General features: G+C 64.9%; 60 protein-coding genes and 5 tRNA genes (1 of these 65 only partly in view). 29 read left to right on the top strand and 36 right to left on the bottom strand.

Annotated elements, in window-relative coordinates; translation table 11 throughout:
* Window positions 1-22 precede the first annotated feature (22 nt).
* From ddl to AC27GT_RS05700, 6 genes are all read right to left on the bottom strand, one after another.
* Entirely contained in the window at window positions 23-991 is a 969-nt protein-coding gene (gene ddl, locus AC27GT_RS05675) for a D-alanine--D-alanine ligase (RefSeq protein WP_015717806.1), read from the bottom strand.
* 9 nt (window positions 992-1,000) lie between these two features.
* Window positions 1,001-1,579 (bottom strand): aminoacyl-tRNA hydrolase, encoded by a 579-nt coding sequence (gene pth, locus AC27GT_RS05680; protein ID WP_487223674.1) that lies wholly within the window; start codon window positions 1,577-1,579, stop codon window positions 1,001-1,003.
* Between the two features lie 98 nt (window positions 1,580-1,677).
* A complete protein-coding gene (locus AC27GT_RS05685) occupies window positions 1,678-2,298 on the bottom strand; it encodes a 50S ribosomal protein L25 (RefSeq protein WP_015717808.1) in 621 nt (206 codons plus the stop codon).
* Window positions 2,299-2,385: 87 nt separating this feature from the next.
* On the bottom strand, window positions 2,386-3,309 hold the full coding sequence (locus AC27GT_RS05690; protein ID WP_487223675.1) for a ribose-phosphate diphosphokinase: 924 nt from the start codon (window positions 3,307-3,309) through the stop codon (window positions 2,386-2,388).
* 15 nt (window positions 3,310-3,324) lie between these two features.
* On the bottom strand, window positions 3,325-3,990 hold the full coding sequence (mtnN, locus tag AC27GT_RS05695; RefSeq protein ID WP_015717810.1) for a 5'-methylthioadenosine/S-adenosylhomocysteine nucleosidase: 666 nt from the start codon (window positions 3,988-3,990) through the stop codon (window positions 3,325-3,327).
* Complete coding sequence (locus tag AC27GT_RS05700; RefSeq protein WP_015717811.1) at window positions 3,987-4,454, bottom strand: S-ribosylhomocysteine lyase; 468 nt, start codon at window positions 4,452-4,454, stop codon at window positions 3,987-3,989. Before AC27GT_RS05700 ends, mtnN begins: the two co-directional genes overlap by 4 nt.
* 31 nt (window positions 4,455-4,485) lie before the next feature.
* On the opposite strand from AC27GT_RS05700, the gene guaA reads away from it, so the two are divergent.
* The 8 genes from guaA to AC27GT_RS05740 are packed head-to-tail and all read left to right on the top strand — an operon-like array spanning window position 4,486 to window position 10,874.
* Window positions 4,486-5,997 (top strand): glutamine-hydrolyzing GMP synthase, encoded by a 1,512-nt coding sequence (guaA, locus tag AC27GT_RS05705; protein ID WP_015717812.1) that lies wholly within the window; start codon window positions 4,486-4,488, stop codon window positions 5,995-5,997.
* A complete protein-coding gene (locus tag AC27GT_RS05710; RefSeq protein ID WP_219759013.1) occupies window positions 5,997-6,569 on the top strand; it encodes a Uma2 family endonuclease in 573 nt (190 codons plus the stop codon). Before guaA ends, AC27GT_RS05710 begins: the two co-directional genes overlap by 1 nt.
* Before the next feature lie 54 nt (window positions 6,570-6,623).
* A complete protein-coding gene (locus AC27GT_RS05715; protein WP_015717814.1) occupies window positions 6,624-6,911 on the top strand; it encodes a glutamine synthetase/cystathionine beta-lyase binding protein in 288 nt (95 codons plus the stop codon).
* Window positions 6,911-7,291 (top strand): VOC family protein, encoded by a 381-nt coding sequence (locus AC27GT_RS05720; protein WP_038030976.1) that lies wholly within the window; start codon window positions 6,911-6,913, stop codon window positions 7,289-7,291. Before AC27GT_RS05715 ends, AC27GT_RS05720 begins: the two co-directional genes overlap by 1 nt.
* 4 nt (window positions 7,292-7,295) lie before the next feature.
* Window positions 7,296-7,817, top strand: coding sequence for a Uma2 family endonuclease (locus AC27GT_RS05725; RefSeq protein WP_015717816.1), 522 nt, complete (start codon window positions 7,296-7,298; stop codon window positions 7,815-7,817).
* Complete coding sequence (rnhA, locus tag AC27GT_RS05730) at window positions 7,814-8,299, top strand: ribonuclease HI (protein WP_015717817.1); 486 nt, start codon at window positions 7,814-7,816, stop codon at window positions 8,297-8,299. Before AC27GT_RS05725 ends, rnhA begins: the two co-directional genes overlap by 4 nt.
* A 24-nt stretch (window positions 8,300-8,323) precedes the next feature.
* The gene (locus AC27GT_RS05735; RefSeq protein WP_038070206.1) at window positions 8,324-10,006 is read left to right on the top strand and encodes an acyl-CoA carboxylase subunit beta; all 1,683 of its coding nucleotides are present in this window, start codon (window positions 8,324-8,326) and stop codon (window positions 10,004-10,006) included.
* A gap of 4 nt (window positions 10,007-10,010) precedes the next feature.
* Window positions 10,011-10,874 (top strand): hydroxymethylglutaryl-CoA lyase, encoded by an 864-nt coding sequence (locus AC27GT_RS05740; RefSeq protein WP_273105724.1) that lies wholly within the window; start codon window positions 10,011-10,013, stop codon window positions 10,872-10,874.
* On the opposite strand, the gene AC27GT_RS05745 is transcribed toward AC27GT_RS05740, so the two are convergent.
* Window positions 10,871-11,266 (bottom strand): DUF3197 domain-containing protein, encoded by a 396-nt coding sequence (locus AC27GT_RS05745; RefSeq protein ID WP_038070211.1) that lies wholly within the window; start codon window positions 11,264-11,266, stop codon window positions 10,871-10,873. The two genes, AC27GT_RS05740 and AC27GT_RS05745, sit on opposite strands and share 4 nt — an antisense overlap.
* A gap of 38 nt (window positions 11,267-11,304) precedes the next feature.
* Window positions 11,305-11,802, bottom strand: coding sequence for a DinB family protein (locus AC27GT_RS05750; protein ID WP_156101100.1), 498 nt, complete (start codon window positions 11,800-11,802; stop codon window positions 11,305-11,307).
* Between the two features lie 23 nt (window positions 11,803-11,825).
* Between AC27GT_RS05750 and AC27GT_RS05755 the strand changes: the two genes are divergently transcribed.
* Window positions 11,826-12,038: a hypothetical protein gene (locus AC27GT_RS05755; protein WP_487223676.1), complete on the top strand. Its 213-nt coding sequence runs from the start codon at window positions 11,826-11,828 to the stop codon at window positions 12,036-12,038.
* Window positions 12,035-12,643, top strand: a complete 609-nt coding sequence (locus AC27GT_RS05760) for a YkgJ family cysteine cluster protein (RefSeq protein WP_219759020.1) — start codon at window positions 12,035-12,037, stop codon at window positions 12,641-12,643. The genes AC27GT_RS05755 and AC27GT_RS05760 overlap by 4 nt, the downstream gene beginning before the upstream one ends.
* Before the next feature lie 21 nt (window positions 12,644-12,664).
* On the opposite strand, the gene AC27GT_RS05765 is transcribed toward AC27GT_RS05760, so the two are convergent.
* The 3 genes from AC27GT_RS05765 to AC27GT_RS05775 all read right to left on the bottom strand — a co-directional run bounded on the left by AC27GT_RS05765 (window position 12,665) and on the right by AC27GT_RS05775 (window position 14,664).
* A tRNA-Ser gene (locus tag AC27GT_RS05765) sits at window positions 12,665-12,756 on the bottom strand.
* Complete coding sequence (gene tilS, locus AC27GT_RS05770) at window positions 12,735-14,279, bottom strand: tRNA lysidine(34) synthetase TilS (RefSeq protein ID WP_487223677.1); 1,545 nt, start codon at window positions 14,277-14,279, stop codon at window positions 12,735-12,737. The genes AC27GT_RS05765 and tilS overlap by 22 nt, the downstream gene beginning before the upstream one ends.
* Window positions 14,272-14,664 carry a putative iron-sulfur cluster-binding metallochaperone gene (locus AC27GT_RS05775; RefSeq protein WP_038030994.1) on the bottom strand — a complete coding sequence of 131 codons (393 nt, stop codon included), beginning with the start codon at window positions 14,662-14,664 and terminating at the stop codon, window positions 14,272-14,274. Before AC27GT_RS05775 ends, tilS begins: the two co-directional genes overlap by 8 nt.
* Before the next feature lie 31 nt (window positions 14,665-14,695).
* On the opposite strand from AC27GT_RS05775, the gene AC27GT_RS05780 reads away from it, so the two are divergent.
* The 4 genes from AC27GT_RS05780 (at window position 14,696) to AC27GT_RS05795 (ending at window position 17,994) form a co-directional block, all read left to right on the top strand.
* Window positions 14,696-14,905: a CDGSH iron-sulfur domain-containing protein gene (locus tag AC27GT_RS05780; RefSeq protein WP_279164703.1), complete on the top strand. Its 210-nt coding sequence runs from the start codon at window positions 14,696-14,698 to the stop codon at window positions 14,903-14,905.
* A 63-nt stretch (window positions 14,906-14,968) separates the two neighbouring features.
* On the top strand, window positions 14,969-16,555 hold the full coding sequence (locus AC27GT_RS05785; protein WP_487223678.1) for an alpha-amylase family glycosyl hydrolase: 1,587 nt from the start codon (window positions 14,969-14,971) through the stop codon (window positions 16,553-16,555).
* 6 nt (window positions 16,556-16,561) lie between these two features.
* Window positions 16,562-17,206 (top strand): class I SAM-dependent methyltransferase, encoded by a 645-nt coding sequence (locus AC27GT_RS05790; RefSeq protein WP_054391961.1) that lies wholly within the window; start codon window positions 16,562-16,564, stop codon window positions 17,204-17,206.
* On the top strand, window positions 17,197-17,994 hold the full coding sequence (locus tag AC27GT_RS05795; RefSeq protein WP_054391960.1) for a class I SAM-dependent methyltransferase: 798 nt from the start codon (window positions 17,197-17,199) through the stop codon (window positions 17,992-17,994). The genes AC27GT_RS05790 and AC27GT_RS05795 overlap by 10 nt, the downstream gene beginning before the upstream one ends.
* A 55-nt stretch (window positions 17,995-18,049) precedes the next feature.
* On the opposite strand, the gene AC27GT_RS05800 is transcribed toward AC27GT_RS05795, so the two are convergent.
* Both AC27GT_RS05800 and lnt read right to left on the bottom strand, forming a co-directional pair.
* Window positions 18,050-18,136: transfer RNA gene (locus AC27GT_RS05800), tRNA-Leu, on the bottom strand.
* Window positions 18,115-19,446: an apolipoprotein N-acyltransferase gene (gene lnt / locus AC27GT_RS05805; protein WP_487223679.1), complete on the bottom strand. Its 1,332-nt coding sequence runs from the start codon at window positions 19,444-19,446 to the stop codon at window positions 18,115-18,117. The genes AC27GT_RS05800 and lnt overlap by 22 nt, the downstream gene beginning before the upstream one ends.
* Before the next feature lie 69 nt (window positions 19,447-19,515).
* Between lnt and AC27GT_RS05810 the strand changes: the two genes are divergently transcribed.
* Entirely contained in the window at window positions 19,516-20,220 is a 705-nt protein-coding gene (locus AC27GT_RS05810; RefSeq protein WP_487223680.1) for a metallophosphoesterase family protein, read from the top strand.
* On the opposite strand, the gene queG is transcribed toward AC27GT_RS05810, so the two are convergent.
* Window positions 20,128-21,276 (bottom strand): tRNA epoxyqueuosine(34) reductase QueG, encoded by a 1,149-nt coding sequence (gene queG, locus AC27GT_RS05815; RefSeq protein WP_487223681.1) that lies wholly within the window; start codon window positions 21,274-21,276, stop codon window positions 20,128-20,130. The two genes, AC27GT_RS05810 and queG, sit on opposite strands and share 93 nt — an antisense overlap.
* Before the next feature lie 49 nt (window positions 21,277-21,325).
* Between queG and AC27GT_RS05820 the strand changes: the two genes are divergently transcribed.
* The 4 genes from AC27GT_RS05820 (at window position 21,326) to AC27GT_RS05835 (ending at window position 24,093) form a co-directional block, all read left to right on the top strand.
* Window positions 21,326-22,324 (top strand): homoserine dehydrogenase, encoded by a 999-nt coding sequence (locus tag AC27GT_RS05820; protein ID WP_028494258.1) that lies wholly within the window; start codon window positions 21,326-21,328, stop codon window positions 22,322-22,324.
* A 90-nt stretch (window positions 22,325-22,414) separates the two neighbouring features.
* The gene (gene thrC, locus AC27GT_RS05825; protein WP_487223682.1) at window positions 22,415-23,470 is read left to right on the top strand and encodes a threonine synthase; all 1,056 of its coding nucleotides are present in this window, start codon (window positions 22,415-22,417) and stop codon (window positions 23,468-23,470) included.
* A gap of 12 nt (window positions 23,471-23,482) precedes the next feature.
* Window positions 23,483-23,797, top strand: a complete 315-nt coding sequence (locus AC27GT_RS05830; protein WP_487223683.1) for a hypothetical protein — start codon at window positions 23,483-23,485, stop codon at window positions 23,795-23,797.
* On the top strand, window positions 23,797-24,093 hold the full coding sequence (locus AC27GT_RS05835; protein WP_487223684.1) for a hypothetical protein: 297 nt from the start codon (window positions 23,797-23,799) through the stop codon (window positions 24,091-24,093). Before AC27GT_RS05830 ends, AC27GT_RS05835 begins: the two co-directional genes overlap by 1 nt.
* Here AC27GT_RS05835 and AC27GT_RS05840 read toward each other — a convergent pair.
* Both AC27GT_RS05840 and AC27GT_RS05845 read right to left on the bottom strand, forming a co-directional pair.
* Complete coding sequence (locus tag AC27GT_RS05840; RefSeq protein WP_487223685.1) at window positions 24,066-24,404, bottom strand: hypothetical protein; 339 nt, start codon at window positions 24,402-24,404, stop codon at window positions 24,066-24,068. The two genes, AC27GT_RS05835 and AC27GT_RS05840, sit on opposite strands and share 28 nt — an antisense overlap.
* On the bottom strand, window positions 24,397-25,830 hold the full coding sequence (locus AC27GT_RS05845; protein ID WP_487223686.1) for an ATP cone domain-containing protein: 1,434 nt from the start codon (window positions 25,828-25,830) through the stop codon (window positions 24,397-24,399). The genes AC27GT_RS05840 and AC27GT_RS05845 overlap by 8 nt, the downstream gene beginning before the upstream one ends.
* Before the next feature lie 83 nt (window positions 25,831-25,913).
* On the opposite strand from AC27GT_RS05845, the gene AC27GT_RS05850 reads away from it, so the two are divergent.
* Together AC27GT_RS05850 and AC27GT_RS05855 are read left to right on the top strand one after the other, a co-directional pair.
* Window positions 25,914-25,988 (top strand) — tRNA-Cys (locus tag AC27GT_RS05850).
* A 6-nt stretch (window positions 25,989-25,994) separates the two neighbouring features.
* Window positions 25,995-26,071 (top strand) — tRNA-Val (locus tag AC27GT_RS05855).
* A gap of 32 nt (window positions 26,072-26,103) precedes the next feature.
* Here AC27GT_RS05855 and ttuA read toward each other — a convergent pair.
* The 9 genes from ttuA to AC27GT_RS05900 form a co-directional block, all read right to left on the bottom strand.
* Window positions 26,104-27,069: a tRNA-5-methyluridine(54) 2-sulfurtransferase gene (gene ttuA / locus AC27GT_RS05860; RefSeq protein WP_487223687.1), complete on the bottom strand. Its 966-nt coding sequence runs from the start codon at window positions 27,067-27,069 to the stop codon at window positions 26,104-26,106.
* Window positions 27,059-27,280, bottom strand: coding sequence for a MoaD/ThiS family protein (locus AC27GT_RS05865; protein ID WP_487223688.1), 222 nt, complete (start codon window positions 27,278-27,280; stop codon window positions 27,059-27,061). The genes ttuA and AC27GT_RS05865 overlap by 11 nt, the downstream gene beginning before the upstream one ends.
* Window positions 27,281-27,284: 4 nt before the next feature.
* A complete protein-coding gene (locus tag AC27GT_RS05870) occupies window positions 27,285-28,412 on the bottom strand; it encodes an acetoin utilization protein AcuC (protein WP_487223689.1) in 1,128 nt (375 codons plus the stop codon).
* On the bottom strand, window positions 28,406-29,032 hold the full coding sequence (locus AC27GT_RS05875) for a CBS and ACT domain-containing protein (RefSeq protein ID WP_028494248.1): 627 nt from the start codon (window positions 29,030-29,032) through the stop codon (window positions 28,406-28,408). The genes AC27GT_RS05870 and AC27GT_RS05875 overlap by 7 nt, the downstream gene beginning before the upstream one ends.
* A 48-nt stretch (window positions 29,033-29,080) precedes the next feature.
* Entirely contained in the window at window positions 29,081-30,064 is a 984-nt protein-coding gene (locus AC27GT_RS05880; RefSeq protein WP_015717842.1) for an ABC transporter ATP-binding protein, read from the bottom strand.
* The gene (locus AC27GT_RS05885) at window positions 30,061-31,080 is read right to left on the bottom strand and encodes an ABC transporter ATP-binding protein (RefSeq protein ID WP_487223690.1); all 1,020 of its coding nucleotides are present in this window, start codon (window positions 31,078-31,080) and stop codon (window positions 30,061-30,063) included. The genes AC27GT_RS05880 and AC27GT_RS05885 overlap by 4 nt, the downstream gene beginning before the upstream one ends.
* Window positions 31,081-31,152: 72 nt before the next feature.
* Complete coding sequence (locus tag AC27GT_RS05890; RefSeq protein ID WP_487223691.1) at window positions 31,153-32,511, bottom strand: ABC transporter permease; 1,359 nt, start codon at window positions 32,509-32,511, stop codon at window positions 31,153-31,155.
* A 9-nt stretch (window positions 32,512-32,520) separates the two neighbouring features.
* A complete protein-coding gene (locus tag AC27GT_RS05895; protein WP_487223692.1) occupies window positions 32,521-33,504 on the bottom strand; it encodes an ABC transporter permease in 984 nt (327 codons plus the stop codon).
* Between the two features lie 55 nt (window positions 33,505-33,559).
* Window positions 33,560-35,311, bottom strand: a complete 1,752-nt coding sequence (locus AC27GT_RS05900) for an ABC transporter substrate-binding protein (RefSeq protein ID WP_487223693.1) — start codon at window positions 35,309-35,311, stop codon at window positions 33,560-33,562.
* Window positions 35,312-35,442: 131 nt separating this feature from the next.
* On the opposite strand from AC27GT_RS05900, the gene AC27GT_RS05905 reads away from it, so the two are divergent.
* The 4 genes from AC27GT_RS05905 (at window position 35,443) to AC27GT_RS05920 (ending at window position 39,274) form a co-directional block, all read left to right on the top strand.
* A complete protein-coding gene (locus AC27GT_RS05905; protein WP_487223694.1) occupies window positions 35,443-36,474 on the top strand; it encodes a zinc-binding dehydrogenase in 1,032 nt (343 codons plus the stop codon).
* A gap of 152 nt (window positions 36,475-36,626) precedes the next feature.
* On the top strand, window positions 36,627-37,634 hold the full coding sequence (locus AC27GT_RS05910; protein ID WP_487223695.1) for an NAD(P)/FAD-dependent oxidoreductase: 1,008 nt from the start codon (window positions 36,627-36,629) through the stop codon (window positions 37,632-37,634).
* A gap of 68 nt (window positions 37,635-37,702) precedes the next feature.
* Entirely contained in the window at window positions 37,703-38,251 is a 549-nt protein-coding gene (locus AC27GT_RS05915) for a LabA-like NYN domain-containing protein (RefSeq protein WP_038028539.1), read from the top strand.
* A gap of 3 nt (window positions 38,252-38,254) precedes the next feature.
* Window positions 38,255-39,274, top strand: a complete 1,020-nt coding sequence (locus AC27GT_RS05920) for a hypothetical protein (protein ID WP_487223696.1) — start codon at window positions 38,255-38,257, stop codon at window positions 39,272-39,274.
* Here the strand turns inward: AC27GT_RS05920 and AC27GT_RS05925 are convergent.
* Both AC27GT_RS05925 and AC27GT_RS05930 read right to left on the bottom strand, forming a co-directional pair.
* Window positions 39,271-39,795 (bottom strand): DUF402 domain-containing protein, encoded by a 525-nt coding sequence (locus tag AC27GT_RS05925; RefSeq protein ID WP_487223697.1) that lies wholly within the window; start codon window positions 39,793-39,795, stop codon window positions 39,271-39,273. The two genes, AC27GT_RS05920 and AC27GT_RS05925, sit on opposite strands and share 4 nt — an antisense overlap.
* Window positions 39,796-39,867: 72 nt before the next feature.
* The gene (locus tag AC27GT_RS05930) at window positions 39,868-40,059 is read right to left on the bottom strand and encodes a YgaP family membrane protein (protein WP_487223698.1); all 192 of its coding nucleotides are present in this window, start codon (window positions 40,057-40,059) and stop codon (window positions 39,868-39,870) included.
* Between the two features lie 84 nt (window positions 40,060-40,143).
* Here AC27GT_RS05930 and AC27GT_RS05935 point away from each other — a divergent pair.
* Both AC27GT_RS05935 and AC27GT_RS05940 read left to right on the top strand, forming a co-directional pair.
* Window positions 40,144-40,220 (top strand) — tRNA-Ile (locus AC27GT_RS05935).
* 82 nt (window positions 40,221-40,302) lie between these two features.
* On the top strand, window positions 40,303-40,632 hold the full coding sequence (locus tag AC27GT_RS05940; protein WP_054391944.1) for a tRNA-binding protein: 330 nt from the start codon (window positions 40,303-40,305) through the stop codon (window positions 40,630-40,632).
* Here the strand turns inward: AC27GT_RS05940 and AC27GT_RS05945 are convergent.
* Entirely contained in the window at window positions 40,629-41,660 is a 1,032-nt protein-coding gene (locus AC27GT_RS05945) for an SIS domain-containing protein (protein ID WP_487223699.1), read from the bottom strand. The genes AC27GT_RS05940 and AC27GT_RS05945 overlap by 4 nt on opposite strands.
* Window positions 41,661-41,735: 75 nt before the next feature.
* Here AC27GT_RS05945 and uvrA point away from each other — a divergent pair, with 75 nt between their 5' ends.
* On the top strand, window positions 41,736-44,594 hold the full coding sequence (gene uvrA / locus AC27GT_RS05950; RefSeq protein ID WP_487223700.1) for an excinuclease ABC subunit UvrA: 2,859 nt from the start codon (window positions 41,736-41,738) through the stop codon (window positions 44,592-44,594).
* On the opposite strand, the gene AC27GT_RS05955 is transcribed toward uvrA, so the two are convergent.
* Genes AC27GT_RS05955 through AC27GT_RS05970 form a run of 4 tightly spaced genes read right to left on the bottom strand, consistent with a single transcriptional unit; the run spans window position 44,591 to window position 48,360 of the window.
* Entirely contained in the window at window positions 44,591-45,229 is a 639-nt protein-coding gene (locus AC27GT_RS05955) for a TetR/AcrR family transcriptional regulator (RefSeq protein ID WP_015717857.1), read from the bottom strand. The genes uvrA and AC27GT_RS05955 overlap by 4 nt on opposite strands.
* A 25-nt stretch (window positions 45,230-45,254) precedes the next feature.
* Window positions 45,255-45,749: a hypothetical protein gene (locus tag AC27GT_RS05960; RefSeq protein WP_267261500.1), complete on the bottom strand. Its 495-nt coding sequence runs from the start codon at window positions 45,747-45,749 to the stop codon at window positions 45,255-45,257.
* Between the two features lie 9 nt (window positions 45,750-45,758).
* Window positions 45,759-47,480 carry an FAD-dependent oxidoreductase gene (locus tag AC27GT_RS05965; RefSeq protein ID WP_487223701.1) on the bottom strand — a complete coding sequence of 574 codons (1,722 nt, stop codon included), beginning with the start codon at window positions 47,478-47,480 and terminating at the stop codon, window positions 45,759-45,761.
* A gap of 25 nt (window positions 47,481-47,505) precedes the next feature.
* On the bottom strand, window positions 47,506-48,360 hold the full coding sequence (locus tag AC27GT_RS05970) for an NAD(P)H-dependent flavin oxidoreductase (RefSeq protein ID WP_038071831.1): 855 nt from the start codon (window positions 48,358-48,360) through the stop codon (window positions 47,506-47,508).
* A gap of 36 nt (window positions 48,361-48,396) precedes the next feature.
* Here AC27GT_RS05970 and AC27GT_RS05975 point away from each other — a divergent pair, with 36 nt between their 5' ends.
* Window positions 48,397-49,569: an MFS transporter gene (locus tag AC27GT_RS05975; RefSeq protein ID WP_487223702.1), complete on the top strand. Its 1,173-nt coding sequence runs from the start codon at window positions 48,397-48,399 to the stop codon at window positions 49,567-49,569.
* Here the strand turns inward: AC27GT_RS05975 and AC27GT_RS05980 are convergent.
* The 4 genes from AC27GT_RS05980 to AC27GT_RS05995 form a co-directional block, all read right to left on the bottom strand.
* The gene (locus tag AC27GT_RS05980; RefSeq protein ID WP_487223703.1) at window positions 49,555-50,961 is read right to left on the bottom strand and encodes a glycosyltransferase family 2 protein; all 1,407 of its coding nucleotides are present in this window, start codon (window positions 50,959-50,961) and stop codon (window positions 49,555-49,557) included. The genes AC27GT_RS05975 and AC27GT_RS05980 overlap by 15 nt on opposite strands.
* Window positions 50,958-52,097: a HEAT repeat domain-containing protein gene (locus AC27GT_RS05985; RefSeq protein WP_487223704.1), complete on the bottom strand. Its 1,140-nt coding sequence runs from the start codon at window positions 52,095-52,097 to the stop codon at window positions 50,958-50,960. The genes AC27GT_RS05980 and AC27GT_RS05985 overlap by 4 nt, the downstream gene beginning before the upstream one ends.
* The gene (locus AC27GT_RS05990; RefSeq protein ID WP_487223705.1) at window positions 52,081-52,443 is read right to left on the bottom strand and encodes a response regulator transcription factor; all 363 of its coding nucleotides are present in this window, start codon (window positions 52,441-52,443) and stop codon (window positions 52,081-52,083) included. Before AC27GT_RS05990 ends, AC27GT_RS05985 begins: the two co-directional genes overlap by 17 nt.
* 76 nt (window positions 52,444-52,519) lie before the next feature.
* Window positions 52,520-53,022: the 3' portion of an ATP-binding protein gene (locus AC27GT_RS05995; protein WP_487223706.1), read on the bottom strand. Its footprint extends 1,660 nt past the window's final position; only the last 503 of its 2,163 coding nucleotides appear in the window; the start codon falls outside the window, past its right edge; the stop codon is at window positions 52,520-52,522.

Raw genomic sequence — 53,022 nt, forward strand, 5'->3', positions numbered from 1 at the left:
GCCCCTCGAGGAGTTCAGCCCCTTACTCCAGGGCCAGTTCCACCAGCCGCCTTAAAAGCTCGGGGTAAGGTAGACCCCCGGCGGCAAAAAGCCTGGGGTACATGCTGGTGGGGGTGAAGCCGGGAATGGTGTTGATCTCGTTGAGATAGACCTCCCCTTCCGCCAGGAAGAAGTCCGCCCGGGCCATGCCCCGGATACCCAAAAGCCTGTAGGCTTTCAAGGCCAGCTCCTGCACGGTTTCCTGGGTACCGGGGTCCAGGGGTGCAGGGATCAAAAGCTCCGCCCGGCCCGGGGTGTACTTGGTTTCGTAGTCGTAGAAGGCCGCCTGGTAGCGCACCTCTCCCACGGGGCTGGCCTCGCCAAAGATGTTCCCCAGAATACCCACCTCCAGCTCCCGCACCCCCGAAAGCGCCTGCTCCACCACCGCCTTCTGGTCGTGGCGGAAGGCCTCGGCCAAGGCCTCCTCCAGCTCGGCGTAATGCTCCACCCGGCGGATGCCGATGCTGGAACCCGTGTTGGCAGGCTTCACAAAGAAGGGCGGGTCAAAGGGGATAAAGGGGCGCTCCCCCTGATAAAGGGCCACCCAGGGAACCACGGGAATCCCCGCCTGGGCCAGAATCCTCTTGGAAAGGTCCTTATCCATGCAAAGGGCGCTGGCCGCCACCCCCGCCCCCACGTAGGGCTTACCCAGGATTTCCAAGAACCCCTGGATGGTGCCATCCTCCCCCCACCTTCCGTGAAGCAGGGGGAAGACCACGTCATACCGGCTCCAATCCAAAGGAGGTGGAAAGGCGTGCCGGCCGATAGGGGCCACCTTGGCCCTAAGAGCGGCAAATGCCTCCTCCCCAAGGAGCCACCTGCCGTCCTTGGCGATCACGGCGAGCTCGGTGGCAAAGGGCATGTGCTCCAAAACCCCATGGGCGGAAAGCAGGGAAACCTCGTGCTCGGGGCTTCTTCCCCCGGCGATGAGGAGGACCTTAGGCGCGGCCATGCCTAAAGCTTAGCCCTTTTCCCCCAAGCCCTGGGAAAGATCCAGGCCGTTAAAACGGCCCGCACAGGGAGGAAGCCCCTCCTTCACCCAGCAGAGCACGGCTTCCTTGGCCGCCTCGAGGACCCGCTCCACCACCGGCCACTCCTCGGGAAGGAAGGGGGAAAGGACATACGCTGCCCCAAGCTCCCGGGAAGGGGGCTTGCCAATCCCTAAGCGCAGGCGGTGAAAGGCCTCGGTCCCCAGGGCCTGGGCGATGGAGGCCACCCCGCGGTTTCCCGCGGGGCTACCCCCTGCCTTGAAGCGCAAGCGGCCCAGGGGCAGGTCCATCTCGTCGTGGACCACCAGAAGGCGCTCCGGGGGGATCTTGTAATAGCGGACCAGGGGAGCCACCACCTGGCCGCTCAGGTTGTAGTAGGTGAGGGGCTTGAGGAAAAACCCCTTTTCCCCCTCCACCTCCACCTCGGCCAGGAGGGCCTCCCCCCTTTCCCGAAACTCCAGGCCCAGCCGGTCCAGGACCATGAAGCCCAGGTTGTGGCGGGTCCTGGCGTACCGCTCCCCTGGGTTTCCCTGGCCCACCACCAGGAACATTCCTGCCCTCCGCAAAAAGGGGGCGAAAACGCCCCCCTTCCTTCCGCCAGCGGCCAATCCCCTTCCCAGGGTCCCCGCCCGTCAAGTACAGGGCGGTACTACTCCTCCTCTTCCTTCTTGCCCTTCTTGATCACCTCGGGCTCGGCAGGAGCCTCGGGGGCCTCCACCGCAAGCTTCTCCACATCCTCAGGAGGCACCACCGCAGCAATGGTTTCCTCCGGGGAAATGGCCAGCTTAACCCCTTCCGGAAGCTTGAGGTCGGCGGCATGTAGGCTATCCCCGATGCCCAGGCCCGAAACATCCACCTCGATGAACTCGGGGATGTTCCTTGGGGAAACCCGCACCAGGATGTCCCGGTGCACCTCCTGCAACACGCCTCCTTCCCGCACCCCCTGGGGCGTGCCCACGAAGCGCAGGGGAATGTACATCTCCACGGGCTCGTCGGAGAGCACGTAGAAGTCCACGTGCTCGGGACGGCGCCGGCGCTTATCCAGGTTCACCTGGCGCACCAGGGTGGGCAGTTCCTGGCCGTCGGGGAGTTCCAGGACGATCACGTGGTGGATGGAAGCCTGACGGAAGACCTTGTCAAACTCCCCGAGCTCCACGTAGACCTTACGGTTCAAGTGCTTATTGTAGATGACGCCGGGGAGCTTCCCCGCCCGGCGCAAGGCGGCGGGCTTCTCCCCTTCCCGGTACTGGGCCTTCAAACGGTATTCCATGTCTCCTCCTCAACCTCCCAAAAGGCAAAGGCCCTCTAGGGGCACACTATGGGAAAGCTTATCACACCCCCAGGCTCTCCTGCCACCTCAGATCAACGCGCTCACCGACTGGTTGGTGTGCACGTGCCGGATGGCCTGGGCCAAAAGCTCGGCGGTGGAAAGCACCGTGTACCCTCCATCCCTTAAGGGGATGGTATCGGTGAAGATCACCTCACGGATGGCGGGATGGGAAAGGTTTTCCCGGGCCTCCCCCACCAAGACCGGATGGGTGGCCATGACCACCATCTCCGGCAAAGCCCCAGCCAGCAGGAGGGCCTCCACCCCCCGCCTTATGGTCCCCCCGGTGGAAACGATGTCATCGATGATCAAGGGCCTCTTTCCCACCACCTCCCCGATCACGTAGGTGACGGAGGTTTCCTTGGGGCCATGGCGGCGCTTGGTCAGCATGGCAAAGGGCAGGCCCAACCTTTCGGAAAGCCGCCTGGCCTCCTCCGCCCGGCCCGCATCCGGGGAAACCACCACGCCGTTCTCCGTATAGCCCTTCTCCTGGAGGTAGCGGGCAAAGAGGCGCACCGCCGAAAGGTGGTCCACGGGGATATCGAAAAACCCCTGGATCTGGGGAGCGTGGAGGTCGATGGCGATCACCCGGTGCACCCCCACGGTTTCCAGGAGATTGGCCACCAGCTTGGCGCTCACGGGCTCGCGACCCTGGGTCTGCTTATCCTGACGGGCGTAGCCGAAGTAGGGGATGACGGCGTTAATGCGGCCCGCAGAGCTCCGGCGGGCGGCATCCGCCAGAAGGAGGAGCTCCATCAGGTGGTCGTTCACCGGGGGACTGGTGGGCTGGATGAGGTACACATCATCCCCGCGCACGCTTTCCAAAAGGCGCACCCTCACCTCCCCGTCGGGGAAGCGGTCCACCACCGCCTTTCCCAAGGGAACCCCTAGGGCTTCCGCCACCCGCTGGGCCAGATCGGGGTGGGCGTTCCCCGTGAAGAGTTTGATCTCCACCTTGCCCCTCCCTTTTCAGTATGCCAAAAGAGCCTGGGCCAGGGAGCCAAGCCGCCTCGAGGCCGCCTGCAAAAAGGCCTGGAAGTCCCTGGCCGCCTCCTCCCCCGCCCCATCGGTCACGGCACGGATCAAGGCCATGGGATGCCGGAAGCGCCAGGCCACCATGAGGGCCGCGGCCCCTTCCATCTCCACCGCCTGGGCCCCGTGGAGCCGGGCCAGCCTCCTTGCCTCCTCCCTATCCGCCAGAAACCGGTCCCCCGTGGCCACCACCCCCCGCCGGGCAGGGAAGCCCAGGGTGGAAGCCGCCACCTCAGCCCGGGCCAGAAGGCCAGGGTCCGAGGGGAAAAAGCGCACCCCAAAGGCCGTCTCTCCGGGCTCCCGACCAAAGGGAGTCAGGTCCACATCCCACTGCACCGCCCTCTCGGCCAAAAGGAGGTCCAGGGCACGAAGGGAGGGGTCCAGGCCCCCCGCCACCCCCAGGAAAAAGCTTTCCCTGGGAGCAAAGCGGGTTAGGACATGGGCCACGGCCAAGGCCGCCGCCACCTTGCCCACCCCGGTTTCCGCCACCAGTACCCCGGGGGCCTGGTGGAGGGGAAAGGGGGCCTCGAGGGCCTCCCTCGCGTCCAAGGACTCCCTTAAGGCCTCAGCTTCCTCGGGCTCCGCCGCAAAGAAGGCGATCACCTTTCCTCCAGGGGAAGGGTGGCCTGAACCTTCAGTCCTTCCCTCAGCACCTTCTCCGCCCAGGCCTTGGCCCCTTGGAGGTCGTGGTCGCGGTAGTTCCCGCACTCCCTGAAGCTGGCCCCGGGAATGGGCCCCTCGTGCAGGAGAACATCCCTTAAGGCCCGTTCAAAGGCCACCAAAACCCTTTCCTCCTCCAAAGGGCCTTCCACCACCAGGTAAAACCCCGTGCGGCACCCCATAGGGGAAAGGTCTATGACCCCTTCCAGGTGGTCGCGGAGGTAACCCGCAAGAAGATGCTCCAGGGTGTGCAAGGCCCCCGTGGGCAGGGCTTCCCGGTTGGGCTGGGCCAGGCGCAGGTCGTACTTCTCCACCAGGCCACTCCCCACCGTTTTCCTCCCCGCCAGGCGGACATAAGGAGCCTTCACCTTCGTGTGGTCCAGGGAAAAGCTTTCCACCTCGGCCATGGGTTTATCCTACCCTGCTAGACTGGCTTCCATGGTCCTGGTCCTGGACTTCGGTTCCCAATACACCCGCCTCATTGCCAGAAGGCTCCGCGAGCTTCGGGTCTTTTCCCTGATCCTGCCGGGGCGGGCGAGCCTGGAGGAAATCCTTAAGCACAAGCCCCAAGCCCTAATCCTCTCCGGCGGACCCAATAGCGTCTTTGACCCCGATGCCCCCCGCCCCGACCCCCGGGTACTCACCCTCGGCCTTCCCACCTTGGGCATCTGCTACGGGATGCAGCTTCTCGCCCAGGAGCTTGGGGGCAAGGTGGAGCGCGCAGGACGGGCAGAGTACGGTAAGGCTCTCCTCACCCGCTACCAGGGCCCCCTCTTCAAAGGCTTGGAGGGCGAGGTCCAGGTCTGGATGAGCCACCAGGACGCCGTGACCGAGCTTCCCCCGGGGTGGCGGGTGGTGGCGGAAACCGAGGAAAACCCCGTGGCGGCCATGGAAGCCCCAGACGGAAAGACCTTCGCCGTCCAGTTCCACCCCGAGGTGGCCCATACCCCCAAGGGGATGCAGATCCTGGAAAACTTTCTGGAGATCGCCGGGGTAAAACGGGACTGGACCCCGGAGCACGTGCTGGAAAGCCTGGTTAAGGAAGTGCGGGAAAGGGTGGGCGAGGACCGGGTGCTCCTGGCGGTTTCCGGCGGGGTGGACTCCAGCACCCTGGCCCTCCTCTTGGCCAAGGCCCGGGTGAACCACCTGGCGGTCTTCGTGGACCACGGCCTCCTGCGCCTGGGGGAACGGGAGGAGGTGGAAGGAGCCCTTAAAGCCCTTGGGGTGAACCTCCGGGTGGTGGACGCCAGGGAGCGCTTCCTTACGGCCCTTAAGGGGGTGGAAGACCCCGAGGAAAAGCGCCGGATTATCGGTCGGGAGTTCGTGGAGGTCTTTTCCCAGGTGGCCCGGGAAGCAGGCCCTTTCCGGTTCCTCGCCCAGGGGACCCTCTACCCCGACGTGATCGAGTCCGCTGGGGAACCGGGAGCGGCCAAGATCAAAAGCCACCACAACGTGGGCGGTCTTCCTGAAGATTTGAAGTTCGAGCTCCTCGAGCCCTTCCGGCTCCTCTTCAAGGACGAGGTGCGGGAACTCGCCCTGCTTCTCGGCCTTCCCGACCCTATCCGCCTGCGCCACCCCTTCCCGGGGCCGGGCCTGGCGGTGCGCATCCTGGGGGAGGTCACGGAGGAAAAACTGGACATCCTCCGGCGGGCCGACGATATCTTCATAAGCCTTCTAAGGGAGTGGGGGCTGTATTCCCAGGTGGCCCAGGCCCTGGCCGTCCTCACCCCCGTGCGGAGCGTAGGGGTGGCGGGGGACGAGCGGAAGTACGGCTACGTTCTGGCCTTAAGGGCTGTGACCACCGAGGATTTCATGACCGCCGACTGGGCCAGGCTGCCCCTGGACTTCCTGGACGAAGCAGCCCGGCGCATCACCCGCAGGGTGCCGGAGATCGGCCGGGTGGTCTACGACCTCACCTCCAAGCCCCCCGCCACCATAGAATGGGAGTGATGGGCGAACCCGCCAAGGCCCTAAAACTCCTTTCCTTGGAAGAGTATCTGGCCTGGGAAGCCCGGTCTGAAACCAAGCATGAGCTGGTGGAGGGCCTGCCCTACGCCATGGCCGGGGCCAGCCGGGCTCACGCCCTTTTAACCACCAACCTGGCCCTCCTCCTGGGCCCCTTAGCCCGTAGGCAGGGATGCCGCCTCTACGTGGCGGATATGAAGCTCAAGGTGGGGGAAAGGACCGTCTACTACCCGGATCTCATGGTGGTTTGTGCTCCCCCGCCCGAAAACCCCTACTACGAGGAAGCTCCCTGCCTGGTGGTGGAGGTCCTTTCCCCAAGTACCGAAGGTATAGACCGGCGGGAGAAGCTTTGGCGGTATCTTTCCCTGCTTTCCCTGCAAGGGTATGTATTGGTGGATATCCGGGAAAGGCGAATAGAGCTTTATCAAAAAAAGGCCACGGGCATCCTCTATCAGGTCTTCACAGAAGGGGAGGTACCCTTGCCCTGCCCCCAAGGAACCCTCTCCTTGGAGGAGGTCTATAGCGGGATTTCCCTGGAAACACTTCAGGAAGACTAGCTCGATTGCCGAACTGGAACTCCTGGGCTATCCTGAGGGGGAAAGGAGGCCAAGATGCCTACCTTTATCGTTCTCAGCACCCTCACGGATGACGGCGCTGAGACCCTGGTGAAAAACCCCGAGCGCATCAAGGAAGTGAACCAGGAGCTGGAGCGGGACTTCGGGGTCAAGGTGGTGGCCCAGTACGCGGTTTTGGGGCCTTATGACTTCGTGAACATCGTGGAGGCGGAGGACGCCCTGGCGGTGGCCCGGGCCATGCTCCACCTCTCGGCCAGGGGAAGCGTGAGGACCACCACCCTCGAGGCCATCCCCGTGGCCGACCTCATCGCTAAGCTCAAGTAGTGGAGGTTCTGGAAACCGCCGTCTACGCCGAGGATCTGGAGAAGGCCCGCGCCTTTTACGAGGGGGTCCTGGGCCTTCCTTGCTTCCAGTACCAGCCCCCGCGCCATGCCTTCTTCCGGGCAGGAAAGGGGGTCTTTTTGGTCTTCAACCCCCATCACACGGCAAAGGAGGAAAACCTTCCCCCCCACGGGGCCCAAGGAAGCGTCCACGTGGCCTTTAAGGTGGCTGAGGAGGAGCTTCCCTCTTGGGCCAAGAGGCTGGAGGAAGCGGGCTTTCCCGTCTGGTGGGCGGACTGGCCCAGGGGGAAAAGCCTTTACACCCGCGACCCCGCGGGAAACCTGGTGGAGCTGGCCCCCGCCGCCATCTGGGGCCTAGAATGAGGGCATGGCCACCCGGTACCGCTTCGGGGTAGAGGAGTTTGAGCGCCTCTTCCAGGGGGTGAAGCACCTCGAGCTCCTCGAGGGAGAGATCTACGAGATGAGCCCGATTGGTCCTAGGCACGTCTTTGCTGTAGCCCAGTTGGACAAGAGGCTCCAGGCTCTATTGGGAGAGGAGGCGGTCATCGCCGTGCAATCCCCCCTGCGCCTTTCCCCCGACTCCGAGCCCGAACCCGACCTTCAGGTGCTGAAGCCCCCCCTGGAACAGTACAGCGAGCGCCTCCCTGAGCCCCAGGACGTCCTCCTCCTCATAGAGGTGGCCGACACCAGCCTGGACCACGACCGCAGGAAGCTCGCCCTGTATGCCAAAGCTGGTATCCCTGAGGTCTGGATCGTGAACCTGGTGGAAAACCTCCTGGAGGTCTACCGCCACCCCCAAGAGGACCACTACCGCCTTAGGGAGATCCTCTTCCCCGGCGAGGCCAAGGCTCCCCTGGCCTTCCCCCATCGGCCCATCCCCTGGTCGTGAAACAGGTGGAGCTTTTCACCGATGGGGCCTGCCTGGGCAACCCCGGCCCTGGCGGGTGGGCGGCGCTTTTACGCTACGGTAGCCACGAACGAATGCTTTCCGGAGGTGAGCCCTGCACCACCAACAACCGCATGGAGCTCACCGCCCTGCTGCAAGGGCTTAGGGCGCTCAAGGAACCCTGTGAAGTACACCTCTTCTCCGACAGCCAGTACCTGGTGAAGGCCTTAAACGAGTGGCTCCCCGCCTGGGAAAAAAGGGGGATGCGCAGAGCGGACGGCAAGCCCATAGAAAACCGCGACCTCTGGGAAGCTCTTATGCCGGAGCTCAAACGGCACCGGGTGGTGCCGCACTGGATCCGGGGGCATAACGGCCACCCGGAGAACGAACGGGTGGACCGGGAGGCCAGGCGCCAGGCCCAGCGGCAAAAGGCCCTGTCCCAGACCCCCTGCCCTCCTGAGGGGGCTACGCTTTTTCCCCGATAAGCAGAAAAACGTTATACTAAGGCCATGCTAGGCCAGCCCACGAGCCGCCTCGAGAGCAAGCTTCGCCCGGAGGAGCGGGAAGGTCCCGTCTACAAGGCCAATAAGGACGCCTGGGTGGCCCTGGTGCGGGACTTCAGGGAAAGCCTGGAGAAGGTGCGCCAAGGGGGCGGGCCCAAGGCCGTAGAGCGGCAGCACAAAAAGGGACGCCTCACCGCCCGGGAGCGCATTGCGAGGCTTTTAGACCCGGGCACGGAGTTCTACGAGCTCATGGCCTTTGCCGGGTGGGGGATGTACGAGGAGTGGGGCGGGGCCCCGGCCGGAGGGGTCATCACCGGCCTCGGGCAGATCCAGGGCCAGACCTGGATGATCATCGCCAACGACGCCACGGTGAAGGCGGGGGCCTTCTTCCCCATCACCGCCAAGAAGGTGATCCGGGCCCAGACCATGGCGCTGGAAAACCGCATCCCCACCCTGTACCTGGTGGACTCCGCCGGGGTTTTCCTACCCTTACAGGACGAGGTCTTCCCAGACCAGGACGACTTTGGGCGTATCTTCTACCTCAACGCCCGCATGTCCGCCCTGGGCATCCCCCAGATCTCCGCCATCATGGGCAACTGCGTGGCCGGGGGAGCCTACCTCCCCGTCATGACCGACGTCCTCATCATGACCGAGGGAAGCGGCCTCTACCTGGCGGGCCCAGCCCTGGTGAAGGCGGCCATCGGCCAGGAGGTCAACAGCGAGGAGCTGGGCGGGGCCCGCATGCACTTTGAGGTCTCGGGGACCGTGGACTTCTACGAGCCGAACGACGAAGCCGCCCTAGAAAGGATCCGCCAGCTCATCGCCCTGTACCCACCCCCCAGGCTCGCCCCCTGGGCAGAAGGACGCAAGGAACCCAGGGAACCCCTTTACCCCGCCGAAGACCTCTACGGCCTCATCGCCCCCGACGGCAGCCGTCCCTATGACCTTCGGGAGGTGATCGCCCGGCTGGTGGATGGCTCGGAGTTTCTGGAGTACAAGGGGGGATACGGGGAGACTCTGGTCACGGGCTTTGCCCGCATCGGGGGCTTCCCCGTGGGCATCGTGGGGAACCAGCGCCTCATCCTGAAGAAGAAGGGACGGATCGAGGTGGGTGGGGTGATCTACGCGGAGGCGGCGGACAAGGCCGCCCGGTTCATCCTCGAGGTGAACCAGATGAACATCCCCCTCCTTTTCCTCCAGGACGTGACGGGCTTCATGGTGGGGAAGGAGTCGGAGCAGGCGGGGATCATCCGCCGGGGAGCCAAGCTGGTCAATGCCGTGAGCAACTCCGTGGTGCCCAAGATCACCCTGATCCTGGGAGGCTCCTTCGGAGCTGGAAACTACGCCCTGGCGGGCAAGGCCTACGCCCCCAGGTTCATCTTCGCCTGGCCCAGCGCCAAGTACGCGGTGATGGGAGGGGCCCAGGCGGCCAAGACCCTTTTGGAGCTGGAGGTGGAAAAGCTCAGACGGGAGGGGAAGGAACCCTCTGACGAGGAGCTAAAGGAGCTTTACGAGCGCATCAAGGGCCGCTACGAGGAAACCCTGGACCCCCGGTACGCCGCCGCCCGGCTTTGGGTGGATGGGATCCTCCTCCCCCACGAAACCCGGAAGTGGCTTATCCGGGCCCTCGAGGCCTGTGCCTTAAACCCCGAACGGGAGCCTTTCCGCACCGGGGTCTTCCAGGTGTAGCCCTATGGCCAAGGTCCCCATCCGCTACGTGGAATGCCCCCGGGATGCCTGGCAGGGCTTCAGCCGCTTCATCCCCACCGAGGAGAAGGTGGCCTTCCTAAAGAAACTCCTGGAATCGGGGTTTCGCCATCTGGACCTCACCAGCTTCGTCTCCCCCAAGTGGGTACCCCAGATGGCGGATGCCGAGGAGGTGCTGGCCAGCCTTCCCCCACCCCAGGGCCGCACCTATCTGGCCATCGTGGCCAACGAAAAGGGCCTGGAAAGGGCCCTTAAGGCCCCAAACCTCACGGCCATCGGCTACCCCTTCTCCCTCTCGGAAACCTTCCAGCGGAAGAACACCAATCGCACCCGGCAGGAATCCTGGCCCCTGGTAAAGGCCATGGTGGAGGCCACAAAAGGAAAGCTTGGCCTGGTGGTTTACCTTTCCATGGCCTTCGGCAACCCCTACGGGGATCCCTGGAGCGTGGAGGGGGTCCTGGAGGATATCGCGCGGCTACGGGAACTTGGGGTCAGGGAGATCGCCCTGGCGGACACCTACGGGGTGGCGGAGGCAAGCCGCATCCAGGAGGTGCTAGGGGAGGCTGTGGCCCGCTTTGGCCCCGAGGGCTTGGGGGCCCACCTGCACGCCCGCCCGGAAGGGGTCTTGGGCAAGGTGGAGGCGGTGCTGGCGGCGGGCATCCTCTGGTTGGAGGGCGCCTTGGCCGGGGTAGGGGGCTGCCCCTTCGCCGGGGATGAGCTGGTGGGAAACCTGCCCACGGAAAAGGTCCTCCCCTACCTGGAAGCCAAAGGCTTCCACACGGGAATAGACCTAAAAGCCCTCCCCGAGCTGGCAGGGGAAGCCGCCCGGCTTAAGCTTCTATACGGTTAGGCGGCCCTTTTCAGGTAGATGCCAGGGTCGGTGGGGTTGGCGATGGCATTGATCCGCCTAAGGAGCTCCTCTGGCGGCAGGTTCAAAAGGCCCGTCAGCTCCCCTGGGGAAACCACCGCCTCGTAGAACTTCCTGGCCCCAAGCCCCAGCAACAGGCTAACCAGCTCCGAAAGCGCCTCTTCCCCTCCCTGAAAGGCGGGGCCGAAGGCGTCAGGGGTGAGGAGGTCCTTCTTGCCCCCGTGGATGAGAAGGGCGTACCGGGCCTGGTGCCGGCGGTCCTGCCAGTCGGTGATGAAATAGACCTTGGCCTCAGGAAAACGCACGCCCTTAAGGGCTTCCTTGAGGGCCTCGAGGGTAATCCTGGGAGAAGCGCGCAGGCCAACGCGTTCCATGGGAACAGCTTACAGCCATCCCCCGGGGACAGGAGTCCTCAGCCCAGGAGCTTGCGGGCGTAGATGATCTGCCCCGCATGGTGCTGGGCATGCTCCACCAGGTGGTGGAGGATATGGGCCCTGGGAGCCTTAAGACCCTGGGTGCCCACCGGAACCTCCTGGCCAAGTTCCTCCTCCCGTAGGCTCTGGAAGGCGGAAAGGAGCCTGGCCCAAGCCTCCCGGAAACGGGCCTCCACCACCTCCTTGGCCTCGGGCTCCCCCTGGAGCTCCCACTCCCGCCCCTTTTTGGCCCAGTCGGGAAGCTCCTGGGGGAAGGCGTAGGAAAGAAGCCGCAAGGAGCTTCCGGTGATGTGGCGCACCAGGCCCCCGATGGGGTTCAGCCCCTCCTTGGGCCGCCACCAAAAACCCTCATCGGAAAGGTCGAAGGCCCAGCGGTCCAGGTGGAGCTCTACTTCCTTAAGGCCCTTGATCCAGGCGGAAACGGCCGGGGAAACCCCGGGTTCCAGGGTTTGCAGGAAAGGCGCAAGACTGGCCATAAGAAGAGCTTACACTAACCCCTATGGAGGCTTTTGGTCTTCTCATCCTTTCGGGCCTGGCCCTATTACTCGCCTACCGGTTGCGGCAAGCCTCTCCCCGGGCCCGTTGCCCCCGATGCCACCTGCCCAAGGCCCTGGCGGCGGAGGTGGCCCGGTACCGGCGTCACTGCCCCCAGGTGGCCGTGAGAGCCTGCCCCTTCGACCCCAGAAGGGGTGTCTACCGCCTGCGCCGATGAACCCGGTGGAAGCCCATTGGCTGGCCCTCGAGGCGGACTTGGCCGACTACCTGGCCAAGAAGGGGATTACCCCCTCCTGCCGTGCGGGATGCTTTGCCTGCTGCCATGGCCTGGTGACCCTCTCCCGCCTGGAAGGGGAAGCCCTTCTTCCCCACCTCAGCGAGGCCCAGCGCTCCAAGCTGCTTAAGGAAGGCCCCAGGCGGCTTGCCCTTCTCAGGGAAGGCAAGGACGACCCCCATTTCCCAAGCCAGTTCTTCCTCACCCGCACCCCCTGCCCCTTTCTGGAAGAGGTCCTCTGCGGTGTCTATCCCTGGCGTCCGCTTGCCTGCCGGGGGCTTCTCACCCAAGGCGACCCGAGGCTTTGCGAGCCCGAGGCGGGCTTGCAAAAGGGCCATTTCCTTTCCACTCCCTGGCGCATGGCCCGCCTGCACATGGAGGCGGTTTGGGAGGAGGAAAAAAGGCGGTACGGCTTCCTGGTCCTGGGGGAGCTGGCCACCCTTTTGTACCTGCTTCTTTCCGGGTTTCCTCGGGAAAGGAAGGAAGCGGAAACCCTCCTGGAGGAGCTGGGGATCCTCGGGGGGCGGTGGGGGTTCCAGGTGGTATAAAAGCGGCCCGCAGGCCGCCTTTGGCGGAGGGGGCGGGATTCGAACCCGCGAGACCCCTTGCGGGGCCTACCGGTTTTCGAGACCGGCCCGTTCAACCGCTCCGGCACCCCTCCCTGAGCCGGGCAAAGAAACCCTTTAGGAGCTTAGCACACTCCCCTTCCAGGACGCCACCCCTGAGGCCTTCCCCCTGGCCGAACCGGGTCAAGGCCCCTTCCTTCAGGTTCTCCACCCCGTAGACCACCTCCACCCCCGCCTCCCGAAGGGCATGGTGGCACATGCGACACGGCTCCAGGGTCACGTAAAGCCTTCCTCCCCGGGCCCCCCGGCCCACCTCCCTAAGGAGGAGCATCTCCGCATGGGCCGTGGGGTCCCGGGTAGCCTCCACCCGATTGTGAGCCCTGTACACCCTTTCCCCCACCACCAAGACCGCCCCCACCGGCACCTCCCCCTCCTGGAAGGCCTGCCTGGCCTCCTCGAGGGCCAAGGCCATGTACCGCTCCTCCTCGGAAGGGGGATAAAGGCCCAAGACCTCCACCACCCGCTTACCCTCCGCCCTCACCGGCCAAAGGGGCTTGAGCTCCTTAGGCACCCCTTTCTCCGCCAAAAAGCCCACCAGGCGCTTTCTCCCGTAGGGCATGGCCAGGTAGTCCCCCGGCAAGGGGCGGCGGAACCCGGGGGGAAGGGGCAGCCGGGGCTCGGGGGGAAGGAGGAAAAGGGTACCTCCCTTGCGCCTGGCCGTGTAGCCGCCGGGCAGGGTGGCCACCCTGCCCCCTAAAGCCTCCTCCAAAAGGGCGATAAGCCGGGCCTCAGGCCGGAGGTCCAAGGCCTCCAGTATCCAGCGCAAAGCCCTCCGTCTAAGGGCCCCGGGAGCCTCCAAAAGGGGTGCTGCCCGGTAGGCGGGCACGAAGAAGCGGGGATCGGGCAGGAGACGAGCCCTAGCCTCCCTCTCCAGGTGGGCCTCCTCCTCCATCCGCACCTGGGCAAAGCGGGAAAGCGCCTCCTTGGCCCCGGGGAACCGCTCCTCCACAAGGGGAAGCACCTTAAGCCTCAGGTAGTTGCGATCCCGGGAAAGGTCCTGGTTGGAGGGATCCTCCCGCCACGCTTCCCCCAGGGCCTTTAGGTACGCCCTTAACTCCTCGCGGCGAAAGGCCAGAAGGGGGCGGACCACAAGCCCCTCCTTCTCCCGGATGCCCAGACCCCGGGCCGTGCCCTGGAGGAGTTTGAGGAGCACGGTTTCCGCCTGGTCGTCCAGGGTATGGGCGGTGAGGATGGCCTTGGCCTTCACCTCCTTGGCCACCCGGTGCAGGAAAGCGTAGCGGATCTCCCGGGCCACCGCCTCGAGGTTCTCCCCCCGTTCCCTGGACACCCTGGCCACCTCCACCCGCTCGGCGTAGAAGGGATAGCCAAGCTTTTCCGCAAGGGCCTTCACAAAGAGGAGATCCTCCTCGCTTTCCGGGCGCAGGGCGTGGTCCAGATGGGCCACCACCGCCTCCCGCCCAGCCCGCTTCACCAGATGGGCTAGGGCCACGGAATCCCCGCCTCCCGAAACCGCCAGCACCAAAGGGCCCCGGGGTGCAAGCCGGGCCAGGCGCTTCTGGAAAGCCTCCTCCAATTCCTGCGGGAAGCCCTCAGGCAAGCCTGGCCACCTCCGCCTTCAAGGTAGTAAGGCAGCAACGCCCCCTGGGGTTGCGCTGGTCGCAGGCACATCGCTTGGTCCTGACCCCTTCTTCCACCTGGGCCACCGGGTCCTGTCCTTGGCGCAAGGCCTCTGCCAACCTCTCCCGGGTCCAGTCGAAGCAGTAGCAGACGAGGGAGGCTCCCTTATCGTAGATGGGGAAGCGCACCTCTTCCCGGAGAAATACCCCCTCCTGGCCGTAGTAGACCACCGGGCAAGCGGGATCCTGGCAAAGGTAGTGGGGGCTAGCAGGGTCAATTCGCGCCAGGGCTTTCCCCGTGAGGAAGTTCTTCACCGTCTTCAAGGGCACCTCGAGGCCCACCTTTCCATTCTGCGGGCAGAGCATACCTCCACTTTATCCTCGGTATCCTGAAACCATGAAGCTCCGCTTCCGCCAGGATGGACCCTACGTGTTGGACTTGCCCGAGGGAACCCCCTTCCGGCTCAACGGGGAGGAAAGGCGCCTGGAAAGGGCCAAGCTGGCCCTTTGCCGCTGCGGCCATTCCCGGAACAAGCCCTTCTGCGACGGTAGCCACAAGGAAGTGGGCTTCCAGGCTGAGGGAGGGGAGATCCAGGTGGAGCCCTAAAGCCTTTGGGAAGAGGGACTGGAAGCCCTTCCATAGCGCGGCCTCGAGGGGTAAACTCGGGGCATGTGGTGGAAGGAAACCGTCATCTACCAGATCTACCCGAGGAGCTTTCAGGACTCCAACGGGGATGGCATCGGGGACCTGGAGGGCATCCGGCAAAGGCTTCCCTACCTGAAGGACCTGGGGGTAGGAGCCATCTGGCTTTCCCCCTTCTACAAAAGCCCCATGAAGGACTTCGGCTACGATGTGGCCGACTATTGCGACGTGGACCCCATCTTCGGCACCCTGGAGGACTTTGACCGCCTTCTAAGGGAAGCCCACGCCCTGGGCCTCAAGGTCCTCATCGACCTGGTTCCCAACCACACCTCGGACCAGCACCCGTGGTTTTTGGAATCCAGAAGCTCCCGGGACAATCCCAAGCGGGATTGGTACATCTGGAAGGACCCAGGCCCGGATGGCGGCCCTCCCAACAACTGGCAGAGCTTCTTCGGAGGCCCCGCCTGGACCCTGGATGAACACACCGGCCAGTACTACCTGCACCAGTTCCTTCCCGAGCAGCCCGACCTCAACTGGCGCAACCCCGCGGTGCGGGAAGCCATCTACGAGGCCATGCGCTTCTGGCTCAGGCGGGGGGTGGATGGCTTTAGGGTGGACGTGCTCTGGCTCCTGGCGGAAGACCTCCTTTTCCGGGACGAGCCCGGCAACCCCGACTGGCGCCCGGGGATGTGGGACCGGGGCCGGCACCTTCACCTCTTCACCGAGGACCAGCCGGAAACCTACGCCTACGTGCGGGAGATGCGCTACGTCCTGGACGAGTTCAGCCAGCCCGGGCAAGAGCGGGTTATGGTGGGGGAGATCTACCTTCCCTACCCACAGCTGGTGCGCTACTACCAGGCGGGTTGCCACCTGCCCTTTAACTTCCACCTGATCTTCCGCGGCCTCACCGACTGGCGGCCCGAGAACATCGTCCGTATCGTGGAGGAGTACGAAAGCCTCCTCACCCCCTGGGACTGGCCCAACTGGGTTTTGGGCAACCACGACCAACCCCGGCTGGCCTCGAGGCTGGGAGAAGCCCAGGCCCGGGTGGCGGCCATGCTCCTCTTCACCCTGCGGGGCACCCCCACCTGGTACTACGGGGACGAACTGGCCCTGCCCAACGGGGAAATCCCCCCGGATAGGATCCAGGACCCCGCCGCCCTACGGCAGAAAGGGCGCCTGGGCGAGCACGGCCTCCCTCCAGGCCGGGACCCCGAGCGCACCCCCATGCCCTGGGATACCTCCCCTTATGCGGGTTTCTCCACGGTGGAGCCCTGGCTTCCCCTAAACCTCGACTGGCCGGTGCGGAACGTGGCCGCCCAGGAGAAGGATCCGAAATCCATGCTCCACCTGGTGAAACACCTCCTCCGCCTTCGCCAGGATCCCGATCTCCTCTATGGCCGCTACCGCACCCATCAAGCAGCCAACGGCCTCTACGCCTACTTCAGAGGGGAAGGCTTCCTCATCGCCCTAAACTTCACGGACCGGGAAAAAGCCCTAAGGGTACCCCGAAAAGGCAAGGCCGTCCTCTCCACCCACCTGGACCGGGAAGAGGCTGTGGAGGATACCCTACACCTGCGCCCGGACGAGGGGGTGGTGGTCCGGCTAGGCTAGATAAGGATGCGGGAGGATCCCTTTGCCCCCTTAGCCGAGACCTACGAGGCCTGGTACGAAACTCCCTTGGGAGCCTTCGTCATCGCTGAGGAGGAAAAGGCCCTGAGGGCGCTTCTTCCTCCGGGGGAAAGCCTCCTCGAGGTGGGAGCGGGAACCGGCTACTGGCTTAAGCGCCTTCCCTATGCCCGGAAGGTGGGGCTGGAACCCTCCTTGGCCATGCTCCAGGTGGGGCGAAGAAGGGTACCGGAAGCCACGTGGGTGGAAGGGCGGGCAGAGGCCCTTCCCTTCCCCGGGCAAAGCTTTGACGTGGTCCTCCTCTTCACCGTGCTGGAGTTCGTGGAGGATGTGGAGAAAGCCCTCGTTGAGGCCAGAAGGGTCCTGAAGCCCGGGGGAAGCCTTTTGCTGGGGATCCTCGAGGCCCTCTCCCCCTGGGCGGCCCTGTACCGGAGGCTTGGGGAAAAGGGGGTTCTCCCCTGGGCCCAGGCCCGTTTCCTCACCCGTGAGGACCTGCAAGACCTCCTGGGCCCGCCGGAAGCGGAAGGGGAAGCGGTCTTCCTGGCCCCTGAGGCCAAGCCCCCCTTCCCCGAGGCGGATCAGGCAGGCCTGCGGGCAGGAAACCGCGGGGCCCTATACTTGGGAAGATGGCGGTGAAGGTCCTCTTCGCCCTCTATCCCCTTCTGCAGGGGGATTACCGGGCGGTGGAACAGGCTCTTTCCACCCTGGAGGCCAGCGGGGTGGAGCACCGCGTCTACCCCACCCACACGGAGCTTTCCGGGGAAGAGGAAGCAGTCTTCCGGGCCCTCGAGGCGGCCTTCAAAGCCGCCGCGGCGGAGGGAGCCACGGTGATGTGGGCCCTTTTCACCAATGCCTGCGAGGCCAAGGACCCCTTCCGCCGGCCCGAGCGCCTCAAGCGCTTTCCCCCCTTGGAAATCGCCCAGAAGGCCCTGGAAGGCCTTAAGGCCCAAAGCGTCCTGGACATCGGCACGGGTACCGGGGTCTTCGCCGAGGCCTTCGCCTCCCTGGGCCTTTTCACCGTGGGGGTGGACCCCAGGTCCGACCGCCTCGAGGTGGCCCGGGCCAAGGTGAAGAAAGCCCATTTCCTGGAAGCCCGTGGGGAAAGCCTCCCCTTCCCGGACCAAAGCTTTGACCTGGCCTTCTTCGGCCTGAGCCTCCACCACCTGGACCCTATTCCCGCTTTGAGGGAGGCCGCCCGGGTGGCCAGACGGGTGGTGGTCTTGGAGTGGCCCTTCCGCCAGGAAGTTGCCTTGCCCGAAGGGCAAACAGACTTGCGTGAGCAAGAGGAGGGCCCGCCCCTGGAGCGGAGGCTTTCCCCAGAAAGGCTACAAGCCCTCTTCCAGCAGGCCTTAGGAAGCCCGCCCGTGATCCTTCAGGAGGAAGGCTTCACTCTGGCCCTCTGGGAAAACCCCCAGGGGACCTGAAAAAATAGGGGGTACTGTGCCAAAGGCTTGGCCAGGCCCCAGGGGCCTGGCCTTTTGGTGCCGGGGGCGGGACTCGAACCCGCACGTCCTTGCGGACAGCAGATTTTGAGTCTGCCGCGTCTACCGGTTCCGCCACCCCGGCGCGCGCATCCTAAGGATAAGACCCCAGAGGAAAAGCGTCAACGCCACCCCCACCGCCCAGTCCCCGTAGCGGACGTAAAGGGTACGGCCCTCCTTCAGGCTGTAGGGAGCCAGGAGGTACCCCTCCTGGTGTGGGGGAATCTGGGCCACCACCCGGCCATAAGGGTCTATGCTGGCGGTGATGCCGTCGTTTCCCGCCCGTAAGAGCCAGCGCCCCGTTTCCACCGCCCTAAGCCGCCCCAGGGCGAAGTGCTGCCTGCCGCCGAAGGAAGGACCATACCAGGCATCGTTGGTGAGGAGGACCAGCACCCCCGCCCCCTCCCAGGCCAGGGTGCGGGCCACGGAGGGAAAGGCGGATTCGTAGCAGATCATGGTCCCATAGGGGCCGAGGGGAATCAGCCGGTCCCCTGGCGTACGGTCCGCCAGCTCCCCCAGGCCAAAGGCCCGGAAGAAAAACCCGTACACCCCTCCCAGGGCCTCCCGGAAGGGAAAACGCTCCCCGAAAGGCACCAGGCGCACCTTGTCGTAATGGCCCAGGACCCGCCCCTCCTGGTATAGAACCGCCCGGTTAGGCCCGTAGAGGTTCAGGCCAGTGAGAAGGAGCCGGTCTTGAAGCAGGCGCTTCGCTTCCTCAGGGATCTGCCACACCGCCGTCTCCGGCCAGACCACCAGTCGCGCCTCCGGATACTGGGCCAAACCTTCCCTGGTTAAACGAAGGTAGACCTCCTGATCCAACTCCCCTTGCACCTTGGCCAGGGGGTTAACGTTCCCCTGAACCAGAAGGGCCCTTTCCGGCCCTGCTTCCGGAGGCAAGGGAAGAAGCCACAACACCCCCCAGGGCAAAAGAACCCAGTAGCGCCGTTCCCTAAGGCCCCAGGCCACGATCAAGGCCATAAGGGAAAGAAGGTACACTCCACCCCAGGCGGCCAGCACCCGCCCGGGAGCCTCCACCAGGCTGTAGCCCAGGAAACCCCAGGGGAAGGCCAAGTCCCCTTGCTCCGTGAGCCACTCCAGCGCCACCCACCCCCCCACCCGGGCCAGAGGTGTGGGGGTGAGGGCGAAAAGGAGGCCGAAGGAAAGAGCCTTAAAAAGCACCAGGGGAAGGAAGGGCAAAGCCCCAAGGGGGCCGAAAAGCTGGGCGAAGCTTTGAGGAAGCCAGATGAGATGCAAACCCCAAAAGCCAAGGCCCATGAGGAAGCCCGTGCGGAAACCACCTTGAAGGAGAAAGGCCAGAACCCCAGGGGCCAAAAAGCCCAAGGGAAAAGGAGGAAGGGTAAGGGCCAGGAGGAGGCCCAAGAGAAGAGTGCGCACCCCTCTAACATAAGAGTTAGAAGAAAGGTTTTCATAGGGTTTGCATCTGGGGTATGAGAGAATGGGGCCGTGCGCCTTGGAGTTCTCTCGGATATCCACGCCAACCTGCCAGCCCTCGAGGCTGCCCTCGAGGCCCTGCGGGATGAAGGCGTGGACGACGTCCTGGTGCTCGGGGACCTGGTGGGCTACGGCCCCCATCCCAAGCAGGTCATCCGCCGTCTTCTCAAGGAAGGGCTTCCCGCCATCGCCGGGGCCTGGGACTTAAGGGTAGCCTACCCTCTTCCGGGCACCCTGCCCGAAGGCGTGGGCAAGGCCACCCTGGAGTGGACCCGGTCCCAGCTTTCCGAAAAGGAGCTGGACTATCTCCGCTCCCTGCGCCTATCCCACCGCAAAATCTACGGGGAAAGACGGCTTGTGGCCTTCCACGGCACCCCCGGTAACCCCGAAAGCCACCTGGACCTCCTGGGCCCGGCCAACCAGTTTGTGCCGCTTCTGGAACGGTACAGTGCCGCGGTTCTCCTCCTGGGGGGGCGCCACCTGCCCCTGTCCCGCCGGGTGGGCATGGGTCTTGTAGCTGATCCAGGTAGTGTGGGCCTAAGCCTAAGCGGGGAGCCCGGGGCCGACGCCATGATCCTGGACACGGAAACCCTCGAGGTCCGCTTCCTCAAGGTGCCCTACGACCTAGGCCCCCTCATCTTTGACCTCAGGGCCTGGGGACTCCCTCCGGTTCTGGAAAAGGTCTACCGGACGGGGCGCTTCCCCAAGGAGGAATAGCGCTTCCGCCTGAACCTCCCTATTAGGGTCTTGCAGGAAGCCTTCAATGTCCCTCCCCGCTCGGTGGAGGGCGTGAAGGGCAGTGCGGCGCACCAGGGGATGGGGATCCTGGGCTGCCTCCCGCAGGAGATCCTCCCCCAGGCCCAGGTTGCTCAGGACGATGAGGGCATTCCGGGCCATGCGGGTCCTTCCGGGGCGGGCGAAGGCGGTATCCCCAAACTTCCGCTGAAAGGCTCTTCCCGAGAGGCGGAAGAACTCCTCCAGGTTGGGATGGGCTAGCTCGGGCTCCGGCCTAAAGCCCCGCCACACCTTGCCAAACCGCTCCCAGGGACAGACCTCCTGGCAGAGGTCGCACCCCAAAAGCCACTCTCCCATTCCCGACCAGAGGGCCGGGGGAATGAAGCCCTTATGTTCCACGGTAAGGTAGCTCACGCACACCCGGGCATCCAGGGTGCCGTCCCCTAAAAGGGCCCCTGTGGGGCAGGAAACCAGGCAACGGGTGCAGCGGCCGCAGCGGCCTGGATGCGGGAAAGGTGCCTCCACCTCCAAGGAGGTGAGAAGAACGCCGATGAAGGCGTGCACCCCAAACCCCTGGGAAAGAAACATGCCGCTTTTCCCAATCCAGCCCATCCCGGTAAGGGCGGCCAGGGTTCGCTCGGGGATGGGCCCGTGGTCCACGTACCCCTTGGCCTCTACGCCCAGGCTTCGGGCCAGGCCCTCGAGGGCCCTGACCTCCTCCCCCAGAACCAGATGGTAGTCCCGGACCCAGGCGTAACGGGCCACCCGGCCCACCCGGATTCCCCCTTTGGGTATTCCGGGGTCAGGGTAGGCGTAGGGGGCTAAGACCACCAGGGCGCTTTGCGCCCAGGGAAAGCGGTGCTCCAGGTGGAAACGAGCCTCCACGCCTCGTTCCAGATAGGCCATTCCCCCGTGCCGTCCCTCGGCCAGGAAGCGCCGGAAGCGGCCCTCCGCCTCCTCCGGTAGGGCCAGGGGCGCCCAGGCGTAAAGAAGCCCCCGCTCCCGAAGGGCTTCCTCTAGAAGCGGGCGGGCCTCCACGGCTTCACTTTAGGGCAAAGGCCGAGGGGAAGCCGGTATAATCCCCGGCATGGAAGAGGTGAAGATCGCCCTCCTGGGCGGAGGCACCGTGGGTAGCGCCTTTTACACCCTGGTCCAGGAGCGCCTCGAGGACTTCCATGCCCTGGGCTTCTCCCCTCGGTTTCTGGGGGTACTGGTGCGGGATAGGACCAAGCCCAGGCCCATCCCTGACGAACTCCTGCACACCGAACCCATGGACCTCCTGCAGGCGGACGTGGTGGTGGAAGCCATGGGCGGGGTGGAGGCCCCCCTCAGCTTGGTCCGCCCCGCCCTGGAAGCGGGTATCCCCCTCATCACCGCCAACAAGGCCCTTCTGGCGGAGGCCTGGGAGGCCTTGCGCCCCTTCGCTGAGGAAGGGCTGATCTATCACGAGGCCAGCGTCATGGCCGGCACCCCGGCCCTATCCTTTTTGGAAACCCTCAGGGGAAGCCAGCTTGTAGAGCTCCACGGGATCCTGAACGGCACCACCCTCTACATCCTGCAGGAGATGGAAAAGGGGCGGACCTATGAGGAAGCCCTCCTCGAGGCCCAGCGTCTGGGCTACGCCGAGGCGGACCCCACGCTGGACGTGGAGGGCATAGACGCCGCCCACAAGCTCACCCTTTTGGCCAGGCTTCTGGTGGACCCTGCTTTCCCCTTCCCGGAGGTGAAAACCCAGGGCATTACCCGCCTCACCCCGGAAATCCTCCAAACCGCCCAAGCCCAAGGGGAAAAAGTACGCCTGGTGGCAAGCCTCTACGGGGAGGGTGGGCGCTGGCGCGCGGCGGTGGCCCCCAGGCGCCTGCCGCAGGACCACCCCTTGGCCCGGGCCCAGGGCAACATCCTGTGGGTGCGGGCAAGGCCCCTGGGCGAGGTCTTCGTGACGGGACCGGGAGCCGGGGGCGGGGCCACGGCCAGCGGCCTCCTCGCCGACCTCTTTCGCTTCCTCTCCGGCCACCTGGGCCACCTGCCCGCCCCGGCCCCAAAGCCTCCCACGGAAGAGGGAACCCCCTTCCCCGGGGTAGAATAAGGGCGTGCCCTTTCTGGACCTTCTCCACCCCGTGAGCAAGGCTTTCCGGAACCCTTGACGGCTTAGCCCCCTAGGGGGAAACATATCCCCATGCGGCTTCCCCTCATCGAACGGTACCGGGCCCACCTTCCCGTGTCCCTCAACACGCCCGTGATCTCCCTTTTGGAGGGCTCCACCCCCTTGATACCCTTAAAAGGCCCTGAGGAAGCCCAAAGACGGGGCATACGCCTCTATGCCAAGTTCGAGGGGCTGAACCCCACGGGAAGCTTCAAGGACCGGGGCATGACCCTGGCGGTTTCCAAGGCGGTGGAGGAAGGAGCGAAGGCGGTGGCGGCTGCCAGCACGGGAAACACCGCCGCCAGCGCCGCCGCCTACGCCGCTCGTGCGGGGATAAGGGCCATCGTCATCCTGCCCGCGGGCTACGTGGCCCTGGGCAAGGTGGCCCAGAGCCTGGTCCATGGGGCGCGGATTATCCAAATCGAAGGCAACTTCGACCAGGCCTTGGCCCTCACCAAGGCCCTCACCGAAGCCTATCCCGTGGCCCTGGTGAACTCCTTGAACCCCTACCGCCTGGAAGGCCAGAAGACCCTGGCCTTCGAGGTGGTGGACGAGCTGGGGGATGCCCCCCACTACCACGCCCTGCCCGTGGGCAACGCCGGCAACATCACCGCCCACTGGATGGGCTACAAGGAATACCACGCCCTGGGCAAGGTGAGCCGCCTCCCCCGGATGCTGGGCTTCCAGGCGGCGGGCGCCGCTCCCTTGGTCCTGGGGCGGCCTGTGGAGAAGCCGGAAACCCTGGCCACCGCCATCCGCATCGGCAACCCGGCCAGCTGGCAAGGGGCCATGCGGGCCAAGGAGGAATCCGGCGGGACGATAGAGGCGGTGACAGACGAGGAAATCCTCCTCGCCTACCGCTACCTGGCCCAGGAGGAAGGAATCTTCTGCGAGCCCGCCTCCGCCGCCGCCATGGCCGGGGTGTGGAAGCTCCTCAGGGAGGATCGGTTGGATCCGGGAAGCACCGTGGTCCTCACCCTCACGGGCCACGGCCTCAAGGACCCGGCCACGGCGGAAAAAGTGGCCGAGCTTCTACCCCCGGTGCCAGCGAACCTCGAGGCAGTGGCCCAGGCCGCGGGGCTAGTGTGATAAGCTTGGGCCATGTCCGAGGCCAAAAGCACCCCCAAAAAGCCCAAGGAACCCTTCCCCGGAGCCTACTACCTGGCAGGGGCCATCACCATTGCCCTCATGCTTTTCTTCATGGTCCTGGGAGCCACCCTTCCCCCAGGGGTGGCGGGGTTCCTGGTGGCCTTCGTCCTGGGCCTCACCGTAAACCCTAAGTACGTCCCCTTCTTTCTCGTGGCGGGGGTCTTCTCCGCGGTCATGGGCTTTTTGGGGCAGGAGCCCCAGGTGGCCTGGGGCGGGGTGGCCCTGGTTCTTTCCCAGGTACTGGTCAAGCGCGTTAACTGGACCTGATGAACCCTAACCGCCTATCCCAAAGCCTGGCCCTCCTGGGTGTGGCCGCCTACGCCTACTTTCTCTTCCTGCGCCCCAACCAGGAGGGAATGGCCCTGGCCGTGGGCCTCTTCGTGGGCACCATGGGCGTCGCCTATGGGGAGAAGCCCTTTCTTGTGCCCTTCTTTGTGGGGCTTTTCGCCTTGCTCTTCCTCCTTCAGCTCCTCTTCGGCCACCCCATCCCCTTCCTCACAGGGGGTGCCCTGGGGGTAGGCCTTCCCTATCTGGTCTACCGCTTGCGAAAGCCCACCAGGTAGAGGAGAGCCCCAAGGAGCATTCCCTCTCCCAGGGCCGGCAGGTAAAGGAAGAGTTCCCGGACGTCCAAGCGCAGGTAGAGGAGGAGGGGCCAAGGGGTGAGGGCCCAGGCCAATCCCGGCCTGCCGTACCCCGCCGCCAGGAAGATTCCTGCACCCAGGCCCCTCAGGTAGGCCAGCCACCCCGAGCCCAGCTCGTTTTGATACACAAACCAGATGAGATTGACCCAGACCCCCAAGGCCCAGAGGGGAAGGCGGTTCTGCCAGCGGAAGGCCAGGAAGAGGAGGAGCAAAAACCCCAGCACCTCAAGCACGGGCCACCTCCCGGGAGCTATGGGCCTCCAGGTAGGCCACCAGGACCTCCAAGGCCTTCTCCACCGCCTCATCCAGATCCTCGCCAGGGATGACGGGAATCCCCTCCTCCTGGGCCCAGCGGAGGAGGTGCTCCTGGATGAGGCGGATCTCGGCGAAGTGGGTGAGGTATTTCTCCTGCGGCCGGGCGTGGGCCGTCTCCCGGTCCCTAAGGAGAAAGCGGTCCCGGTGAAGCTTCTCGTCCTGAAGCACCACCAGCATGGGCACGGTGAGGACCCGTTCCCGGTAGGGATGCTCCAGGTAACGGGGGACCACGTGAACCCCTTCCAAAACGATGGAGGTCCCCTCGAGGGCGCTTCGCTCCTGAATAGCCCGCAAGCCCACCGCCACCCGGGCCACCTGGTCCAAAAAGCCCCGCATCACCCGCACCTCATGGCTTTCCTCCCCGCTCAGGTCCGGCAGAAGGGCTTTCCAGGCCTCAAAGGTGGAAAGGTGCAAGGTGGGAAGGAGGTCCTGGGAAAGGGAGGCCCGGAAGACCTCCCGCACGGCATCGGAGGGAACGATGTGGGTGATGCCCAAGCGGTAGGCCAGGGCCGAGGCCAGCACGCTCTTCCCCACCCCGGTCACCCCACCGATGAGGATGTGCACCGGGCGGGCGCTTCGCCTCAGGCTTCTAAGGAGCAGGTACCGCCTGGCCACCTCCTCCCCCGCTTCCTTTAGAAGGGCCTGGTACACCCTTTCCCGAAGCTCATTCCGCCGGATCACCCTCCGCCCCTCCTGGCGCAGGGCCTTTTCCATCTCCCGGGCCAGCCGGTACGCCCGCTCTGGGGAGAACCCAATGCCCATCAGGGACTGGGCCAGGATGCCTTTGGAAAAAGGCATCCGGGGTTCGCCGCTTTCCTCTTCCACGAAAAGCTCCCCAGCGAAGGCCTGGCGCTGGAGGTAGCGCCTGCGAGCCCCCTTACCCAGGGCCCGGCCCACCACCTGGGCCACCACCTCCTCCAGGCGGCGGGCGGAGATCTGCCTGATCCCTTCCTGCCTGAGGTGCCCTTCCACTTCCTTGGCCAGGTCGTGGGCTTCCTTCAAGGAAAAGCCCGCCTCCTCGAGGCTCCTCGCCAGAAGCCCTTTGGAGAAGGGACGGCGCTTCCTCCCCTGGAGCACCAGGATCTCCTCAAAGGGAAGGGTCTGCCTGGAAAGCCTATCCGCCACCTCCTCCCCCAGGGCCCGGGCCACCTCCTCCAGGAAGACCTTGCGCAGGACCCTAGGGGGCACGGCCAGCTGCCCTTCCGCCTTCAGCCGCTCCTCCACGGTGTGGGCCACGGCTTGGGCGGCCTCGAGGGGCACCCCCAACGGCAGAAGGGCCTCCACCAAAAGCCCTTTGGAAAGAGGCCACCGGCCTCGCCTTAAGCGCACAAAGACCTCAGCCACTCTCTGGCATCATAGCATCTTCCCTTCAGGAAGGGGCTTTCTTGACAGCCTTTTTCCCAGCGTGCTATCCTGACTTACGGCTTGGCGCCGTAGCCAAGTGGTAAGGCAGAGGTCTGCAAAACCTCCATTCGCCGGTTCGAATCCGGCCGGCGCCTCCAAAGCATGGGCGCGTAGCTCAGGTGGCCAGAGCACTACCTTGACACGGTAGGGGTCGGTGGTTCAAGTCCACTCGCGCCCACCAAGAACCCCCGGGGCCAGCCCCGGGGGATTTTCTCATCCCGGGCGCGCCACCGGCGCCAGGGGGTGGAACTCGGCCTCCTCCGGGAGAAGGCGCCGCTTCTTGGCCCGGCGGTACACCGCATCCCACATGCGGCAGAAGGAGCAGACCGCCCCCGTGGTGGGGTAGCCGCAGCGCTCGCACTCCCGCAGCTGCACCTCCTCGGCCGCCTGCAGGCGGGGCTGGATCCTATCCAGAAAACCCTCCAGGAAGCGCAGCTTGGCCCCGGGCATCTCCCGCTCCACCAGGTTCAGGGCCTCCTTGTAAAGGAGGCTCTTGGCCCCCTTGGCGTTGGGGCACTCCTCGTGCAGGTAGCGGATCCCCCTCAGGAGGGTGTAGGAGAGGACCTCCCGCTCGCTAAAGCGGAAGAAGGGCTTGACCCGGGCGGCCAGGCCCGGCTTTTCGGGAAGCACCGGCCCCTGGCGGACCAGGGCGTCCTCCTGGGGGTTCAGGAGGTTGCCGAAGAGGACCGCCGCCTCGTCGTCCAGGTTGTGGCCGGTGGCCACCACCCTAAAGCCCCCCTCCACCGCCACCTGGTTGATGATGTACCGCTTGGAAAGGCCGCAGGCGGAACAGGCCACGCGCCCCGAAAGCTCCGCCAGCTCCGGAACGCCAAAGCCATAGGCCTGGCGCAGGTCCACCACCCAAAGCTCGAGGCCCCGGTCCTGGGCAAAGCTTTGCGTAACCTCAAGGCTCCTTTCCGAGTAAGCCCCGATTCCGAGCTGCAGGTGAAGCCCCACCGCCTCATAGCCGAGCCGCCAAAGCACATCCCAGAGGGCCAGGGAATCCTTACCCCCGGAAACTGCCACCAAAACCCGCTCGCCCGGTTGAAGCATCCTGTGGCGGCGGATGGCCCGCTCGGTTTCCTTGACAAACCACTCCAGGTAGTGCTCCTTGCACAGGGAAAAGCCCCTGCTCCGAAGCTCCACCTGGGCCTTCTCGCCGCAAACCTTACACACCATGGCCGCCTTCACCCCACCCCCCGGAGATAGCGGAGAGGACCTCGAGGGTCTCCCCTTCTCTCACCCTCTCGTCCAGGGTGAGGAGCTCCTCCCCCCGGATCACCACCACCGTTTCCGGGTTCAAGCCCAGCTCCAGGAGGATCTCCTTTAGGGGCCTATCCCCTTTGACCTCCACCTCCTTGCGCTCGGGAAGGCGCAACACCAGCTTCATCCCGCTAGTGTACCAGGTGGGGGCGCACCAACTCCGTGAGCCTTTCCAGGGTAAGGCGGTTCCGCTTCTCTATCTCCTGCCTCCTGGGAATCTCCGGGTAAGGTGCTTCGGGATCGTGCAGGGTGGGGGTAAGGGGTTTGCCAAGCCTTGCCTCCCACTCTCGAAGCCACCCTTCCGGCAGGCGCTCGGGAAGAGGAAGGCCATGGAAGACGTGGTAGAGAAGGGCCCAGACCCGCACGGTGGCGTCCAGGCTGTACCCACCCCCCAGGGTGAAAAGCACCCTCCCCCCCGCATAGGCCTCGGCGTACTCCAGGATGAGGGGAAAGATGCGGGCATAGGCCCGGGTGGTGAGGAGAAGGTCGGCCAGGGGGTCCAAGAAGTGGGCATCGGCCCCCGCCTGCACCACCAGCACATCCGGGCGGAAGGCCCCAAGAGCCCAGGGCACCAGGGCCTCAAAGACCTCCAGGTAACTTTCGTCCTCGGTGAAGGGCTCCAGGGGCAGGTTGAGCTTCCTCCCCACCCCTTCTCCCCGCCCGATCTCGTGCACGTGGCCCGTGCCCGGGAAAAGGTAGCGCCCCGACTCGTGGAAGCTCAGGGTCAGGACCTCCTTTTCCTCGTAGTGGATCCACTGCACCCCATCCCCATGGTGGACGTCTATATCCAAGTAGGCCACGCGAAGCCCAGCGCGGGTCAGGTGGCGGATGGCCACGGATAGGTCGTTGTACACGCAAAAGCCGCTGGAGCGGTCGTACTGGGCGTGATGTAGACCCCCGCCCAGCTGGAGCACCCGCTTCTCCCCGGCCAGGATCCGCCGGGCTCCCTCCAGGGTGCCCCCCACCAAGATCCTGGCTGCCCGGTCCATGCCGGGAAAGACCGGGGTGTCCCCCGTGCCCAAGCCGTAATGCTCCAAATCGGGCACCCTCTCCCCCCGGCTTGCCGCCTCCACCCGCTTCACCAAGCGCTCGGAATGCACGGAAAGCACGTCCTCCCGGGTGGCCTCCCCTGGGATCAGGGGTTCACGCCACACCCCCAGGGCTTGAAGAAGGGAGGTGAGCATCTCCAGGCGCACCGGGCTGAAGGGGTGGCTGGGACCGAAGTTGTACAGGCGGTACTCGTCCCGGTAGATCACCATGGCTTCTTGGGGGGCCAGAGCACCTCAAACCCCTCCTGGCGTAGCCCCTCCGCAAGAAGGTGGGTTTCCAAGGTATTCACCCGCACCACCGCCCGCACCCTATCCCCATCCTCTGGATACGAGAGGAGGGAGTGGATGTTGATCCCCCGGCCCGCCAAAAACCCCGTGAGCCGGGCCAGTTCCCCCACGCGGTCGGGGAGGCGCACCTCGAGGCGGCCCGAGGGCTCCGTGACCCCGGTGAGCTTAAGGAGCGCATCCAAAAGATCAATCCCCGTGACGATCCCCACCAAAGCGCCATCCTCCAGCACGGGCAGGGAGCCGATCTTCCTTTCCCGCATCACCCGGGCGGCCTCCTCCACGGGATCCAGAGGATGGGCGGTGACCACCTCCTGGGTCATCACCTCCGCCACGCGGGTGCACCCTGGGCAAGGCCCCTTGGGGTTTAGGTGGCTGGTGGCCAGGCGGATATCCCGGTCGGTGATGATCCCCACCAGCCTTCCCTCCTCCATCACCGGCAGGTGACGGATGCCCTTCTCCAAAAGGAGGCGGTAGGCCTCCTCGAGGGTCACCCCGGGCTCCACCGTGATCACGGGGAAGCGCATCACGTCCTGGACCAACATGAAAATAGTATACCCCGGCGGGATCCGCCGGGGCCTTCTCCCCAAAACCTACAAGATGTCGTCCCGGATGCAGGCCTTATAGTGGCCGGGAGCCACCTCCTTAAGCTCCGGCACCACCTGGGCGCACTCGGGGAGGGCATAGCGGCAGCGGGTGCGGAACACGCATCCGGAAGGGGGATTGATGGGCGAAGGGATATCCCCCTGGAGGACGATCCTCTCTCGCTTCACCGTGGGGTCGGGGATGGGCACCGCCGAGAGCAGGGCCTCGGTGTAAGGGTGCTTGGGATTGCGGTAAAGCTCCTTCGAGGAGGCAACCTCCATCACCTTGCCCAGGTACATCACCGCCACCCGGTCGGAGATGTACTCCACCACCGCCAGGTCGTGGGCGATGAAGAGGAGGGTCAGGCCCAGCTCCTCCTTAAGGTCCTGGAGGAGGTTCACCACCTGGGCCTGGATGGATACATCCAAAGCGGAAACCGGTTCGTCCGCCACGATGAAGTCCGGGGCCACCGCAAGGGCGCGGGCGATGCCGATCCTTTGCCTCTGGCCGCCCGAGAACTCATGGGGGTAGCGGCGCATGTGGTCCGGGGAAAGCCCCACCAGCTTTAAGAGCTCCGCCACCCTTTCCGTGCGTTCCTGGGGCGTCTTGCCGATCCCGTGGATGATGAGGGGCTCGGCGATGATGTCCCCCACGGTCATGCGGGGGTTCAAGGAGCTGAAGGGGTCCTGGAAGATGATCTGCATCCGGCGGCGGTAGGGGCGGAGTTTGTCCTTGGGCAGGTCCGTGATGTCCTGCCCATCGAAGAGGATGCGCCCCCCCGTGGGCTCGATGAGGCGGAGCAGGGTCCGGCCCACCGTGGTCTTGCCGCTTCCCGACTCCCCCACCAGGCCCAGGACCTCCCCCTTCTTGATGGCAAAGGAAACCCCGTCCACCGCCTTGACGCTCCCCACCACCCGGGAGAGGATGCCGCCGCGGATGGGGAAGTGCTTCTTCAGGTCCCGGATTTCCAGGAGGACATGGTTGCCGTTCATGCCCGCACCTCCCGGATCTCCCGCCAGCGCACGCACCGCACCTGGCGGCCGTCACCCGTGTCCTCCAGGGGTGGCACCTCCCGGTCGCAAAGGCCTTCCACGTAGTGCTTGCACCGGGGGTGGAAGGCGCAACCGGGGGGCAGGTACAAGGGGTTGGGCACATTGCCGGGGATGGCCTCGAGGCGCTCCCTCCGCTCCGCCGCCAGGTCCAGCCGGGGCACGGAGTGCAGAAGCCCCCGGGTATAGGGGTGCAGAGGGTCCTTGAAAAGGGGCACCACGTCCGCCTCCTCCACCGCCCGCCCCGCATACATCACCACCACCCGGTCCGCCATCTCCGCCACCACCCCCAGGTTGTGGGTGATGAAGAGGATGCTCATGCCGATCTCCTCCTGGAGCTTCTTCATGAGCTCCAGGATCTGGGCCTGGATGGTCACGTCCAAAGCCGTGGTGGGTTCGTCGGCGATGAGGAGGGAGGGATTGCAGGAAAGGGCCATGGCGATCATCACCCTTTGCCGCATCCCCCCGGACATCTGGTGGGGGTAGTTGGCAAGCCGCTTCTTGGGCTCAGGGATCCCCACCAGATCCAGCATGTGGGCCGCAAGCTCCATGGCCTCTTTGCGGCTTTTCCCCTGGTGGAGCATGATGGCCTCGGCGATCTGGTCCCCCACCGTGTACACGGGGTTTAAGGAGGTCATGGGCTCCTGGAAGATCATGGCGATGTCGTTGCCCCTGATCCTCCGCATCTCCGCCTCGGACAGCTTGGTCAGGTCCCGGAGCTCCCCGTCCTTGCCGCGGAAAAGGATCTCCCCGGCCACGATCCTACCCGGAGGCGTGGGAATGAGCCGCATGATGGAGAGGGCCGTCACGCTCTTCCCGGAACCCGACTCCCCCACCACCGCCAGGGTTTCCCCTTTGTCCACATGGAAGGAAACCCCGTCCACCGCCTTCACCACCCCGTCGTCGGTGAAGAATTGGACTTTAAGGTCTCTCACCTCCAGTAACCGCTTTTCGTCCATGCGTACTCCTTTGGGCACTGCCGTCTAAACACCTCATCCGTTATACGCCATACCGGGTCAAAAGAGAAGGGCCTACTGCCTCCGCCTGGGATCCAAGGCATCCCGCAGGCCATCGCCCAGGAAGTTCCAGGACAGCACGGAAAGGAAGATGAAGAACCCGGGCCACAGCACCCAGGGCCGGTCGGTGAAGGAGGCAAACCCCCCCTGCTGGGCCGCCTGCAGGAGAAGGCCCCAGCTGGTGTAGGGCTCCGTGACCCCAAGCCCCAGGAAGGAAAGCCCGCTTTCCCCCAGGATGAAGCCGGGTATGGTCAGGGAGAGGCTCACGATCACGTAGCTGGCAGTGGCAGGCAGGATGTGGCGGGCGATGATGCGCCCATCCGAAGCCCCCAAGGCCCTGGCCGCCTGCACGTAGTCCATCTCCCGCACGGAGAGGACGATCCCCCGCACCACCCGGGCCAACCCCCCCCAGCCGATGAAGCCCAAAAGCCCCACCACCAGGTAAAAGGTGATGAGAGGATCGATATTGGTGGGAAACACCGCCCGCAAGGAGATGAGGAGGAAAAGGCTGGGGATGGCGGCGATGATCTCCACGGTGCGCATGATGAGGTCGTCAGGATCGAGCTTCAAAGGCTCCCGGAAAACCTTCCAAAGGATAAGAAGGGCTCCCCCAAAACCCAGGAGCAGGACGAACCCATCCACCGCCAGGGAAAAGACACCCTTGCCAGGGCTGAGCCGCACAAAGGACCAGGCCAAGAAAAGAACGCCAGCGGCCACCGCCAGCCAGAGAAGAAGGCCCACAAGCCCCAGCACCCCGCTCCAGCCGCGCCAGGCTCGAGGGGGGAGGGAAAGGGCAAAGGGCCGCCCCGAAAAGTAGCCGGCGATGCCCCCCAGCAAGAGCCCCAGAGCGAAGGAAACCAAAGCGGAAAGGATACCGATGGTAAGGGATACCTGCCCCCCGTAGACGATTCGGCTGAAGAGGTCCCGGCCAAAGTTATCCGTACCCATAAGGAAGATGCGCCCCGGGGGATCCACCCCAAAGAGCCTTAGGTCGGAGCGGAACACCTTGAAGACGGTGTAGGGCTGGTCGGGGGTTCGCACGAAAAAGCGCAGGTAGAACTTGCCCTGGGATGGATCCTCCTCGTAACGGGGCTGGAGGGTTACCGGATCAATGCTGCGTTTGGTGGCGTAGACAAAAGGCCGACTGAGCCTTCCCGTTTCGGGGTCCACAAAGTGGATTGGGGTGGGCGGGTGGTTCCCCTTGGGGGGATAGAGCTCATAGTAGTTGGGATCGTAGGGACTGAAAAACCCGGCGAAGGCGGCCATCAGGTAAAGTACCAGAAGAATGCGCCCGCCCCAGACCGCCAGGCGGTGCTTGCGAAACTGGCGCAAAACCAGCTGGGTTCGGGTGGTAGAAGACGAAAGGCGTTCCACAGATCACCCCTATTCGTAGCGGATCCTGGGGTCCACCCAGGCCAGGAGGAGATCGGAGATGAGGTTGCCGATCATCAAGAGGACCAGGCTCACCGTGAGAAAACCGGCGATCACGTAAAGGTCCTGGTTGGCGATGGCGTCCAGGAAAAAGGGGGTAATACCTGGCCAGGCCATAACCACCTCCACGAATCCCGCTCCCGAGATCAGGCTGGGAAGAAGCCCGCCCAAGGTGGCCACAAAGGGAATCACCGCGTTGCGAAAGGCATGCTTGTAAAGGACCACCCGCTCGGCCAAGCCCTTGGCCCGGGCCGTGCGGATATAGTCCTGGGAGAGGACCTCCAGCATCTGTCCCCGCATGAGGCGGGAAAGCCCGGCAATATCGTTGGCGGTGGCCACCAGCACAGGCACCACCGCATGCCAGGCGATGTCCAGGATCTGGCGCAAGGGGGGCATCTGCTCAAAGCCGCTGCTGGTCATGCCGGAAACCGGAAAGATAAGGGTACCCGTGCGGAACTTGATCTGGAGAAGCACGTAGATGGCGATGAGCGCCAGGAAAAAGCTGGGCACCGAGAGCCCGATGTAGGCCAGAAAGGAGAGGAGGCGGTCACCCAAAGAGTACTGGCGCACCGCCCCGTAGACCCCGACGGGAATGGCCACCAGGTACAGAAGAAGGGTGGAGGGGATGACGATTACCATGGAGTTCACCACTCGAGGCCAGATCACCTCCAGCACCGGAGCCTGATAGGCAAAGGAATAACCCAGGTTCAGGTGCAACAGGTTATCCATCCAAAGCAGGTACTGCTCGTAGATGGGGCGATCCAGGCCGAACTGGGCCCTAAGGCGGGCGATGGTCTCCGGGGTTACCTTGGGATCCAGCTCCAGCTGGGTCAGGTAATCCCCCGGGGCCAGCTGGATGATGAGGAAGGCCAGGAAGGTAGCCCCGAAGAAGGTGGGGATCAGGTACAGGATTCGGCGAAGGATGTATGCGGTCATGGCTTCCCAAAGTATCCCCGGGGCCGATAGACCCCGGGGATACTCTACAGCTAGCTCATTTCTTGATGAAGGTCAGCTCCAGCTCCCGCTGGCCCCAGATGCTGCTGATGATGGCATCGGGGTGCTCCCCACCCAGGCGGTTGTTCCAGGCGGGGTGGTAGTTGGGCCCGGCGATGTAGATGACGGGAAGGAGCTGGGCCTCAATCTCTTGCATGCGGTAGCCGATCTCCACCCGCTTCTTGAAGTCCAGCTCGGTGCGGCCACGGGAGTAAAGGGCATCCAGCTGGGTTTCCCTGGGGTCCAGGCACTGGCCGGACTTGTTCCACATGTGCAGGTTGCCCTTGCAGGGCACCACGTTGGAACCGAAGGGCCAGTCCAGGCCACCGCCGGAGAGGCCGATGATGATGGCGTCAAAGGGCCGGTCGGGGCCGGAGGAGAGGAGCTGGCCCACCAGGGTGTTGAAGTCTATGGCCTGGAAGTTGACCTTGACCCCCACCTTCTTGGCCTCGTCCACAATGAGCTTGGCGATCTGCTCCCGCTGGTTGTTGCCGGCATTGGTGGAAAGGTTGAACTCAAGCCTCCGGCCCTTGGAGTCCACCAGGTAGCCTTCCCTGTCCTTCTTGGTGAAGCCCAGCTCCGCCAGGAGTTTGGCCGCCTGCTGCAGGTTGTACTCGTACTTGGGCACCTTGGGGTTCACCCACTGGGTGAGCACGGGGTAGACGCTGGTGTACATGGGGGTGCCCAGGCCACCGTAGACGATGTCGATCACCGCCTGGCGGTTCACGATGTGGCTCATGGCCCGCCGGAACTTGTCGGAGCGGAAGAGGCTTTGCTTGAAGGGATCCGAGGCCTTGTTCCAGTTGAAGACCATGAACTGGCTGCTGGCCGCCGGTGAGGCGTTCACCTTGATGGTGGCGTCCAGGCGGCCCTGCTGGATGGCTTGGCGAATCTGGGAAACATGATCCACCGTAGGGGGTGTAATCCAGTCAATATTCCCCGCCAGAAACTCTGCCACCTGGGCGTTGACGTCCTTGACTATCTTAATCTCATATCGGTCCAGGTAGGGCAGGGGATTCCCCGCCTCGTCCTTGTTCCACTCCCCGAAGGCGGGGTTGCGCTTCAGGACCAGGCGCTCACCCGGGCGGTAGCTTTCAATGAGCCAGGGCCCGCCGGAAACAATGTTTTCCGGCTTCTCGTTCAGGGTCCACATCTTCTTGATGCCCTCTGCCCCTTCCTTCTGGTAGACGGGCCCGAAGATGTGGGCTGGCCAGGGCGCAAAGCTGGCCACGGCAAAGGCTTGCGCATCCGTCTTGGGATAGATGAAGCGGATGGTGTAGTCGTCAATCTTGCGCAGGGTGATGGGCTTGCCGTCGATGAAGAAGGAGTCGTAACTGTTGGACCCCACCGCCTTATCCGTGTGGATGCGCCAGGTCATGATCCAGTCGTCAGCGGTGATGGGGTTGCCATCGGACCACTTCATGCCCCTGCGGATCTTGAAGGTGATCTCCAGCTTGTTGGGGCTGACGGTCCAGGACTCGGCCATGTAGGGAATCCAATCCCCGGTGGTGGGATCCCGGGTCACCAGGCCCCTACCTCCGGAGATGATGTCAGGAACGTTCCCCGCCTCTGCGGTGATAAAGGGGTTAAAGGTGCGGTAGTCGGAGATAACCGCTGCCCGCAGGGTACCGCCCCTCTTGACCTCGGAGGGCTTGGCCACCGTCCACTTCTGCGGCCAGACAAAAGTCTGGGCACCGGCCACACCTGCCAGGGCCATGGCCCCCACCAATACCGCTAAGACTTTCCTCATAGCGTTTACCTCCTCCCCTTCCTTACGCTGATCAGGGTACCCGGTTTCTCTGAACCCTGTCAAGGATGCTACCCCTTTAGCTTGACCCCGGTGCCAGCACGTGGAAAAATCCCCTCCATAAGGAGGTGGTGATGAAAGCAGTGGTCATGGAGGCTCGAGGGGGTCCAGAGGTCTTAAAGGTGGCCGAGGTGCCCACCCCTGAACCCGGTCCCAAGGAAGTAAGGATCCGCGTCAAAGCCGCAGCCCTCAATCACCTGGACATCTGGGTGCGCAAGGGAGTGGCCAGCCCCAAGCTTCCTCTACCCCACATCCTGGGGGCCGATGCCTCAGGGGTGGTGGACGCAGTGGGGCCTGGGGTAACGGGCTTTGCTCCTGGGGACGAGGTGGTGGTCAACCCCGGCCTTTCCTGTGGTCACTGCGAGCGGTGCCTGGCGGGGGAAGATAACCTCTGCCCCAAATACGAGATACTGGGCGAGCACCGCTTTGGAGCTTACGCCGAGTACCTGGTGGTACCCGAGGCAAACCTCCTCAAGAAGCCACCAAACCTTTCCTTTGAAGAGGCCGCTGCCATCCCCCTGACCTTCCTCACCGCCTGGCAGATGGTGGTGGACAAACTCCAGGTGCGGCCTGGCGAGGATGTTCTGGTCATGGCGGCGGGTAGTGGGGTGAGTGTGGCCGCCATTCAGATCGCCAAGCTCTTCGGGGCCCGGATCATCGCCACCGCAGGCTCGGAGGAAAAGCTCAGGAAGGCCAAGGAGCTGGGAGCCGATGAAACCGTGAACTACACCCACCCCGACTGGCCCAAGGAGGTGCGCCGCCTAACCGGCGGGAAGGGCGCCGACAAGGTGGTGGACCACACGGGGGCCCTTTACTTTGAAGGGGTGATCCGGGCCACGGCCAATGGGGGCAGGATTGCCATCGCCGGGGCTTCCTCGGGATACGAGGGCACCCTTCCCTTCGCCCACGTGTTCTTCCGGCAACTTTCCATCCTGGGCTCCACCATGGGCTCCAAAAGCCGTCTTTTCCCCATCCTGCGCTTTGTGGAACAGGGAAGGCTAAAGCCCGTGGTGGGGCAGGTCCTTTCCTTGGAGGAGGCTGCGGAGGGACACCGCCTCCTGGAGGAGCGGCGCGTCTTTGGAAAAGTGGTGCTACGGGTGGACTAGTCTTCTCCAGGCGGGAGAAAGATCCCACCTCCGTAGTAAGCTGGCGGACCATAGGGCGAAGATTATGGGATGGGGTCAAGACCTTTGTCCCTAACCGGAAGCCGCCGCCCATAGGGTTTCCTTAAGGGTAGAATGCAGGGCGAGGTGAGACCATGGAGCACACCGACGTGATCATCATTGGTGCGGGCCCCGCTGGGCTTTTTGCGGGTTTTTACGTGGGCATGCGAGGGCTTTCCTTCCGCTTCATCGACCCCTTGCCCGAGCCAGGGGGACAGCTTTCCGCTTTGTATCCGGAGAAATACATCTACGACGTGGCGGGCTTTCCCAAGGTGTACGCCAAGGACCTAGTGAAGGGCTTGGTGGAGCAGGTGGCTCCCTTCAACCCCATTTACAGCCTGGGGGAGCGGGCGGAAACCCTGGAGAGAGAAGGGGACCACTTCAAGGTGACCACCTCCTCCGGGAACACCTACACCGCAAAGGCGGTAATCATTGCCGCCGGAGTGGGTGCCTTTGAGCCCAGGCGCCTGGGTGCCCCGGGGGAAAAGGAGCTGGAGGGCAAGGGCGTTTACTATGCGGTGAAGACCAAGGCCGAGTTCCAGGGCAAGCGGGTCCTCATCGTGGGAGGTGGGGATAGCGCCGTGGACTGGGCCCTGAACCTTCTGGGCACCGCTAAGGAGATCACCCTGATCCACAGGAGGCCCCAGTTCCGGGCCCACGAGGCCAGCGTGAAGGAGCTTTTCAAAGCCCATGAGGAAGGGCGCCTTACCGTGCTCACCCCCTACGAGGTCCGGCGGATTGAAGGGGATACCCAGGTGCGCAAGGCGGTGATCTTCCACAACGGAACCCAGGAGGAAAAGGAGCTAGAGGTGGACGCTGTGCTGATCCTGGCGGGCTACCTCACCAAGCTGGGGCCCCTGGCCAACTGGGGGCTGGAGCTGGAAAAGAACAGGATCAAGGTGGACACCACCATGGCCACCAGCATCCCCGGGGTCTACGCCTGCGGCGACATCGTCACCTACCCGGGGAAGCTTCCCCTAATCGTGCTGGGTTTCGGCGAAGCCGCCATCGCCGCCAACCACGCCGCCGCCTACGCCAACCCCGCCCTCAAGGTGAACCCCGGCCACTCTTCGGAAAAGGCCGAGGAGAAAGCCCCGGCCTGAGATTCCGCCCCGCTACTCACGGGCCCCGGGGTAGCCCGGGGCCTGGCTTTGTCCTAAGATGGGGGCATATGCGGGTTGCCCTTTTCATTGACGGATCCTACATGTACCTGGCCACCAAGCGCCTGGGTTGGAACGTGGACCACCGCCGGGTCCTGACCCAGTTCGCCACCCCGGAGCAGCTTTACAACGCCTTCTACTACGTGCCCATCACCGATCCCGAGGACGAGCGTCAGCAGCGCTTCATCGACGCCTTGGTCTTCATGGGCTACACGGTGCGAAGCCGCTTGGTCCGGGGAGAAGCCCGGTTTGAGGCCATGATGGCCACGGACCTCCTCACCACCGCCCCCCGCTGGGACCGGGCCATCGTGGCCAGCGGTTCGGGGGAACTGGCCCACACCTTCAGCGCCCTGAGGGCCATGGGGAAGGAGATCCACCTCCTTGGCGTGCACGAGCTGGCGGACCTCGAGCTCCGCAACCAGGCGGACCGCTTCCTGAACCTCCCCGAGTGGCGGGAGGTGCTGGAGAGAACCCTGGGGGGCCGCCGCACCTACGCGGGCTACCCCGTGGAGGCCACGGTGGAGGTGCCCCCCGCCCCGGTGGAAGACACCCAGTCCTGATCTATGCCCCCGGGCCCCTGGCTGGTGCTGCTGGCAGCGGGCCTTTTCTACCTGGCCCTTCCCATCCCCCCTACCCTACCCCCCTCCCCAAGCCTCAGGGATCTTCTCCCCTACCCAAGGGAAGAGCGGGAGGCTTGGGTGAGCCTCCACCTGAGCTTGAAGGCCAGCCTGCACCTGCTTTTAGGGGAGAAAGTGGCCCGGGCCTACGACCGCCTCTTGCGCCTCGAGCTCAAAAACCAGCGCTCCGGCAAGCGCGCCGCATACCCCGAAGCCAAAAGTGCCCTCCTGGCGGCCAAGCGCTGGGTGGAGGCCATCGGCCAGGCCAAGCGGAGCCAGAAGGTGGACCTCGAGGGCCTGCCCACCGCCCCCCACCATGTACTTCCCTACGCCCGGGAGATCCGCGCCGCCGCCTCCGCCCTCGGCATTCCTTATGGGGTGCTGGCCGCCATTGTGGATAACGAGCAGTACGGGGGGGACAAGGCCTTGGGGCTTTCCCGGGGGGTGCGGGAAGCGGCGGACGGCTTAGCCCAAGGTCTGGCCGAGGTCCAAGGCCACGCCCCCTTGAGCCGCACCCTGGGCCTGGCCCAGATGAGCTGGGAGGATGCCCTCAAGCAACAGGACCGCCTGCGACTCTTCGGGGCCTGGGATCCAGCAAGACCCTTCCCCAAGACCGAGACCGAGGCCAGGAAGGCCCTCGAGGATCCCTACCTCAACCTCCTCTTCACCGCAAGCCGGCTTAGAGGCTACTTCAACGCCCTCCTCGGCCTCCCTCCACGGGATACCCGCCTTCTGGATGACCCCTGGCTCTACTACCTGGGCCCCGCCTGGCACAACTACCCCTTGCGGGCCCAGAACCTGGAAACCTGGGAGGATAGCTTCCACGGCTTTTTCAAAGGCCTCCTCTACCAGGTGGTCCTGGAAGGACGCTGGCACCTCGAGGGGCGCATCCTTATTCCCGTTAAAGCCTGGGGGTCTGGAGCACAGGATCCCGCTCCCTCTTCCCTCCCCACCCTCACGCCCTAGATCCGTTCCATCCAGGGAAGGGGCTCCCCGGGAGGCAGCACCGGCCACCTTCCCTGCCGCATGTGGTGAAGGATGGCCTCCACCGCCTTTTCCGCCTCCTCCACCCAAAGCCTGGGGTAAAGGGAGCGCTTGGCCCAAAACTCCTCCTGGTCAAAGACCTGGCAGGTATGGTCGGCCTGGCAACGCACGTCCAGCTCGAGGTCGTACTGGCGAAAACCCCTTCCCGTCCACTCCGCCGGGGTCTGCACGTTCCAGTAATACTCCAGCACCCGGCCCTCCCTCACATCCGGCCCCCCGGAGTACCAGGCCCCAGGGAAAAAGGCCACATAGGCATCGTGGTCCAGCACCACCGCCTTCCCCTTGGCCACGTGGTGAAAGATCCCGCCCTGTGGCAAAAGGGTCAGGACGCCTTCAGGTCTCACCTCCACCACCCGGGCTTCCCAGAAGTAGTGGAGCACATCCCCGGGAAACTTCCAAAACTCCACCCGGACATGATCCCCAGGGGCAAGCGGCCAATCCATATCCCCACCGGCCCGGCCTTCAGCCAGACAACGCCCCAGCTCACCTGGGGTCCAGGGCTGGGCAAAGCCGGTCTACTTCTTGGTGCTGATGCCCAGGACCTTGTAGATGGCGCAGAAGCCGGTGACCGCCGTGAAGAGGAGGACCACCCCCACGATCCCCAGGATCCAGTTCCAGGGAGATGCCGACTGGAAAGCGATGTAGAAGAGGACCAGGGCCAGGATAAAGCGAATCACCCTATCGGTGGTGCTCTCGTTTACCGTCATGGCTCACCTCCTCCTTTAGTGTATACATAGCGGGCGGGACGTTTGGCCTTAGTCCTCCCTTGTGCTAAAATAAGCCCTTGGCATGGGCCGTTAGCTCAATCGGTCAGAGCGGCCGGCTCATAACCGGTTGGTTGCAGGTTCAAGTCCTGCACGGCCCACCAGCGCCCTATCTGCAAAAGTCCCGCCTCCTCAAGAGGCGGGAAACGTGTTTGTACCAGCCCCTTCCTCTGGCAGAATCTAGCCATGGAGGCCCTGCAAGCCTTTCAAATCCTGGATCTGCGCATCGGCCGCATCTTGAAGGCCGAACCCCACGAGAAAGCCCGCAAACCCAGCTACAAGCTCTGGATCGACCTCGGGCCCTTAGGGGTCAAACAGAGTTCCGCCCAGATTACCGAGCTTTACCGCCCCGAGGACTTGGTGGGCCGCCTGGTGGTGTGCGCGGTGAACCTGGGAACCCGCTCCATCGCAGGCTTCCCCTCCGAGGTGCTGGTCCTGGGGGCTAAGGATGCGGAGGGCCGGGTGGTCCTCCTCACCGCGGAGCGGGAGGTACCCCTGGGGGAAAGGGTCTTCTAGCGGGTCCGGGTCACCTTGGTGAGGTGCCGGGGCCGGTCCGGATCCAGGCCCCGGGCCCGGGACAGGGCCTCCGCCTTGGGATAAAAGGCCTGGGCCAGGAAAAGAGGCGTGATCTCGGGCTCGGAGGCCACGGGAAGCGCCAGGGGAGAATCCGCCAGGGCCAGGGCATCGGGCTCCGGGGAGAGAACGAGAAGATGAGCCCCTTTCGCCTTTAACCCTTCCAGGGTGGAAAGAAGGGCCTCCAAGGCCTCATCCTTTTGCACCAAGGCCAGCACCGGAAAGCCAGCCTCCAAAAGGGCCTGGGGACCGTGGAGGAACTCCGCCGCCGAAAACCCCTCCGCATGAAGCCCCGCCACCTCCTTCAGCTTCAAGGCCGCCTCGAGGGCCACGGGGTACGTGAACCCCCGCCCCAGGACGAAAAGGTTTTCCGCATCCTCCAGGTAATCCAGCTCCCCCGAGGCCTCCAAGGCCCGGTTCAAGGCCTCGGGTAAGCCGGGAAGGACCTGGCGCAGGCGGGATTCCTCCACCAGGTGGGCCAGGAGATGGAGGGTGGCGGCCAGCATGGCCAGGAAGCTCTTGGTGGCGGCCACCGCCTTCTCCTCCCCGGCATGGAGGGGAAGGACCACCTCCGCCATCCGGGCCAGGGGGCTCTCCTCCCGGTTCACCAGGGCCACGGTGAGGGCTCCCTGGGAGCGGTAGGCGCTTACCGCCTCCAAAAGGTCGGGGCTTTCCCCGCTTTGGCTAAAGGCGAGAAGAAGGGAGGGAAAAGGCACCTTGGGCCTAGCCCGGTAAAGGGTGAGGACGGAAGGGGCCAAGGAGAGAACCGGCCACTCCAATCGGGCCTCGAGGAGGTACTTGGCAAAAAGGGCCGCATGGTCGGAACTCCCCCGGGCCACGGTAAGGGTGAGGGCCGGGGGGCGCTTCCTCAGGAAGCGGGCCAGGCTCCTCACCTCGCCCTCGTTCTCCCTAAGGAGGCGCTCCATGACCTTGGGGGCTTCCTCCGCCTCGGTACGCATCCAAGAGGCCATAGGTTCACTATAGGGCACGGGAAGCCCCCTCCTGTCACCTGGTCCTTCCCAGAAGGTAGTGGTATACTTCCACGGATGGACCGCATCGTCATCCGGGGGGCACGGGAGCACAACCTCAAGAACATCAGCCTGGAGCTCCCGCGGGGCAAGTTCATCGTCATCACCGGGGTTTCCGGCTCGGGCAAGAGCACCCTGGCCTTTGACACCATCTACGCAGAGGGGCAGCGGCGCTACGTGGAAAGCCTCTCCAGCTACGCCCGCCAGTTCCTGGGGGTCATGGACAAGCCCGAGGTGGAAAGCATCGAGGGCCTCTCCCCCGCCATCTCCATCGACCAGAAAACCACCAGCCACAACCCCCGCTCCACCGTGGGCACAGTAACGGAAATCCACGACTACCTCCGCCTCCTCTATGCCCGCATCGGCACCGCCTACTGCCCGGAGTGCGGCCGCCCCATTGAGAAGCAATCCGCCAGCGAGATCACCGACCGCCTCCTGAAGAACCCCCCGGGCACCCGGGCCATCCTCATGGCTCCCTTGGTGCGGGGGAGGAAGGGGGAGTACCGCAAGCTTTTCCAGCAACTCATGAAGGAAGGCTACGCCCGGGTGCGGGTGGATGGGGTCATCTATCTCCTGGAGGAGGCCCAGAACCTAAACCTGGAAAAGTACGAGAAGCACGACATTGACCTGGTGATCGACCGGGTGGTCCTTAAGGAGGAGGAACGCCCCCGCATCGCCGAGGCAGTGGAGCTCGCCCTCCTTAGGGGCGAGGGACTCATGCGGGTCTTTTACCCGGATTCCGGCCAGGAGGAGCTTTTCTCCGAGAAGTTCGCCTGTCCCGAGCACGGAAGCGTCCTGGAGGAGCTCGAGCCCCGCATCTTCTCCTTCAACGCCCCCTATGGGGCCTGCCCTGCCTGCTCGGGTCTGGGTTACAAGCAGGAGTTTGACCCTGAGCTCATCGTGAACCCCGAGCTCTCCCTGGCCGAGGGGGCCATCCTGCCCTGGGCCCGGGGGCGGGACACGGGGCGAAGCTACCTCTGGGACCGGCTTCGGGCCTTGGCAGAACACATGGGCTTCGACCTCAAAACCCCCTTCAAGGACCTGCCGGAGGAGGCCCAGCAGGCCGTGCTCTACGGCCTTCCCGAGCCCTTTGAGGTGGTCTTCCGCCGGGGAGGCAAGGAAACCTTCCGGGTGGAGGTCCACTACGAGGGGGTCATCCCCTGGCTGCAGAAGCGGTACCAGGAGGCGGAGTCCGAAGGGGTCAAGGAGGTGCTGGAAGGCTTCATGTCGCAGAAGCCCTGCCCGGTGTGCGGCGGCACCCGCTACAAGAAGGAAGTGCTCTCCGTAAGGGTGGCGGACAAGAACATCGCCGAGGTTTCGGCCCTGCCCGTTCGCGAGGCCCTGGAGTTTTTCCGGAACCTCGAGGCCTATCTCTCCCCCTTCCAGGCCCAGATCGCCCGCCCCATCCTGCGGGAGATCGTGGAGAGGCTGGGCTTCCTGGTGGGGGTGGGGCTGGACTACCTCACCCTGGACCGAGCCGCCAACACCCTCTCCGGAGGGGAGGCCCAGCGGATTCGCCTGGCCACCCAGGTGGGAAGCGGCCTCACCGGGGTGCTTTACGTGCTGGACGAGCCCAGCATCGGCCTCCACCCCAGGGACAACCAGCGCCTCATCCAGACCCTGAAGCGCCTCCAGGGGCTTGGAAACACCCTGATCGTGGTGGAACACGACGAGGAAACCATGCGGGCCGCGGACTGGATCGTGGACATGGGACCGGGGGCCGGCATCCACGGAGGAGAGGTGGTGGCCCAAGGACCCCTGGAGGAGATCCTTAAAAGCAAGGAGAGCCTTACCGGGGCCTACTTAAGGGGGGAAAAGCGAATCCCCGTGCCCAGGGAGCGCAGGAAGGGGAACGGCAAGTGGCTGGTGCTCAAGGGGGCCCGGGAGCACAACCTGAAAAACATCACCTTGAAAATCCCCTTGGGCCGCTTCGTGGCGGTGACCGGGCCCTCCGGTTCGGGAAAGAGCACCCTGATCCACGATGTCCTCTACGCCGCCTTGGCCCAAAAGCTCATGCGGGCCAAGACCACCCCTGGAGCCTACGAATCCCTGGAGGGAGTGGAGCACCTGGACAAAGTGATCGAGATCGACCAGTCCCCCATCGGCCGCACCCCTCGCTCCAACCCCGCCACCTACACCGGGATCTTTGACGAGATCCGCGACCTCTTTGCCAAGACCCCGGAGGCCAGGAAGAGGGGGTATGGCCCGGGTCGCTTCTCCTTCAACGTGAAGGGGGGGCGGTGCGAGGCCTGCGGGGGCGACGGCACGGTGAAGATCGAGATGCTCTTTTTGCCCGACCTCTACGTGCCCTGCGAGGTGTGCAAGGGCAAGCGCTACAACAAGGAGACCCTCGAGGTGAAGCTAAGGGGCAAGAGCATCGCCGACGTCCTGGACATGACCGCCGAGGAAGCCCTGGAGTTTTTCCAGAACGTTCCCACCATCGCCCGCAAGCTCCAGCTCATGGTGGACGTGGGCCTGGGCTACATGCGCCTGGGCCAGCCCTCCCCCACCCTTTCCGGGGGCGAGGCCCAGAGGATCAAGCTGGCCACGGAGCTGGGCCGCAAGGCCACGGGCCGCACCCTTTACATCCTGGACGAGCCCACCACCGGCCTTCACTTTGACGACGTGGCCAAGCTTCTCAACGTGCTCCATCGCCTGGTGGACGCCGGCAACACCGTGGTGGTCATCGAGCACAACCTGGATGTGGTGAAGACCGCAGACTGGGTGATTGACCTGGGCCCCGAGGGGGGCGACCGGGGCGGGGAGATCGTGGCCGAGGGTACCCCGGAGGAGGTGGCCCTCACGGGTAGCCCCACAGGGGTCTTTTTGGCCAGAATCCCCGAGATCGCCGAGCGGCTGAAGGTGGCCGCGGACTAAGCCTTGGCTTTGGCGGATTTCCTGGAAACCTGGGCGGGCTGGCTCCGGGCCAGAATCCCTTCCAGGGCCAAGGACAGGGATTTCTCCACCTCCTCCCCGAAATCCCGGTTAGGGGTATAGGCCGCCCAGCGCAAGGCGGCGAGGAAGTAAAGGTCGGCCAAGGTGCGGCCCATGCGCTCCAGGGAAAGGTCCTGCCGCACCACCCCCTTTTCCCGCAAGGGCTTCAGGACCTCGGCGATCAAGTCCCCTAAAGGCAGGGCCAGGAAGGCGGCCTTGGCCCGGACGGGATCGGGGTTTAAAAGCTCGTAGAGAAGGGGCAAAAGAAGGTCCTTCTCCGCCTGGGTAAAGGCGGCAAGCCTCTGGAAGAGGAAGCGGAGGAGGGCCATGGGATCCTCTTTCTGGGCCAGGCGCCGCCTTACCTCCTCTCTGAGGTCTGCAAGAAGCAGGCTCCCGTATTCCAGGAGCACGGCTTCCTTATAGGGGTAGTAGTTGAAGAAGGTACCCCGGGACACGTGGGCGGCCTTGGCGATATCGGTGGCGGTGGTTTCCCGGAAACCCTGCTGACGGAAAAGGGCCATGGCTGCCTGGAAGATGCGCTCCCGGCGCCGCTTTTTCTGATACTCCCTCACGGTCATGGGGGTAGTGTACTACCGTATAAACTTAAAGTTCAATCGCTTTTTGCGCCCAATCCTCTAAAGCCTTAAGCAGGGATAACCCCCCCAGGGTGGTATAGACCTTGGCCTCCCGGTGGAAGGAACCATCCGCCACCTGGTAGCCCTGCTTGGCCAAGGCCTGGGCCACCTCCCCTGGGGCCGCCACCCGGGAAGGAAGCCTGCCCACCTCGGCCAGGAAGAGATGGGCGTTGAAGCCCAGAAACACTGCCTCTAACCCCTCCCATACCTCCTCCACGAAGGCCACATAGGAGGGATCCCGGGCCATCCGGCCTGGCCTTTTGGCCCCGGGGATGAGGAGGGCTTCCGGGGGCGGGGCCGCGGGGAAGGCGTAGGTGGGGGTCCAGATGGAGCCCGCCAGGGCCGGGGTTCCCTTGCGGCCCTTGGCCACCGTATAGGCGGGAAGCCCCAGGCGCTTGGCCGCCTCGAGGGCTAGGGCCGCCTCCAGCTCGGAGAACTCGGGGAGGAGCAAGATGGCTAGCACTTTAGACCATTATGGCAGAAGCCGGTAGAGGAGAAGGGCCGCCTCCCCCCGGGTCACGGGATCGGCACCCGAAAGCTTGCCCTCCCCCAGCGCCTGCAGGAGCTGGTTCAGGGTGAACCGCTTCAAGGGCTTTTGCAGTTCCTCCCGGAAAAGCTCCCTGGCCTTCAGCACCACTCTAAGGCGCTCCTCAGGCCCCTTCGCCCGGTAGTAGTGCTCCAGGTTGGCCAAGAAGTCCCCCAGGAGAATGGGTTCGGAAAGGCCCAAGGAGCCTTTCAGGTAGTAGGGTCCGGCGAAGAGCCCCCGCCTCAGGAGGGCCACCGCCTCCCGGTACCCTGGCCTTTCCGCCTCCACCCGGCCTCCCTCCGGGGAGGAAAACCTAGCCCCCCTTTGGGCAAGCCGCTTGCGCAGCGCCTCGAGGGCCTGCCCGCTTGCGGCCAACTCGTGAAAATCCGCCAGGGGCACCTTCATAAGCCCTGCTTGCGGCGCCCGCCGAAGGAGGGCCACCGCCACCCCTGCCGCCTCCCCCAAGGCCATCTGCAAGGGAACCACCCGGGCGGAAAAGGCGGCCACGCTGTCAAACCCTGCCGCCTGGGAAACCACCAGGAGGTTTCTCAACTCCTGGGGCACCAGGCTCCGGAAGGGCACCCCGTAGGGCGCCGGGGTACCCAAAAGGTAAGGGGTTTCCCCCGGGAAGTAGGCCTGGCCGTCCAAGGGGTACCCCCCCAGGGCCACGGCGTCAGGAAAGGTCCGGCCCAGGAGGACCTCATCAGCCTTCAAGCGGTAAAGGGCCTTCAGGTGGCGGCTTTCCCGGACATAGAGGCTAGGGGCCACCCCGGCCAGGCGGGCGGTGCCAAAGAGGAGGGGATCCTTCTCCCGCAGGTAGGCCACCACCCGCTCGGCCTCGAGGGCCGCTTCCAGGCGCATGCGCTCCAGGCTCAAAGGATCCGCCCCCTCCACCCCGAAGAGGAGAAGGGCGTTGACCAGCAGGCTCCCGTCGTCCTGACGGGCCAGGTTCAAGCCCCGGAGGGCGTAGCGGCTGGGATCGGAGGGGAGGTAACCCCGCACCAGGCCTGCAAAACCCCAGCCGCTCCTCCCCCAGGCCCCTGCCCCCGTACGCTGCACCTGGCCCTCGTAGTTGAGGGCCAGAAAGACGGCACCCCAGGGAACCCCCTCCAACCGGAAGACCAAGGTGGCCGCCATGCTCCGCTGGTCCAGACCCGTGTCCTCCCTCCCCTGGGTGAAGCTGGCCCCAGCGCGAAAGGCGAGTTCCGCGGTATCGGTGGCATCCACGAAGTAGGGAGCCTGAACGGGGCCCTCAGGGATCGCCACCAGGGTCAGGCGGCTCGCCTCCACCTCCACCCGGTCCAGGGGCACCTGCAACCGGACCTCCACCCCCGCCTCCCGGAGCATGGCCCACAGGGCTTCCTCCGCCCGCTTCACATCAAAGGAAGCCTCCTGCCCGATACGGCGGTAGAAGTCACGAAAAAGCCCTCCCTGGAGGAGACCCTCCCGGTCCTTGGCCAGGTCCAGGGTGGCCAGCCACCCTTGGGTGAGAACCCCTCCTACCCCCCGCCCGGGTTCCAGGAGGAGGACCCTAAGGCCCTCCTGGGCTGCGGCCACAGCTGCCGTCACCCCTTGGGGAGTGGCCCCGTAAACCACCAGGTCGTACTGGGCGTAGGTCAAGCCCAGGGAGAGGATAAAGGGAAAGAAGATGCGCAAGGCGGTAAGCATCTTGGCGAAAACCCCCGATATGGAATCAGGGCAGGCTTTGCTTGGCTTCCTGGTACTCGGCCACCAGCCGGGCCACCACCTCCTTGGCGGAAGGGAGATCCCGGATGAAGGCCACCCCGTGCCCGGCGGAATAAACTTCCTTCCAGGCCTTGCCCCCACCCTGGCGGAAGCGCTCCAGGGATTCCCGGAGGAAGTTGGCGGGCACCCCGGTAACCTCCGGGGTGTACTGGATGTCCTCAGGAGTGGCCCTCAAAAGGGCTTCCTTGTACTCCAGGGGAGCCTCGGACTCCAGGGTGGCGATGAAGCGGGTGCCGATATAGGCAGCATCCCCCAGGGCCAAGGCGGCGAGGAGCTGCCTTCCCGTGGCGATGCCCCCGGCGATGAGCACGGGCACCCCGAGTTCCTCCCTAAGCCAGGGCCCGAGGACAAAGGGGCTCACCATCCCGGCATGCCCCCCAGCCCCAGCGGCCACCGCCACCAGGGCGTCGGCCCCAGCCTCCACCGCCTTTCTCCCGTGCCTTAAACCCACCACATCGCACCAGACCACGCCGCCATAGGCCTTGACCCGCTCCACCACCCGGGTGGGGTCCCCCAAGGAGGTGACCACCAAAGGCACCCTTCGCTCGGCCACCGCCTCCAGGTCCTCCTCGAGGCGGGGATTGTCCTTAAGGATGAGGTTCACCCCGAAGGGAAGCCCTGGGGGAAAGGTCTCCAAAAACTCCCGAAAGCCAGCGTGAGTGCGGAAGTTGAGGCTGGGGATGACCCCGATGGCCCCCGCCTCGGCCACCGCCTGAAGGAGCCTGGCCCCGGAAACCAGGAACATGGGGGCGGCCACGATGGGATAACGGATACCCAGCATGCGGGTGATGGCGGTCTCCATGGGGGAGATTTTACCGGGTTCAAGGATAATCATGGGGTGGAACCGGAGCGCTCCCTAAAACTCTCCATATGGGAAGGCGTCTTGGCCATCCTCTTCCTCAACTGGAGCACGGGGGTGATCGTCACCGGGTATGCCCTGGCCCTGGGCGCTTCCCCCCAGGCCCTGGCCCTTCTGGGAGCCCTTCCCTTCCTGGCCCAGCTCCTAGCCCCCCTGGCCCTTTCCCTGAGGGGAAGCCGCAAGGCCCTGGCGGTGCGGCTCAACTTTTTGGCCCGGATGCTCTTCCTGCCCGCTGCCCTGGCCGCCTTTTTGCCGGAAGGCTTGAGGGTGCCCACCCTTCTTCTTTTTGCCGGCCTCTCCCAGCTTCTGGCTGCCCCGGTGGGGGTCCTCTGGCTCTCCTGGATGGCGGACCTGGTGGCCGAGGAAAGGCGGGGACGCTACTTCGGCTTCAGAAACGCCCTCTTGGGCCTGGTGGGCACCCTGGGGAACCTCATGGGGGGTATGGTGGCCGACCGCCTTCCTTCACCCCTGGGCTACCAGGTTGTTCTCCTTCTGGGGGTGGGGGCCGGGCTTCTTTCCGTCTTGCTTCTCCGCCTCCAAAGCGAGCCTTCGGAATCCCCCGCCCCTCCCGCCCGAAAGGCTCTCGGGATCGCCTGGCAGGACCTGGCCTACCGGCGCTACCTGGGCCTGGTTTTTCTCTGGTACGGGGCGGTCATGGTGGGAGGACCCTACGTCATCCCCTACTTCGTACAGGTGGGTGGCCTCTCCATGACCGAGGTGGGTCTTTGGACGGTGATCTCCGCCTCAAGCGGCCTCCTCTTCGGACCCATGTGGGGCCGGATGGCGGACCGGGAAGGTCACAAGGCCGTCCTCTTCCGCACGGCAATGGTGGCAGCCTTGATGCCCCTCCTCTGGCTTTCGGGGTCCAGGGCCTTTCCCTGGCCCATATGGCTTTCCGCCCTTGCCGATGCCCTGGCCTGGAGCGGTCTCGGAACCGCCCTGGCCAATGCGGCCTTGGCCCACGCCCCCAGGGAAGCCCGAAACGGCTACCTGGTCCTCTTCTGGCTGGCCCTGGGCCTGGGAGGGCTTTTGGGAAGCCTGCTGGCGGGAAGCGCCGCCAGCCTGGGCCTGGGGCCAAGCCCTTACCACTTCCCCATCCTCCTTTCCCTAGCCTTGCGCCTCGGGGTGGCCCTCCGCTTACGCAGACTCTAACCCCTTGCGCCGCATCTCCCCCCAGACCCCCCGTTTCCGCCAGACCTGGAAGGTGGCGAGAAAACGCTCCCAGGCCAGGATCTGGCGGTAGCCCAGGCCCTCGAGGATCGCCAAAAGAAGGAGCGCCAGGCGGTCCCTTAGCCGGGGATAGCGCTTGAGAAGCAAGGTCTCCATGCCCACCGCCAGCTGGGAAAGAAGCACTCCGTAGGCCACGGCCAGGAGAAAGAAGAGGAAGGCAAACTCCGCATTGAAAAGGCCGAGGAGGTAGAAAACCGGGAAAAGCACATACCCCAAAACCTCCACCACCGGGGCCAGGGCCTCGAAGAGGACGAAATAGGGCATGGCCAGAAGGCCGAGCCGGCCATAGCGGGGGTTGAAGAGCATCACCCGGTGGTTCCAGAGCACCTCCCATAGCCCCCGGTGCCAGCGGTTCCGTTGCTTCCTAAGGGTGGCCCAGTCCGCGGGCACCTCGGTGTAGCAGATGGGATCCGGGGTGTACACGATGCGGTACTCCCGCCCCTCCTCCCGGGCCCGGCGGTGGAGGCGCACCACCAGCTCCATGTCCTCCCCCACGGTGTCCGTGCGGTACCCCCCAACCCTCAGGGCCTCCTCCCGGCGGAAAAGGCCAAAGGCTCCCGAGATGATGAGCAGGGCTCCCATGGCGCTCCAGCCCGCCCGGCCCATGAAAAAGGCCCGGGCGTACTCCACGATTTGCATCTTCTCCAGAAACCCCCGGGGAAGGTGCAGGGCCTCCACCACCCCTTCCCGCACCACCGCCCCGTTTAGGGGCCGTATGGTCCCCCCCACGGCCAGGACGCGGTCATCCTCCAGGAAAAGCCGGCTCGCCCGAAGGAGGGCCTGGGCATCCAGGAGGCTATCCGCATCCACGGCGCAGAAGAGGGGGTAGCGGGCCAGGTTGAGCCCGGCGTTTAGGGCGTCTGCCTTGCCCCCATTCTCCTTGTCCACCACGATGAGGTTGGGGTAGACCAGGGAGCGGTAGACCGCCCGCACGGGCTTGGTGAGAAGCGCCCGGCGGTAGACCCATTCCACCTCCACCAGGCGGAAGGCCTCCTTGAGCACCTCGAGGGTCCGGTCCTTGGGCCCATCCGCCACCACGATCACCTCAAACTCCGGGTAGTGCAGGCTCAAAAAGGAGCGCACCGAGTGGGCAATGGTCTTCTCCTCGTTGTAGGTGGGCACCAGGATGGACACGGGCAGGTAAGCCTCCCGTTCCAAAAGGTCCTTCAGGGAGAGCTCGGAAAGCTCCCGGGCGTAGCGGGCCACCATCCCTAGGCCGAAGAAGGCGAAGAGGGCATAAAAGAGGTTCAGGAGGGCGAAATACCACAGGATCACCACCTGGTACAGGAACAAAAAGTCCAGGAGAAGGTTCACGCCGCCTCCCGCAACACCTGCTGGGCCATGGCCCGGCCAAAGGGGTCGGGGTGGCCCTCCGCCGCCCGGGCCAGGAATCCCCTATTCATCAGCAAAAGCCCTTCCGCCGCCGCCCGGCGCACGTAAAAGGAAGGGTCGGAAAGCGCCTTCCACAAAGCCCGCTGGGCCAGCTCGTTCCCGAGAAGGGCCATGAGCCGGGCGGCGTGGGCCCGCAAGAACTCCTGCTCGTCCTTCAAGGCCGCCAGCAAAAGCCCCTCGTACCCCTTGGGTGGGTAGCGCATTCGGTAAAGGGCCCGCATGGCGGCAGCCTTAAGCTCCGGATCCGGATGATCCAAAAAGGGAAGCACCCTCTCCGCCAACGCCACAAGCTTAAGCCGGCCGATGGCCTCTAAAGCCGCCCACACCTCTTCCCTTCCACCCCGGGAGAGGAAGGCCTCCACCACAGGCGTCGCCCGTTCCTCCAGAAGGAGGAGCACCTCCAGGAGGGCCCCGCGGGGCAGGCCCGCCTCCAGGAGAGCCGCCGCCAGCCGTCCAAGCCCCTCACCCCGGGCCACCCGGGCCCCTGCCCGGGCCGCCCCCAGGCGCAGCACGGGATCCCGATGGGAAAGATAGGGGAGGATGGCCTCCAGGGTTTCCGGCAAACGGGCCTGGGCCAGGGCATCCAAAGCCTCCAGCCGGGCAGGCCGGGAGGCCCACCGGCTTTTCAGAAGGCGGATCCAGTGGGGATAAACCTGGCGGAGCCAGTCGGCTATCCGCTCGGAGAACTCCCCCTTGAGCATCTCCCGGAGGTTCAAAAGGGCCTCGAGGGCCGGGCGGGGCCAGGGAGGAGGCGGGGGCGGCTCCTCGTTGAAGAGGGCCTCGGTGAACCGGGCCAGCCAGTCCTCGTAAGCCTTGCGGTCCAAACGCTCCTTGCTGGCGGTGTAGGCGTGGTAGAGCAGGATGTAAGCGGAAAGGGAAGTGAGGGCCAGCCCCGTAAGGACCAGGGCCTGGAACAGGGCCCGGTAGGCCACCGGGGAGCCGAGGAGGTTAAAAATCCGCCCCGAGAAGGCCACCACCAGGCCCCCAAGGGCCAGGGCCTCCAGGAGCACCACCAGAACCACCAGGAGGGCATAAAGCCGCTCACCGCGCCGCCACATAGCGCTCCAAGCGCTTCACCAGCTCCCCGGGGCTGAAGGGCTTGGTGAGGTACTCCTGGGCCCCCAGGGCCTGAGCCTCGGCCACGCTCCGCTCCTGCTTCAGGCCGGAAAGGACCAAAACGGGGGTATTCCTCCTTAACTCCCGTCGCAGGTAGCGCAAAAGATCCAGGCCCGAGCCGCCGGGCAGGTTGATATCCAGGATGATGGCATCCCAGTCCTGGGCCAGGGCTGCTCTTGCAGTGGGGTAATCCCGGGCCAGCTGGAACTGGTACCCCTCCCGCCTTAGGGCCAGCTCCAGGACCCTGGCCACGGTAGGATCGTCCTCCACCACCAAGACGCGGGCCACGCCTCCATTCTAAATACCCCACCCCAGCACGCACCGAAGCCCAGGCGGTTCTCAGGGCCAAGGCCGGAGAAGAAGATTAGGGAAGTCCCTCCAGCAAGGCCTTTACCTCCGGGTCGGGGTTCCGCTTCAACTCCTCCGCAAGAAGCGCTTTGGCCTCCTCCACCTTCCCCTGCTCCAACAGGGCCTTGGCCAGGGTAAACCGGGCCAGGGGGTAAGAGGGCGCCACCGCCAGGACCTGCCGGGCAAGGAGCTCCGCCTCCTTGGCCCGCCCCAGGGCCAGGACCACCTCAGCAAGCCCCCAGCGGGCATCCAGGTTCCCCGGGTCCCCGGCCAGAACCAGGCGGTAGCTGGCCTCCGCCTCCCCGTAGCGTTTCATGTGGTAAAGAAGCCTGGCGTAGCGGACCCGGATGTCGGGGCTGTCCAGGAGGGCCAGAGCCTTCTCGTAAAGGGGCTTGGCCTCGCCGTGGCGCCCCTGCAGGTAAAGGGCGAAGGCCAGCTCGCCCAAGGCCTCCGCATCATCCGGGAAAGCGGACACCGCCCGGCGCAAGAAGGTTTCCGCTCCGGCTGGGTCCTGGGGAA

The organism is Thermus sp. KWY1 (assembly GCF_057547025.1).

Excerpts from the sequence above, each read along its gene's own strand:
- AC27GT_RS05700 (WP_015717811.1), bottom strand. The coding sequence starts at position 4,454 with ATGGCCGAGGTGGAAAGCTTTTCCCTGGACCACACGAAGGTGAAGGCT.
- AC27GT_RS05985 (WP_487223704.1), bottom strand. The coding sequence starts at position 52,097 with ATGTGGCGGCGCGGTGAGCGGCTTTATGCCCTCCTGGTGGTTCTGGTG.
- AC27GT_RS05910 (WP_487223695.1), top strand. The coding sequence starts at position 36,627 with ATGGAGCACACCGACGTGATCATCATTGGTGCGGGCCCCGCTGGGCTT.
- uvrA (WP_487223700.1), top strand. The coding sequence starts at position 41,736 with ATGGACCGCATCGTCATCCGGGGGGCACGGGAGCACAACCTCAAGAAC.
- AC27GT_RS05955 (WP_015717857.1), bottom strand. The coding sequence starts at position 45,229 with ATGACCGTGAGGGAGTATCAGAAAAAGCGGCGCCGGGAGCGCATCTTC.
- AC27GT_RS05740 (WP_273105724.1), top strand. The coding sequence starts at position 10,011 with ATGGCCAAGGTCCCCATCCGCTACGTGGAATGCCCCCGGGATGCCTGG.
- AC27GT_RS05895 (WP_487223692.1), bottom strand. The coding sequence starts at position 33,504 with ATGACCGCATACATCCTTCGCCGAATCCTGTACCTGATCCCCACCTTC.
- AC27GT_RS05835 (WP_487223684.1), top strand. The coding sequence starts at position 23,797 with ATGAACCCTAACCGCCTATCCCAAAGCCTGGCCCTCCTGGGTGTGGCC.
- AC27GT_RS05725 (WP_015717816.1), top strand. The coding sequence starts at position 7,296 with ATGGCCACCCGGTACCGCTTCGGGGTAGAGGAGTTTGAGCGCCTCTTC.
- AC27GT_RS05925 (WP_487223697.1), bottom strand. The coding sequence starts at position 39,795 with ATGGATTGGCCGCTTGCCCCTGGGGATCATGTCCGGGTGGAGTTTTGG.
- AC27GT_RS05920 (WP_487223696.1), top strand. The coding sequence starts at position 38,255 with ATGCCCCCGGGCCCCTGGCTGGTGCTGCTGGCAGCGGGCCTTTTCTAC.
- AC27GT_RS05755 (WP_487223676.1), top strand. The coding sequence starts at position 11,826 with ATGGAGGCTTTTGGTCTTCTCATCCTTTCGGGCCTGGCCCTATTACTC.
- AC27GT_RS05785 (WP_487223678.1), top strand. The coding sequence starts at position 14,969 with ATGTGGTGGAAGGAAACCGTCATCTACCAGATCTACCCGAGGAGCTTT.
- AC27GT_RS05875 (WP_028494248.1), bottom strand. The coding sequence starts at position 29,032 with ATGTTGGTCCAGGACGTGATGCGCTTCCCCGTGATCACGGTGGAGCCC.
- AC27GT_RS05885 (WP_487223690.1), bottom strand. The coding sequence starts at position 31,080 with ATGGACGAAAAGCGGTTACTGGAGGTGAGAGACCTTAAAGTCCAATTC.
- thrC (WP_487223682.1), top strand. The coding sequence starts at position 22,415 with ATGCGGCTTCCCCTCATCGAACGGTACCGGGCCCACCTTCCCGTGTCC.
- AC27GT_RS05750 (WP_156101100.1), bottom strand. The coding sequence starts at position 11,802 with ATGGCCAGTCTTGCGCCTTTCCTGCAAACCCTGGAACCCGGGGTTTCC.
- AC27GT_RS05790 (WP_054391961.1), top strand. The coding sequence starts at position 16,562 with ATGCGGGAGGATCCCTTTGCCCCCTTAGCCGAGACCTACGAGGCCTGG.
- AC27GT_RS05735 (WP_038070206.1), top strand. The coding sequence starts at position 8,324 with ATGCTAGGCCAGCCCACGAGCCGCCTCGAGAGCAAGCTTCGCCCGGAG.
- AC27GT_RS05940 (WP_054391944.1), top strand. The coding sequence starts at position 40,303 with ATGGAGGCCCTGCAAGCCTTTCAAATCCTGGATCTGCGCATCGGCCGC.
- AC27GT_RS05745 (WP_038070211.1), bottom strand. The coding sequence starts at position 11,266 with ATGGAACGCGTTGGCCTGCGCGCTTCTCCCAGGATTACCCTCGAGGCC.
- AC27GT_RS05715 (WP_015717814.1), top strand. The coding sequence starts at position 6,624 with ATGCCTACCTTTATCGTTCTCAGCACCCTCACGGATGACGGCGCTGAG.
- guaA (WP_015717812.1), top strand. The coding sequence starts at position 4,486 with ATGGTCCTGGTCCTGGACTTCGGTTCCCAATACACCCGCCTCATTGCC.
- AC27GT_RS05685 (WP_015717808.1), bottom strand. The coding sequence starts at position 2,298 with ATGGAATACCGTTTGAAGGCCCAGTACCGGGAAGGGGAGAAGCCCGCC.
- AC27GT_RS05945 (WP_487223699.1), bottom strand. The coding sequence starts at position 41,660 with ATGGCCTCTTGGATGCGTACCGAGGCGGAGGAAGCCCCCAAGGTCATG.
- AC27GT_RS05865 (WP_487223688.1), bottom strand. The coding sequence starts at position 27,280 with ATGAAGCTGGTGTTGCGCCTTCCCGAGCGCAAGGAGGTGGAGGTCAAA.
- AC27GT_RS05760 (WP_219759020.1), top strand. The coding sequence starts at position 12,035 with ATGAACCCGGTGGAAGCCCATTGGCTGGCCCTCGAGGCGGACTTGGCC.
- AC27GT_RS05905 (WP_487223694.1), top strand. The coding sequence starts at position 35,443 with ATGAAAGCAGTGGTCATGGAGGCTCGAGGGGGTCCAGAGGTCTTAAAG.
- pth (WP_487223674.1), bottom strand. The coding sequence starts at position 1,579 with ATGTTCCTGGTGGTGGGCCAGGGAAACCCAGGGGAGCGGTACGCCAGG.
- AC27GT_RS05775 (WP_038030994.1), bottom strand. The coding sequence starts at position 14,664 with ATGCTCTGCCCGCAGAATGGAAAGGTGGGCCTCGAGGTGCCCTTGAAG.
- AC27GT_RS05970 (WP_038071831.1), bottom strand. The coding sequence starts at position 48,360 with ATGGAGACCGCCATCACCCGCATGCTGGGTATCCGTTATCCCATCGTG.
- AC27GT_RS05780 (WP_279164703.1), top strand. The coding sequence starts at position 14,696 with ATGAAGCTCCGCTTCCGCCAGGATGGACCCTACGTGTTGGACTTGCCC.
- ttuA (WP_487223687.1), bottom strand. The coding sequence starts at position 27,069 with ATGGTGTGTAAGGTTTGCGGCGAGAAGGCCCAGGTGGAGCTTCGGAGC.
- AC27GT_RS05710 (WP_219759013.1), top strand. The coding sequence starts at position 5,997 with ATGGGCGAACCCGCCAAGGCCCTAAAACTCCTTTCCTTGGAAGAGTAT.
- AC27GT_RS05880 (WP_015717842.1), bottom strand. The coding sequence starts at position 30,064 with ATGAACGGCAACCATGTCCTCCTGGAAATCCGGGACCTGAAGAAGCAC.
- ddl (WP_015717806.1), bottom strand. The coding sequence starts at position 991 with ATGGCCGCGCCTAAGGTCCTCCTCATCGCCGGGGGAAGAAGCCCCGAG.
- AC27GT_RS05930 (WP_487223698.1), bottom strand. The coding sequence starts at position 40,059 with ATGACGGTAAACGAGAGCACCACCGATAGGGTGATTCGCTTTATCCTG.
- AC27GT_RS05820 (WP_028494258.1), top strand. The coding sequence starts at position 21,326 with ATGGAAGAGGTGAAGATCGCCCTCCTGGGCGGAGGCACCGTGGGTAGC.
- AC27GT_RS05915 (WP_038028539.1), top strand. The coding sequence starts at position 37,703 with ATGCGGGTTGCCCTTTTCATTGACGGATCCTACATGTACCTGGCCACC.
- AC27GT_RS05830 (WP_487223683.1), top strand. The coding sequence starts at position 23,483 with ATGTCCGAGGCCAAAAGCACCCCCAAAAAGCCCAAGGAACCCTTCCCC.
- AC27GT_RS05795 (WP_054391960.1), top strand. The coding sequence starts at position 17,197 with ATGGCGGTGAAGGTCCTCTTCGCCCTCTATCCCCTTCTGCAGGGGGAT.
- AC27GT_RS05900 (WP_487223693.1), bottom strand. The coding sequence starts at position 35,311 with ATGAGGAAAGTCTTAGCGGTATTGGTGGGGGCCATGGCCCTGGCAGGT.
- AC27GT_RS05965 (WP_487223701.1), bottom strand. The coding sequence starts at position 47,480 with ATGCTTACCGCCTTGCGCATCTTCTTTCCCTTTATCCTCTCCCTGGGC.
- AC27GT_RS05870 (WP_487223689.1), bottom strand. The coding sequence starts at position 28,412 with ATGGTGATCTACCGGGACGAGTACCGCCTGTACAACTTCGGTCCCAGC.